The sequence below is a fragment of the Archangium violaceum genome (assembly GCF_016887565.1).
In the GTDB taxonomy this organism is placed as follows: Bacteria; Myxococcota; Myxococcia; order Myxococcales; family Myxococcaceae; genus Archangium; species Archangium violaceum_B.
Genome location: NZ_CP069396.1, coordinates 1,094,901 through 1,152,364 on the forward strand (window position 1 = coordinate 1,094,901; position 57,464 = coordinate 1,152,364).

Consider the following 57,464-nt stretch of genomic DNA (forward strand, 5'->3'; position numbering starts at 1 on the left):
CTGGGCCAGCACCGGCGAGGGCACCCCTCCGGGCGCCAGTCCCGCCCCGTACACGATGGCCACCGGCTTCTGGGGGGCCTCGGACCGGGGGAGGATCCGATCCGCGTAGCGCTTCTCCACATAGAGGGAAACGGCCCACACGCCCACCGCCACCGCCAGGCCCATGGCCAGCAGTGTCAGCACCCACCTGCGTACCCGACTCGCCTTGCCTCTCCCCATGGACCCCGGCCCAACCACCGGGAGGCCCATTCTCGTCCCCTCGTCCCCGGTGGGAAACCGCTTCCCCGCCCGGTTGCTCACACGGGGACACCCGCGCTGGTGTCCTCGGCCCGTTGGGCGTGCCGCTCCACCGCCTCCAGCACCTTCCGGGGGTCCGCCGGCTTGCCCAGGAAGGAGGCGACCCCGTAGCTGGCGGCGTACAGGGCCCGGTCCCTGGGGCTCATCCCCGCCATGGCCGCCGAGAGGATGACGACGGGGATGGCGAACAGGGTGTCATCCCCCTTCCGGGCGATGAGCAGCCGGTGGCCGTCCATGACGGGCAGGGACATGTCCAGCACCACCATGGTCGGCCGGGGCGAGCGCCCCATCAGCTCGAGCGCCTCCTTCCCATGGCTGGCTGATCGCACGGAGTAGCCATGGGACTCCAGGAAGTGTTGGAGCGACTCGCGAATGTCGGGGTCGTCCTCCACGATGAGTACCGGGCCGCGCGGCGGGGCCATGGTTCAGAGCTCCAGCGAGATGTGGGCCTGCCCTTGAAGGCTAGTCCCCGGGTCCCCGGGCGGCATCCCCGGGGGCGCGGCGTGTCCGCCTGGATGCCATACCCCACTCCCGGGCCAGCGAGGCCCCTTTAGTGGAAGGCCACGGTTGACCGGCTGGCACACCGCCCTATATAGGGGGCCGCGTCCGGACCCCGCCCCCCCCTTCCGCGGGGGTGCTCGGGTCCGCGTTTCCAGAGGAGTTGGTGGCCCCATGGCGTCACTTCGCGACATTCGCAAGCGCATCCGCTCGGTGAAGAACACGCGGCAGATCACCAAGGCGATGAAGATGGTGGCCGCCGCGAAGCTGCGCAAGGCGCAGGACGCCATCATCGCCGCCCGGCCCTACGCGCAGATGCTGGACCAGATCATCTCCGACCTGGTGACGCGCTCCCAGGGCGAGGGTCTGGCCCACCCGCTGCTCACCTCCCGCCCGGTGAAGAAGGTGGAGCTGCTGCTGCTCACCTCGGACCGTGGCCTGGCCGGTGGCTTCAACTCCAACGTCATCCGCCGCGCCAGCCGCTTCATCTACGAGAACAGCGGCATGGACATCGAGGTGTCCACCGTCGGCCGCAAGGGCAACGACTTCTTCCGCCAGCGCGGCCAGAAGATGCGCAAGGACTTCGGCCAGCTCTACCAGCGGCTGGACTACCTGCACGCCTCCCAGGTGGCCGAGGAGATGGGTGCCCGCTTCCTCAAGGGCGAGGTGGACGCCGTCTACGTCATCTACAACGAGTTCCTGTCCGCCATCAGCCAGAAGGTGACGGTGTCCCAGCTGCTGCCGCTGCAGACGCTGGCGGCGGGCGAGTCCACGCCCGCCCAGGCCGCTGCTCCGGAGACTGCGCCCCATTCGCTGGTGGACTTCAAGTACGAGCCGGGCCGCCAGGACGTGCTCGATCGGCTGGTGCCCCAGGCGGTATCCATCAAGCTGTACCGCTCCCTGCTGGAGAGCGTCGCCAGCGAGCACGGCGCGCGCATGAGCGCCATGGAGAACGCCACCAGCAACGCCACGGACATGATCGCCGCCCTGTCGCTCACGTACAACCGCACGCGCCAGGCCGTCATCACCAAGGAGCTGATGGAGATCGTGTCCGGTGCCGAGGCTCTGAAGTAGAAGTTCCGCTTCTGGCCGAAGGGCCGCGAAGCTTGACCCCCGGGGGAGCCCACCTGTAGAGGGGGCCCGCCCATCCCCCGGGCCACAAATTCGACGAGGGACGGAAGACATTCCATGAGCGCTCAAGTTCCGACGGTAGGTAAGGTGACCCAGGTTCTCGGTCCTGTGGTCGACGTGGAGTTCCCGCCCGGTGGGCTCCCCGAGGTGTACACCGCCCTCAAGGTGACCAACCCCAACATCAGCGCGGCGCAGAACAACCTCACCATCGAGGTGGCGCAGCACCTGGGTGAGAACACCGTGCGCTGCATCGCCATGGACTCCACGGACGGTATCGGCCGTGGTCAGCCGGTGACGAACACGGGCGCCCCCATCCAGGCGCCGGTGGGCAAGGCCACCCTGGGCCGCATCCTCAACGTGACCGGCGATCCGGTGGACGAGAAGGGCCCCGTCAACGCCAAGGAGAGCTGGCCCATCCACCGCCAGCCTCCCCCGTTCACCGAGCAGGACGTGCGCGTCCAGATGTTCGAGACGGGCATCAAGGTCATCGACCTGCTGGCCCCCTACACCCGTGGCGGCAAGATCGGCCTGTTCGGCGGCGCCGGCGTGGGCAAGACGGTGCTCCTGCAGGAGCTCATCCGCAACGTGGCCGTGGAGCGCGGTGGCTTCTCCGTGTTCGCCGGCGTGGGCGAGCGCACCCGCGAGGGCAACGACCTGTATCACGAGATGCAGGACTCCAAGGTCATCAAGATCGACAACCTGGAGGAGAGCCAGGTGGTGCTGGTGTACGGGCAGATGAACGAGCCGCCCGGCGCCCGCGCACGCGTGGCCCTCACCGCCCTGACCATCGCGGAGTACTTCCGCGACATCGAGGGGCGTGACGTGCTCCTCTTCATCGACAACATCTTCCGGTTCACCCAGGCCGGCTCCGAGGTGTCCGCCCTCCTGGGCCGCATCCCGAGCGCCGTGGGTTACCAGCCCACGCTGGCCACGGAGATGGGTGGCCTCCAGGAGCGCATCACCTCCACCACCAAGGGCTCGGTCACCTCGGTGCAGGCCATCTACGTGCCCGCCGACGACCTGACGGACCCGGCGCCCGCCACCGCGTTCGCCCACCTGGACGCGACGACGGTGCTCAACCGCGCCATCTCCGAGCTGGGCATCTACCCGGCCGTGGATCCGCTCGACTCCACCAGCCGCATCCTGTCGCCGGACGTCGTGGGCCAGGAGCACTACACGGTGGCCCGCCGCGTCCAGGGCGTGCTCCAGCGCTACAAGGAGCTGCAGGACATCATCGCCATCCTCGGCATGGACGAGCTGTCCGAGGACGACAAGCAGGTGGTGGCGCGCGCCCGCAAGATCCAGCGCTTCCTCTCGCAGCCCTTCTTCGTGGCCACGGTGTTCACCGGCGCCCCGGGCAAGTACGTGAAGCTCCAGGACACCATCCAGGGCTTCAAGGAGATCTGCGACGGCAAGCACGACGACATCCCCGAGTCGGCGTTCTACATGGTGGGCGGCATCGACGAGGTGCTGGAGAAGGCCCGCAAGATGGCGGCGGCCTAGTCGGCCGTACCGCGCCGGGAGGTCGTCAACGTGCTGCGTTCCGTCCTCATCCTGGTGCTGTTGCTGGTGGCGCTCCCGGTGTCCGCCGTGGAGCGCGCCAGCCGTACGCGGGTGAGCGCCAACGGTACCTTCAGTGTGCGCCTGGTGGAGAAGAGCCCCGGGAAGTGCACGCTGGAGGTGTCGAAGGAGAGCGGCCCCATCTGGACGCTGGCGGAGTGCGTGGGCGGGGTGGACGACCTGTACTTCGTCTCCAATGACGGAGAGCGGGTGTGGGTGTTCTTCCCGCTGGCGCCCAAGGGCACGGTGAAGCTGCCCGGCAAGAAGAACCGGAAGGTGCCCGCGTGGGCCAACACGGTGGTGGCGGCGGAGTATGGCCGTCAGGGCCGTGTGCAGGAGCGGCGCCTGCTGGAGTACGTGGGTGTACGCGAGCTGCCGGAGGTGAGGCAGATGGCGCAGCACCTCAAGTGGTTGGAGGGCGTGCTCGGGGTTCCGGGCAAGGGCCCGCGCCTGACGGACGCGGGGCGCATCGAGTTCGAGACGGTGGGTGGCAAGTCCCACCAGCTGACGTTCTGAAAAAGCGGTACCCAGGGAGCACGGAAGCCCATGGCCAAGCTGACGGTCGAGATTGTGACCCCCGAGAAGCGCATCCTGTCGGTGCAGGCGGACGAGGCGATCGTCCCCGGAGGCAAGGGCCTGTTCGGCGTGAGGCCGGGCCACACCCCGTTCCTGTCGCTGATGGAGCCGGGGCCGCTGACGCTCATCGATGGAGGGCGGCGCGAGTACTACTTCGTGGCGGGCGGCTTCGTCGAGGTGAGCAACGACAAGGTGCTGGTGCTGGCGGACGTGGCCGAGTCGGTGACGGGCATCGACGTGGAGGCGGCGCGGCGCCGGATGCAGGAGGCCTCGGAGCGGCTCAAGGGCCTGTCGTCGGATGACGTGCGCTTCGACATCGAGCAGGCGACGGTGCGCCGGGAGACGGCGCGCATGAGCGCGGCCTCGCTGCGCTAACACGGCGAAACGCCAACCAACCCCCCTCTCCCTCCGGGAGAGGGCTGGGGTGAGGGTATCTCGGGTCCCGAGTTCGGGGCCTGGGATGCCCTCTTCGCGTTTCTGGGCCCCCGATTCCCCTCGTACCGGCGGGTGACTTGACGCTGGGTCAAAAAAGGTGCATCACATATGCATCTTTAAAGATGCATGTGAAATGCATCGATACGGCGGCCCGAAGCGGGCCGGGGGAGAAGACACATGAAGGGCAACGTCGCGGAGAATCAGTCCAGCCTGTACGAGCAGATTGGCGGAGAGCCGGCGATGAGCGCGGCGGTGGAGCTCTTCTACCGGAAGGTGCTGTCGGACGAGCGCATCAGCCGCTTCTTCGAGGACGTGGACATGGAGCGCCAGGCGGCGAAGCAGAAGGCGTTCCTGACCATGGTGTGCGGAGGCCCGAGCGCCTACTCGGGCAAGGACATGCGCAAGGGGCACGCACACCTGGTGAAGCAGGGGCTGAACGACACGCACTTCAACGCGGTGGCGGAGCACCTGGGCGCGACGCTGACGGAGCTGGGGGTGCCGACGCCGCTGGTGGAGCAGGTGCTGAAGATCGCCGAGAGCGCTCGCGCGGACGTGCTCAACCGCTGAGTCCGGAGAGGGCACGCACATGGCGAGGGTGAAGCACGAGGGCCAGTGGTACGGGCTGGACGAAGGCGAGTCGGTGCTCGACGGACTGCTGCGGCGGGGCGTGGCGGTGCCGCACTCGTGCCGGGCGGGGGCCTGCCAGTCCTGTCTGATGCGGGCCGAGCGCGGAGAGGTGCCGGCCAAGGCGCAGGTGGGACTGAAGGAGACGCTGAAGGCCCGGGGCTACTTCCTCGCGTGCGCGTGCCAGCCGGACTCCGAGCTCGAGGTGGCTGGGGCCGGCGCGGACCTGCGGGTGTCCGCGCGCATCGCCTCGCTGGAGCGCCTGAGCGACAGCGTGCTGCGCGTGCGGCTGCGCCCCGAGGGGCGCTTCGAGTACCGGGCCGGCCAGTACGTGTCCCTGCTTCGAGCCGATGGCCTGGCCCGCAGCTACTCACTGGCGAGCCAGCCGCACGAGGACCTGTTGGAGCTCCACGTTCGCCGGATCTCCGGAGGCCTCATGAGCGGGTGGCTCTTCGACGAGGCCGGTCCGGGAGAACCGGTGGTGCTCCAAGGACCCGCGGGTGACTGTTTCTACGTGCCGGGGCGGCCGGAGCAGCCGCTGTTGCTGGCGGGGACGGGCACGGGCCTGGCGCCGCTGTACGGAATCGCCCGGGACGCGCTGGCCCAGGGGCACACCGGGCCCATCTGGCTCTTCCACGGCGCGGTCGACGCCTCGGGGCTGTACCTCGTGGACGAGCTGCGCGCCCTGCAGTCCCAGTACCCCCAGCTCCAGTACCGGCCCTGTGTGCTGAAAGGGCAGGAACGGGTGGGAGTCTGGGTGGGGGCTCTCGATGCGCTCATCAAGGAGGCATGCCCCCGGCCGGCGGGCTGGCGCGCCCTGCTGTGCGGCAACCCCGACCTGGTGCTATCCCTGAGGAAGAAGCTCTTCCTCGCCGGACTGTCGCTCAAGGAGATCCACGCGGACGCGTTCCTCCCGAGCACACCTCCGCCGCAGGCGGGCACAGGGGTGACGACGAGTGCATCTGACACTTCACGCTGACTACGCGCTGCGCGTGCTGCTGTACCTCGCGTCCAACCCCGACCGGGTGGTCTCCACGGGCGAGGTGAGCGACGCGTACGGCATCTCCAAGCACCACCTCGTCCGGGTGGTGCAGGGCCTGGGCCGGCATGGCTTCGTGGAGGTGCGGCCCGGGCGCGCGGGAGGGGTGGTTCTCGCGCGGCCCCCCGCGGAGATCTCCGTGGGCGAGGTGGTGCGCCGCATGGAGCCGGACTTCCACGTGGTGGAGTGCTTCGACCCCGCGACGAACAAGTGCCCCATCACCCCGGCCTGTGGACTCATCGGCGTGCTCAACGAGGCCACGCGCGCCTTCCTGTCCACGTTGGACAAGTACACGCTGGAGGACGTCCTGCGCCGCGGCCCGCGCAAGCTGTCCGCCTACTTCCTCAAGCCCGCGGCGGACGCCGGGGTGGGTTGAAGGGGCTCGCGTGACGTCGCCCGTGCTGGAGCTCTTCCACCTCATCGCGGATCCTCCCTCGGCGCTGGCGCGCCGCTACGTGGTGGACTACGCGCTCGAGGACCGCGTGCGCTTCCGCAATGTCGCCTTTCCAGAAGCGGAGGCGGATTGGCGAGAGCGGGGTGGACACAGCACACCAGCGCTCTGGGATGGCGTGCACCTGCACCAGGGCGCCGAGGCGGTGCTGGCCAGACTGCAGGCGGTTGTCAACCTCGGTCGCGACGCGTAGTCGACTCGGCTCTTGTGGTGGGAGCGCGTCCTCCCCCCAACCGGTGCGTTGGCACGAGGCGATCTCGCGTGGGATGAAAGTCGGTGCTGGTCACGGGACGCGGCTCGGTTATCTTGCCGCTCCCCATGTCGCTGACACCCGCCGAGCGCCAGGACAGGTTCCATGCCGCGTTCCTGGGACTCGCCATTGGGGATGCCCTGGGCTTTCCCCTGCGGGGCATCCCTCCGGCGAGTCTCGCGCGCCTGCCTGGACTGGCGGAGGACTTCGCGCCTCGGCCTCGGGGGAAGTTCGCCAAGGGGCAGTTCTCGGATGACACGCAGCTGATGCTGGCGGCGGCCGAGAGCGTCATCCGCGAGGGGAAGGTGGAGGGGCGCAGCGCGGCGGCGCACCTGGCGTGGCTGTGGCAGGAGGGCATCATCCTCCAGCCGCCCAAGCAGCTGGCCGAGGCGCTGCAGAAGCTGGCGCAGGGCACTCCGTGGATGAGCGCGGGGGCGCCGTTGGGAGTGAAGTGCCCCTCGGTGCTGAGCCGCGCGGTGGTGGTGGGCCTCTTCGAGAGCAAGAGCAAGGTGCGCATCCGCCACGACGCGGGCGTGCTGTCGGTGCTGACGCACAAGGATCCAACGTGCGCGGCGGCGGCGGCGGCCTTCGCGCAGGCGGTGGCGCTGGGGCTGACGACGAAGGAGCCCCTCACGCCCGCGGCCTTCTGCGAGGAGCTGGCGCTCTCCGCGGCGGCGCACGACAAGGAGCTGGCCGAGGAGCTGCGGCACCTGCCCCGGCTGCTGACGTGGGACACGGCGCGGGCGCTGGGGCAGCTGCGCAAGGTGAGCGTGCCGCCCAGTCAGCTGCGGGGCGTGGACGGGCTGCCGCCGCACGTGGTGCCGGTGCTGCTCACCTCGCTGTACGCGACGCTGAAGGTGCCGCACGACTTCCGGCAGGCGGTGGAGCTGACGCTGCGCTGCGGAGGCGAGGCGGACGTGGCCGCGGCCTGCACGGGCGCGCTGCTGGGCGCGCACCTGGGCACGGCCGTGCTCCCGGCGCGGCTGCGCAAGAACGTGCTGTACGCGGACACGCTGCTGGACGCGGCGGACCGGCTCTTCCAGGCCAGGCAGGTGCGCGAGACGCTCGCCACGGCGCTGGCCCAGCAGAAGCGCCGCCGCTGACCCGCCGGGCCCCTGTCTGCTCGCCCGCTCCAGAGGGGGCGGCCGGGCGTCTCCGTGTTCCGGCGGTCAGACTTCCCCAGGAATGTCTCCGCTCCCACCTTCCGCGAGAGAGCGGGTCGCACCCGGTACCACGGGTGGGCCCGCCGGATGCCCCGGGAGGCGGCGACGTGGAACTCGAATCGGAGCGTCTGGAGCGCAGACAACTGGAGTCACTGTCCACGGCGGAGCTCATCCGCCATGCCATCGAGGAAGCGCGGCTGCTGGCGCGCGCCGAGGTGCTGCACGCCAAGAAGGAGCTGAAGGAAGAGGTGAAGGCGGCGCGCACCTCCGGCATCCTCCTGGGGGCTGGTGGCGTGCTGGGACTCGTGGGCCTGGCGGCCCTCCTCGTGGCGGCGGGTCTGGCCCTGCCGCTGGCGCAGTGGCTCGGGGTGCTGTTGGTGGGCGTCTTCCTGGTGCTGCTCGCGGGAGGCCTGGCGTTCGCGGGCGCCAAGAGGCTGCCGAAGAAGCCCCTGCCCCACACCCAGGAACGGTTGAAGACGGACATCGCCCGCACCCGGGAGACACTGCAATGAGCGAGCAGGAGAAGGGCGGTGGGCACATCACCGCCGGCATGGACGAGCGCGAGAAGGTGGAGCAGACGGCGGATCGGCTGCGGGACGAGCTGCTCCTCACCCTCGAGGAGCTGGACCGGCGCCGCGAGCGGGCCATGGACGTGCGCTACCAGGTACGCCACGCGCTCGACAAGAACCGCGACGTGTTGATGAAGGCGGGCGGCGTCGCGCTCGGGATGCTGGTCCTGAGCATGGGCTACTCCTGGTGGAAATCGCGCCACCGCGAGGAGCTGCTGTGGAAGCACCGCCGCGAGGCGCTGCGGCGCGCCTGGGACCACCCGGACCGGCTGGCCTCCCACGCCGAGGAGCGACCCATCGGCATCGAGCTCGGCCGCAAGCTCGTCCTCATCTTCGCCTCCACCCTGGCCTCGGCCCTGGCCAAGAGCGCGGTGAAGACGCTGGTGCCTCCCTCCCCGGAGCCCCAGGCCCCGGAAGGCAAGAAGCGTCTCGGGCTGCGCATCAACCACTCGCCGGCCCACGCGTAGTGTCCGGGGCCGGACGGTGGACACGGCACCCTCCGGCGACGGGGTGTGCCGTGTTCAGTGCTGGTGATATATATAAGAATCATTGATTGCGTGGAATTGGCGCATAAAGCAGACTCATCCACGCCATGGATCTGCTCTACGCACGCGCCCAGATGGGGTTGTCGCTCGCCTTCCACATCATCTTCGCGGCCGCGGGCATCGCGCTGCCGCTGTTGATGGTGCTCAGTGACGTGAAGGCCCGGAGGACGGGCGACGCGGACTACGTGCAACTCAGCAAGAAGCTGGCGAAGGGCACGGCCATCCTCTTCGCGGTGGGGGCGGTGAGCGGCACGGTGCTGTCCTTCGAGCTGGGGCTCTTGTGGCCCGAGTTCATGGGGACATACGGAGAAGTGATAGGGCTGCCCTTCGCGCTGGAGGGGACGGCCTTCTTCACCGAGGCGGTGTTCCTCGGCATCTACCTGTACGGGCGGGAGCGGATACCGGCGGGGCTGCACCTCTTCTCGGGGGTGATGGTGGCGCTGAGCGGCGCGGCGAGCGCCTTCTTCGTCACGCTGGTGAACGCCTTCATGAACCACCCGGCGGGCTTCACGCCCACGCCGGGAGGGCCGGTGAACGTGGACCCGGTGGCGGCGATGTTCAGCCCGGGCTGGGCCTACCAGGTGCTGCACACGCTGCTGGCGTGCTACCAGGCCAGTGCCTTCGCCATGGCGGGCATCCACGCCTTCGTGCTGCTGCGGCACCCGGGCGCGGCCTTCCACCGCAAGGCGCTCTCCGTGGCCCTGCCGCTCGCGTGCGTCTCCGCGCTGCTGCAACCGTTCGCGGGAGACCTGGAGGCGGAGCACATCGCCCATGCGCAGCCGGTGAAGCTGGCGGCGGCGGAGGGACTCTTCGAGACGCAGCGGGGCGCCCCCCTGAGCGTGGGCGGGCTGCCGGACGTGGAGACGCGCACCACGCCCTACGCCCTCGAGATACCCAAGGGGCTGTCGATGCTGGCGTTCAGGGATCCGGACGCGGAGGTGAAGGGGCTGAACGACTTCCCGCGCGACGAGTGGCCGCCGGTGCTCAAGGTGCACCTGGCCTTCCAGGTCATGGTGGGCACGGGCGGGCTGATGGCGTTGCTGTCGGTGGTGACGCTCTTCCTGCGCTGGCGGCACAAGGCGTGGCCCGAGGGACGGCGGGTGCTGTGGGGCTGGCTGCTGTGCGGACCGCTCGGGGTGGTGGCGATGGAGGCCGGGTGGCTCGTCACCGAGTGGGGACGCCAGCCGTGGATCATCCGCGGGGTGATGCGCACGGCGGACGCGGTGACGCCGGTGGCGAACCTGGGCGTGCCCTTCTGGACGTTCACGCTCGTCTACCTCTTCCTGGGGGCGATGGTGGTGTTCCTCCTGGTGCGGCAGGTGTCGGGCACGCTGCCGGGCCGCGCGCCCCCGTCGGAGGTGGCCCATGTCCACTGAGCTGTGGTTGCTGGGCGGAGCGCTGGTGGGCAGCTTCGTCCTCTACGCGCTCTTCGGGGGCGCGGACTTCGGCGGCGGGGTGTGGGACCTGCTGGCCTCGGGGCCCCGGAAGGCGGAGCAGCGGGCGCTCATCGCCAGGGCGCTCGGGCCGGTGTGGGAGGTGAACCACGTCTGGCTCATCATCGGCGTCGTCATCCTCTTCGGCGTCTTCCCCAGGGCCTTCGCGGTGCTGTCGGTGGCGCTGCACGTGCCGCTGACGCTGCTGCTGCTGGGCATCATCTTCCGGGGCACGGCCTTCACCTTCCGCACCTACGACGCGCGGGGAGACAGGGTGCAGCGGCGCTGGGGGCTCGTCTTCAGCGTGGCGAGTGTGCTGGCGCCCGTGCTGCTGGGCATGTGCGTGGGCGCGGTGGTGAGCGGAGACATCCACGTGAGGGGGCTGAAGGTGGAGAGCGGCTTCATCTCCGCGTGGCTGTCGCCCTTCGCGCTGGCGGTGGGGGTGCTGGCGCTGTGCCTCTTCGCCTTCCTGGCGGCGGTGTACCTCACGGCGGAGACGAGCGAGCCCGCGCTCCAGGAGGACTTCCGGCGGCGGGCGCTGGGGGCGGGCGTGGCGGTGTTCCTCGCGGCCCTCGGGGTGCTGGTGCTGGCGCGGGGTGGGGCGCCCCGGGTGTGGTCGGGGCTGACGGGCTCGCCCTTCGCGCTGGCGCTGCATGGGGCCACGGCGGTGGCGGCGGTGCTGGCCTTCGGACTGTTGCTCACCCGACACTTCTGGCCGGCGCGCGTGGCGGCGGCGGCGCAGGTGGGCCTCATCGTCGCGGGGTGGGCGGCCTCCCAGTATCCCTACCTCGTGGTGCCGGATGTCACCCTCCAGGGCGCGGCGGCGAACGTGGCCACCCAGCGGGCGCTCTTGGTGGCGCTCGCTGTGGGCGGGGCCCTCATCTTCCCGTCCCTGGTGTTCCTGTTGAGGGTGTTCCAGTCGCCCCGCCCACCATTTTCCACCCCAGGTGCGAGTGGAAGCGCCTCCAGACCCGTGCAGTAGGGCCTCCAAATGAAATGAGGTAGCGTCCCGGGCCTCATGCACGGGGGGGAGCTTCAAAACCGTCCACCTCCCAGCACCCAAGGAGCCCGAGCACATGGCGAGCCCCAAGTTCGAGACGCTGGTCGACATCTTCCTGCAGAGCACCGCCCACTTCGGTCCCCGCCAGCTGTTTGGCGAGAAGAAGAACGGCCAATGGACGTGGATGACGTACGTCCAGTTCGGTCAGATGGTGGATGACCTGCGCGGGGGGTTGTCCCAGCTGGGGGTGACGCACGGAGACCGGGTGGCCGTCATCTCCAACAACCGCCACGAGTGGGCGGTGGGCGCCTATGCCTGCTACACGCTGGGAGCTGCCTACGTCCCCATGTACGAGCAGCAGCAGGAGAAGGAGTGGCTGTACATCCTCAACAACTGCGGCGCCAAGGTGGTGTTCGTCGCCACGGATGCCATCGCCGCCAAGTTGAAGTCGCTCAGCTCGGAGCTGCCCAAGCTGGAGCACATCATCCGCTTCACCGGCACCCCGCATGAGACGGACAGCTTCGCCTGTCTGCTGCGCCGGGGCGCGGAGACGCCCAGCCCCCTCGTGCAGCCCAAACCGACGGACCTCTGTGGCCTCATCTACACCTCGGGCACCACCGGCAACCCCAAGGGCGTGATGCTCAGCCACGCGAACGTCGCGCGCAACGTGGCCGCCATGCACGAAATCTTCCCCATGGCCGAGGACGACCGCTCGCTGTCCTTCCTGCCGTGGGCGCACGTCTTCGGCCAGTCGGTGGAGCTGCACGGCCTGTTCTCCATGGGCGCCGCCATGGGCATCGCCGAGGCGGTGGACAAGATCATCGACAACCTGAGCGAGGTGAAGCCCACGCTGCTGTTCTCGGTGCCGCGCATCTTCAACCGCATCTATGACGGGCTGCAGAAGCGCATGGCGTCGGAGTCGCCCATCAAGCGCATGCTCTTCACCCGGGGCCTGGAGGTGGCCCGGCAGCGCCGCGAGCTGACGGACCGCAAGGACAACAGCCTGCTGGTGGATCTGCAGCACACCTTCTTCGACAAGGTCGTCTTCTCCAAGGTGCGCGCCCGGTTCGGCGGCCGGCTGAAGTACGCCTTCAGCGGCGGCGCGGCCATCTCCCGCGAGGTGGCGGAGTTCATCGACAACCTCGGCATCACCGTCTACGAGGGCTACGGCCTCACCGAGACGTCCCCCATCGCCACCGCCAACTTCCCGGGCAACCGGAAGATCGGCTCGGTGGGCAAGGCCATCCCCGGCACGCGCGTGGAGATCGACCGCACGGAGACGGGTGACCCCAAGCAGGGGGAGATCGTCGTCCACGGCCACAACGTGATGGTGGGCTACTACAACATGCCCGACGAGAACGCGAAGGCCTTCACGGGCGACGGTGGCTACAGGACGGGCGACATGGGCTACGTGGATGACGACGGGTACCTGTGGATCACCGGCCGCATCAAGGAGCAGTACAAGCTGGAGAACGGCAAGTACGTGGTGCCGGTGCCCATCGAGCAGGCGCTGCAGCTCTCGACCTTCATCGCCAACGTGATGGTGCACGGGCAGAACAAGCCCTTCAACGTGGCCATCATCGTCCCGGACATGGAGTCGCTGAAGAAGTGGGCGGCGGAGAAGGGGCTGGATGCGACGTCGATTCCCGAGCTGCTCAAGCGCGAAGAGGTGCAGCAGCTCTACCGGGAGCAGATCCTCGAGCACACCAAGAGCATCAAGGGGTACGAGAAGCCGCAGCGCTTCCTGCTCATCAGCGAGGACTTCACCACGGCCAACGACATGCTGACGGCGTCGCTGAAGCTCAAGCGGCGCAGCGTGCTCAAGAAGTACGACGAGGCCGTGGAGGAGCTGTACCGCGAGGCGGAGAAGAGCGGCGAGTTCCGAGCGGCTTGAGCCTCGCGCTTCTCGAGCTAGGTGGCCACCGGCAGCGTGAAGAAGAAGGTGCTGCCGGAGCCCACCTGGCTCTCCACCCACAGCTGGCCTCCGTGGGCTTCGATGATGCCCTTGGCGATGTAGAGGCCCAGCCCGGTGCCCTCCCGCGCACGCTTCTTGGCTTGCCAGTACCGGTTGAACAGGTGGGGCAACTGCTCCGCGGGAATGCCCGGGCCGGTGTCCTTCACGGCGAACCTCACGGCCTTCCCCACCAGCTCGAGCGTGAGCTGGATGGTGCCTCCTTCCGGGGTGAACTTGATGGCGTTTCCCATCAGGTTCGACATCGCCTGGAAGATCCGGTCCCGGTCGGCTCGGATCAGCACCTCAGGATGACTCACGTGCTGTGAGATGGACAGCCGCTTCTGCTCCGCGATCGGACGTAGGCTCTCCAGACACTCCTCGAGCAGGCTCTCCAACTCCTCCGGCACGGGCTCGATGACGAAGCGTCCCGCCTCGATCTTCGCGAGGTCGAGCAGGTCCCGGATGAGGGTGTTCATCCGCTCCGTCGCGCGCTGAATGCGCTCGGCTGAGTTCTGGAGCCGCCGCCAGGGGCCTTCGTGGTCCAGAGGCAATGCCCGGAGGATGGAGCCTACCTGGAGATGGATGACCCCGAGCGGGTTCTTCAAATCGTGCGAGACGACCGCCACCAGATCGTCCCGGGCCTGGACGGCCTTCTGCTCCCGGAGCACCTGATGCCCCAGGTCCACCTCGATGGCGTAGCGCCTCAGGTCCGCGGCGGCTTCCACCTCGGCCGGCGTCCACGGCGGCGAGGTCGAGCGGACGACCTCCTTCCACAGCTCGAACGAGCGGCGCGGGTGGAGGCGTAGCTCCTGTCCCTCCCGCTCGACGGGCTTGGTGGGGTCGCCTCCCCAGTTCACCGTCTGGATGACCTCCGGCCGGAACCACAGGACGTAGTCGGGGGCGGGCTTGGGAAGGGAGACCGCGAGCAGGCCGCTGGCGACCTCCTTGAATGTCTCCGCCGGCGGGTAGAGGCCAGGCAGGGCCCTGGTGTGGAAGAGGCCCTCCTTGACCGTCTCGCGCAGCCACTCGACGAGGCCCTCGATGGCCGATTCTGGAGGGACACGCCCCACTGTCCAGCACCTGCCTTCGCGGAACACGGCCGCGCCGCTCGCTCCCACGAGCCCCAGCAGCTCTTCTGGCTGCTTGACGAGGCCGGCGAGGGCCTCTTCCTCTTCGGCCCGCATCGCTCCCACCAGGCGCTCCTGGAGCCCGCGCAGCTTCTGGCGGAGCTCCTGCTTCTCGCGCTCCTGCCTGGCCCCTATCAGCTGAGCGGTGATGCGGCCGATGAGCTCACACGCGGCCCGCAGCTCATAGGAGAGGTACCTCGGGGAGGAATGGTTCCCGCAGGAGATCAGCCCCCAGAGCTTGTTGCCATGGACGAGGGAGATGCTCATGGAGGCGCGGAGACCCAGGTTCCGCATGTACTCGATGTGAATGGGCGAGACACTCCGGAGCACGGAGAAGCTCAAGTCGAGGGGCTGCTGGTTGTCAGGCCGGAGGCTGGGAAGGATGGGCGCGGGCCTGTACTCCCTGTCGGGGATGATGCGCAGCCAGTTGAGCAGGTAGAGCCGGCGTGCCTGCTGGGGGATGTCCGAGGCGGGATAATGAAGGCCGAGATACGCATCCAGGCCCTCCAGCTTGTCCTCGGACAGGACCTCGCCATTGTCCTCCTCATCGAAGCGGTAGATCGTGACCCGCTCGAACCCCGTGAGCCGGCGCACCTCGGCGGCGGCCGTGTCGCAGAGCTCGCGCAGGTTCTCCGCCGCCTGCAACCGGGCGAGGGCCCGCTGGAGGAGTCGCTGGGGGGACCACCCATCTTCCCCCTCCGTCATGGGCCGTACCGGCTCGAGCTCCAAGAGGGTGGCGCCCTGGTGGCGATGGACGATTCCGTCGAAGGCGCGCGAGCCCACCGTGACAGGAAACGGGTTGTTCTCCTGGGGACGGTCGCTCCGCAGCGCTTCGGTCAGCAGGCCCAGCGAGGTCGCATCGAGCAGGTTTCCGAGCGGGCGGCCCAATAGCAGCTCCGGTTCGATGCCCAGGATGTCCGCCACGTTCGCGCTCACCTGAGCGACCGTCAGCGCGGGCTCGTGCAGGGCGAACAGGACGCCATGCGGCTGAATGGCGCCCGGAATGTGGATGGGTTCCTTGGCGCAGTTGGTCAGGTCGACGGCTTTTCCGGGCAAGGACGTGTCGGTCTTCATCGGGAAAGTCCTGGCGGAGACATCTGCTCGTTACTCCACAATGCTGCCTACCCGCTGACGACTGGAAGAGAGCATGGACGACTGCGAGGTCGTCGGCTCGCCTGCCTGGAGGCAGACCCACCATTCCAAGGATTGCGCACGCAATACTCCACGGACCCGATGCCGCGGATGCAGTCCCTCGGGCAGTGGAGGGCAAATGGAAGAGGGGGGACCCCCCTTGGTGGTAATGTCATGACATGACCTCCGCACCCGGACGTTCAGCGCACAGCCAGAACCAGCATCCGCGGAGGGCTGAGGACAACCACACCGTTCAGTTCTACGAGGACCCAACGTTCCTCTTCGACGTGGTGGTGCGATTCGTGGACGCGGGGTTCCAGGCGGGTGAACCCGCTGTCATCATCGCCACGGAAGCGCACCGAGCGGGCCTGGTGCAGCGGCTGAAGGCGAAGGGCTTCGACGTGGAGCGTGCCCGCGAGGACGGGCGGCTCGTCCTCCTCGACGCTCGGGACACCCTGGCCAGGTTCATGGTCGGGGGGCTGCCTGACTGGAGTCGCTTCCGGGGTGTTATCGGTGGGGTTCTCGACAGGAGTCATCGGAACGCTGGGGGGGCAGGTGTTCGTGCCTACGGCGAGATGGTGGACCTGCTCTGGAAGGAGCGAAACCCGCAGGCCGCACTGCTGCTGGAGGAGCAGTGGAACGAGCTCGGCAAGGAGCACCCCTTCAGCCTGCTGTGTGGTTACGAGATGGGAAACTTCCGCACGAAGGACGATGCGCAGGCGTTCCACGAAGTCTGCTCCGCACACTCCCACGTCATTCCCGCCGAGAAGTATTCACAAGCCGAGTCCCTCGATGCGCGCCTGCGCGAAGTCTCCGTTCTCCAGCAGCGCGCCCAGGCGCTCGAAGCTGAAATCGAGCACCGGAAGCGGATCGAGAAGGAGCTGTTGGAGGCGCTGAAGCTGCGTGATGATTTCCTGTCCATTGCCGGGCATGAGCTGAAGACACCCCTCACCACTCTCCAACTCCATGTCCAATCACTCCTGGGCATGGTGAAGGAGAGGGGGGAGGAGCGCCTGAAGGAGAAATTGGAAAAAGCGCGGCGGCAGACCGAGCGGCTCGCCGCGCTCACGGATGAGCTTCTGGATGTTGCCCGCCTCAGCACGGGCCAACTCACGCTTCGGTTGGAGGAGTGTGACTTGTCAGCACTCGTGCTCGACGTGGTGGACCGTTTCGCCGAAGCGGTGGCCCGGTCGGAATGTCAGCTCAGGGTGAGCGTGGAGGAGCACGTGAGGGGGCAGTGGGACCGGTTACGTATCGAGCAGGTGATAACGAACCTGCTCTCCAACGCGCTCAAGTACGGGGTTGGCAAACCCGTGGAAGTGCGGGTGAACGCGGGGATGGGCCGAGCGCGGCTGTCCGTCCGGGATAACGGCATGGGCATTCCGCTCAAGGATCAGGCTCGCATCTTCGACCGATTCGAGCGGGCGGTGTCCTCACGGAATTACGGCGGACTCGGGCTCGGGCTCTGGATTACCCGGCAAGTGGTCGAAGCGCACGGTGGCGTCGTTCGCGTCGAGAGCGAGCCAGGGAATGGGGCCACGTTCATTGTCGAGCTAGGGCTGGGGTGAGGGTCGTCCCCTCACCCGCGGCTCACATCATTTCGACGCGGGCACGGCCACCTTGCCGGACACGGGCCGGTACTTCATGCCCAGCTCGTTGAAGAGGAAGGCGAAGACGTCCACCGACTCTTCGATCTCCTCCGCCAGCGGCGTGCCGATGCCGTGACCGAGGTTGTTGGTGCGCAGCAGCACCGGACGCCTGGAGCCCGTGGCCGCCTGCAGCCGAGCCACCATCTTGCGCGAGTGGAACGGGTCCACCCGGGGGTCATTCTCCCCCGAGGTGAAGAGCACCGAGGGGTACTTCACCCCGTCCTTCACGTGGTGCAGCGGTGAGTAGCCGTACAGCGTCTGGAACTGCTCGGGGTCCTTCACCGAGCCGTACTCGGTGGTGTTGAACTGGCCGTTGGGCGTGAGCTCCACCCGAAGCATGTCGTAGATGCCCACGTGCGCCAGCACGGTGCGGTACAGCTCCGGGTGCTGGGTGAGCGCCGCGCCCATGAGCAGGCCGCCGTTGCTGCCGCCCTCGATGGCCAGCCGCTCGGGCTTCGTCCACTTCTTCTCCACCAGCAGCTTCGCGCAGGCGTGGAAGTCATCGAAGACGTTCTGCTTCTTCGTCAGCGAGCCGTTGGCGTGCCACGCCTCGCCGAACTCCGAGCCGCCGCGCAGGTTGGCGATGGCCACCACGCCGCCCTGCTCGATGAAGGCCAGATCGAGCACGCTGAAGCCCGGAGAGACGGCGATGTTGAAGCCGCCATAGCCGGTGAGCAGCGTGGGGTTGTTGCCATCGAGCTTCGTGCCCCGGGCATGCAGGAGGTTGAGCGGCACCTGGGTGCCATCCTTCGAGGAGCACAGGACACGCTCCACCTGCACGTTGCGCGTGTCCAGGGGCGAGGTCCGCCCCAGCGACGTCTTCGCCAGCTTCCCGTCCTTCGCCGCGTAGCGGTACACGGTGAAGGGCTCGGTATAGCTGGTGGAGGAGAGCAGGACGTCGTCACCGCTCAGCGGCACCACCGAGCCCACGCTGGACACCGGGGCCGTGGGCACCACGCCGAGCTCCTTGCCGTCCAGGCCCACCATGCGCAGCTGGTTGGGGCCTCCCAGCTGCTCCTTCACGTACAGGCGGGTGGCCGTGGGGCGGAAGCTCTCGATGGAGGCCTGGCCCTCGGGGATGACGACGGTGGCCTTGTCCAGCGACGGCGTGGCGAGCGGAATCCTCAGCACCTTGCCGCGCGGCGCGTCCTTGCGCGACAGCACGTAGAGCGCCCCGTCCCGCCCGAAGCTCGCGGCGACGAGCTTGTCCTCGAAGCGGGATACCCGCGTCCACGTGCCCTGGGGACCGCGCAGGTGCAGCGCGTACTCACCGCCATCCCCGTTGCCCAGCAGGGCCAGCACGTACGCGCCGTCCTCGGACGTCTGCAACTGGTAATTGGCGATGCGTGGCGCGTCCCGGCCCAGCTCGTAGGTGTCCTTCTCCGTCGGCGTGCCGAGCTTGTGGAAGTACACCTGCTGGTAGAAGTCCCGGTCCTCGGGAGGACGCTCCTCGCCGCGCGGGTAGCGCGTGTAGAAGAAGCCCGTGCCATCCGCGTTCCAGGTGAGACCGCCGCCAGCCGTGCCGCCGTTCACCCGGGGGACCACCTCGCCGGACAGCGGCTTGCCGGTGGCCACGTCGTAGACGGTGACATCTCCGCTCTCGGTCCCGTCCTTCGACAGCGACACCGCGACCTTCTTGCCGTCCAGCGAGGGCACGTAGAAGTCCAGCGTGGTGCGGCCGCTGGGGTCCAGCTCCGCGGGATCCAACAGCACGCGCGCCGAGGACGGGTCCTCCGAGGTCAACACCACCAGCAGCGGCTGGGGCCTGGGCGGCTGGAACTTCAGGGCGAAGAGCACGCCACCCCGCCAGGAGTCCACGGAGTGGGCCGGGGACTCATGGGAGAGCAGCGCGGTGAGGCGCGCGCGGATGGCCCCGCGCGAGGGCAGCTTGTCGAGCACCGCGCGCGTGTGCGCCATCTGCCCCTCGACCCACTTGCGGACCTCGGGGTCGTCCCCCTTCTCGAGCCACTGGTACGGGTCCTCGACCTTCACGCCATGGTAGGTGTCCACCACGGGCTTCTTCGCCGCGACGGGCGGCGGAGGCACGGCTCCCTTGCCGCCAGCGGACGACGCCAGCGGCAGGAGGAGCGACAGCGCGGCGAGCGCCGGCTTCAGGCTGTGTTGCACGGAGTCCCTCGGGTTGGTTGAGGGCCCGCAGCCTGCCACGCGGCGCCTCCGTCCGCTCGTCCCGCCGCGTCAGCGGCTCACTGCCCGCGGATGCGCGCGGCCAGCTTCGCCAGCTCGCCAGGGTCCATCGGGCTGCCGGCGAACGAGGGCAGCTCCGCCATGGAGTCGCTGGGGATGAGGTGCACGTGGGCATGCGGCACCTCGTAGCCGAGCACCACCTCCACCACGCGCTGGCACTGCGTGCGCTCCTTGAGCAGCCGCGCCACGGTGCGCACCGCCTGCATCAGCGCGCCATACGCCTCGGGCTCCATGTCGAAGAGGTAGTCCACCCCCACCTTGGGGATGACGAGCGTGTGCCCGGGCCTCAGCGGACGGATGTCCAGGAAGGCCAGGTGCCGGTCGTCCTCCCACACCTTGTGGCAGGGAATCTCGCCTCGGACGATCTTCGAGAAGATGGTGTCTGCGGCCACGGTGCTGCCTCCGTTGAAGGAAGAGGCGGCAGGATAGCGGCTGCCGCCACGAAGGGTGCCGGGCTCGTGCGGAAAGTGAGGACCGGTGACAGTCAGGCACGCCGCGAGGGGCGGGCGGGCTTCTTCTTCTGGGCGGCCCTCAGGGCGGCTTCCACCGCGCGGCGCGCCCAGGGCAACAGTGCGTGGGCGTCGTCGACCGCGTCCGGCGGAGGCGTCCAGTACGACATGGTGACGGGCTTGCGGCCGTTGCCCGCGTCGTAGACGAAGGGCTCGCCTCCCGCGGACTCGAAGGCGGGGCGCGTGGTGTCGTCCGTCTTGAGGTAGAGCCGGTCCTCGGCGATGAGGCCGAACATCCTCCCGCCCTGGTACAGGCCCCACCCGCCGAACATGTTGCGCGCCTGCACGGGGCCGAGGGGCTCCAGCAGCTCCAGCGTGTACTCCACGTAGCTATCCATGCGCGCCATGCGGTGGCCTCCGGTTCACCCCATCATGGAACCGCCGAGGCGGTGGTGGCCACGCTCTTCTTCGCCCGGGGCGGCGCGTTCGCCACCACCACCGTGCGCTCCAGCATCGCGTCCAGCTCGCTCCTCGACAGCCAGTGCCCGCGCACCATCACCCCGGCGATGGCGCGCGTGTGCCGCACGTCCTCCAGCGGGTTGGCGTCCAGCAACAGCAGGTCCGCGCGCTTGCCCGCGGCCACCGTGCCCCAGGTGCCCGCCTCACCCAGGTACTCCGCCGCGTTGCGCGTGGCCGCCTCCAGCACCCCGTAGGCCGGAATCCCCGCCGCCGCCAGCGCCTCCATCTCCCGGTGCACCGCGAAGCCCGCCACCATGAAGAGCTGCGGCGAGTCCGAGCCCACCAGCAGCTTCGCCCCCGCCGTGTACAGCCCGCGCGCCAGCTGCCGCCGCAGCTCGGCGAACCGGCGCTTGCGCTCCGCCGGCACTCCCGCCATCTGCGGGTCCGCCGTTACCATCCGCGTCCACGCTTCCACGGACGCCTGCGGCGCGTAGCGCAGCTCCGGACGCGCACGCAGCGCCTCCACACCCTCGGGGCTCGTCACCGTCTCGAAGAGGGCCAGCGTGGGCGAGCTCCACACCCCCGCCTTCCTCGTGGCCTCCGCCAGCGCGGGGATGCGCGCCGGGTCCATCCGCTCCAGCGGCTCGCCCACCTCCACCTGGCCCACCTCCGCCCTCGCGGCGTCGTTCTCCGGCAGCAGCTCGTTGAGGTAGCCGTCCAGGTGTTCGATCTGCTGCCCTGCCTCCAGGGCATGGAAGAGCCCCACGTCCGGCGTCACGTGGCCGCTCACCTTCAGCCCCTGGGTGCGCGCCTCGGCCACCATGGCGTCGTAGCTCTCTCGGCCCAGGGAGCCGTGTGTCTTCAGCAGGTCGTAGCCCACCACCTTGTACTCGCGCACCCGCTGGCGCACCTGCTCCGGATTCCGCACCGACTTGCCATGCAGTGAAGGCCCCGCGACGCGCAGCGTGGGTCCCAGCACCTCCCCGCGCGCCACCCGGTCCCTCACCACCCGGGTGGTGTCCTTGGGGCCTCCCAGCGCCCGCGCCGAGGTGACGCCATTGGCCAGCAGCAACGCGAGCACCTGCCCGGCGGGATCCTCCGGCTGCCCCGTTCCGGGCACCAGGTGCAGGTGCATGTCCACCAGCCCGGGCATCAGATATCGGCCCTGGCCCTCCACGCGCACCGCGCCCCGGGGCACCCGCGTGGAGTCCACCGGGCCCAGGGCCACGATGCGCTCCCCCCTCACCACCACCGTCTGGTGGGCGAGCAGGTGCTCGGAGTCCATGGGCACCACGTTCACATCCACGAAGGCCACCACGCTCTCCGCCGGCTCCTCGCTCGCGGGTGCGGTGGCGGAGCCCGCCGCGCAGGCCGTCATCCCGAGTACCACCCCCAGGGCCATCCACCGAAGCCACCGTGTCTCTCGCCGCATGTGTGTCTTTCCCCCTCACCCGGGTCTCCGGGCGGCGCGGCCAACAGAGCTGTCTGGCTGCTTGTTCCCGGGACCAGGGAACGAGCAGGAAAGCGGAAAAGGAGTTTGAAATACAGCAGTGGCACTCCGCCGTTTATGCGCGGCCCTCCCATGATCCTGCCTACGCTCTTCCTGCTTGCTTCCGCTCCGGCAGTCCCCTCCGCCCGCAACACCGTGGTTCCCGAGATGGGCGTCCCGTTTGCCTGTGGCCGGGTGTTCCCGGTGAGCCAGGGCCACGACACGGGCAGCCACCTCCAGAACGACACCTACGCCTGGGATTTCCGCATGCCCATCGGCACCCCCATCGTCGCCGCGCAGGACGGCGTGGTGCGCATGGCGCGCGGTGACAGCAACCAGGGCGCGTGCGATCCGAAGATGGCGCAGTACGCCAACTACATCGTCATCTCCCACGAGGGCGGCGTCGAGACCCAGTACCTCCACTTCAGCGCCGTGGTGGTGAAGCCAGGCGACAAGGTGCGCAAGGGTCAGCTCATCGGCTACTCGGGCAACACCGGCTGGTCCTGCGGCCCCCATCTGCACTTCAAGGTGGCCCAGACCCGGGGCAACGGGTGGAACAACCCCTCCGTGCCCGCGCTCATCGCCGGCTACGGCGACCCGGTGCGCGACACCCTCATCGCCGCTCCCGCGTGTGGCAACACGGGCGACATGCCGGTGATGGCCGCCAATGACGCGGCGCGTGGCAGCGAGCCGCTCGCGCCCGCCTCGGCCTCGCCTCGCGATGGCGAGCAGGCCGCGGGTGGCATCCCGGCCGGGGCCAAGGCCATTCTGGAGCGCGCGACGCCCGCCGCGAATCGCGCGTCGGATGCGGCCGGGGGCTCGCGCCAGGCCAGCCGCTCCGAGTAGGCGCGGAACGCCGTGGAGCGGCTGCCCGTCAGCTCTCCATGCTAGCGTGCACCTCATCGGTGAACCCCCCGACGAGGTGGCCATGCTGTTCTTCGACCTGGAGGCCTATGCGCCTCCGAGCGAGCGCGCCACGAGCCTGAGCTCGCTCGTCGTCAATCCCGCGAGACCGGGCCACCTGTTGCTCGGGGGCTGCTTCTTCAGCAAGCGCTTCGAGCAGTCCATTCCAGAGACGCCCGAGGTCCAGGGGCTGTGGCTGTGGGACTTCGAGTCCGAGGCCGCGCTGCTCCGGGCCATCAAGGCGCGCTTCGAGGAGGAGTGGAAGCGCCAGCGGGCCGAGGGTGTGCGGGTGCTCGGCAAGCCCGCGACGGACCTGGTGGTGTGTGGCGCGGGGATCGCCAAATTCGACCTGCCGGCGCTCTACTGCCGCTCGCTCTTCAACGAGATCGCCGACCCGGCCGAGCTGTTCGAGGTCTTCTTCAAGGCCCGGCCGATCGACCTGGCGAACGAGGCGAGCTTCCTCTTCCCCGAGGAGCCCATCCTGTACCCCAAGACGACCAAGGAGATGGCCGGGCGTCTAGGGCTGCGAGAGAAGAAGGGCTCCAGCAAGGGCGTGTGGGAGAGCTACGAGAGCGGCGACTACCGCGCCATCGAGCAGCGGACCGCGGAGGAGCTGCTGCTGGTGCTCGACATCTACGAGCGCCTGCGCGGGCGGATTGTCAGGTCCGCCCGGTAGGGGTGAGTCGAGGGCGCTTGCGAGTCCCGGGGCTTACTTGGGCTGGCAGGTTCCCTTGGCGCTACCGAGCGGAATGTCGCACTTCAGATCGAACGTGCAGTCTTCGTCACGCACGCACCCCGTGTAACGCGGGCAGTTATAACCAGAGCCGCCGGACATTCCTTCCACTCTGAGATTGTTGTTGTTGCCTGACTTTCTGATTTGGTGGTTACCTGCCGTTCCCATGCTTCTGTGTGAGAGTTGTACTTCGTTCCAGTTGATTGAGAATACGTAGACCCTGAAGCCATTGGGGGTCCCGTTGCTGATTGCGGCCGCGATCTGGTCGGCTACTTCGTTGGGATGTTTTTTGTCAGAGATGTCGACCTTGATGTTGTTTTTGGCCACTCCGTCGTTCGTTACATCGAACTCGAAGTGTAGCCGGTCCAGGACGCCGTCATTGATGGAAAACGTTGCGCCGTCCGAGATGTTGTCGGTAGGAACGGCAATGATTTTTCCGGTCGCATAACTGGCGTCTTGCCTGTTTTTGCAGTCGGCACTGCAGGTGCCGCAGTCAACGTTGTTCCCGTCGTCACACAGCTCTTTGGTGCTGACGTTCACAATGCCGTCGCCGCACCAGTTCCACTTGCAGTTGTAGTTGCAGCCAGGGTGGGCACCGGGATCGCAATCTTCTACATTGCTTTGCACGTATCCATCACCGCACCGTGCCGGCTGACACGTGCTCGTGCAACCATCCGTGTCCTCGGTATTTCTGTCATCGCACAGCTCTCCGGCACTGGTGTTCACGATGCCGTCGCCGCATTCTGGCTTCGTGCAGTCGTAGTCGCAAGTTTTTGACGGGCCCCCAGTATCGCACTGCTCGGTACGTGGCGCCTTGCTGTCTACCTTCCCATCGCCGCAGGTGGCGAGCACGCAGGTGGTGAGACAATCGTCTTCATCGCTGGTGTTCCCGTCATCGCACTGCTCGTCAATCTCGCGAATGCCATTGCCGCATTCCTTGCCCGAGCGGCAGTCGTGGTTGCAGTCGTCACCGCTTTGTGTGTTCCCGTCGTCACACACCTCGCCTGCTTCTCTGTCAACGATACCGTTGCCGCAGGTTTCGTTGGACAGGCAGTCAGCGTTGCAGCCATCTACGCTCTTGGTGTTCCCATCGTCACACACCTCACCCACGCTGTAGTCCACGATGCCGTTGCCACACGCCTCATTGGACTTGCAGTCGGAACTACACTGGTCCCCGCTGTCGTTGTCCCCGTCATCGCACTTCTCACCGGCGACCATGTCCACGATGCGGTTTCCGCAGGTTTCGTCGGACAGGCAGTCTGAACTGCAGCCATCTCCGCTCTTCGTATTGCCGTCGTCACACACCTCGCTTGCCTGGATGACATTGTCGCCGCAGTCGTTCTTGATGCACTTGTCCTCCTTGGCGGCACACTTCTGTCCAGCCGGACAGACCAGACCGGACGGACAGTCCACGCTTTCGGGCTGAAGGCAGGCCGCAAGAGGCAGGACCAGGAGCGCCAGCGCGAACGGGAGCAGGGGCGCCCGAAGAACAGGAGGATGGGTTTCTCGTCTCATCGTGCACCTCAGAATCGGAAGGTGGCCAGGAGTCCGTTGGTGTCGCCGACGAGCGGGGTGACGTTCACCACCTCCGCGCCCGTGGCCGGGTTGATGCGATGGGGCTGGGGCCGGTTGAGGTAGAGAAGCACCGCACTGCCCACCAACGCGGCCCCTCCGAGCGCATATGCGCCGTATGCCGCCGTCTGCAGGGTGTCGCCCCGGGCTCGCGTGTTCGCGAGCCCCGGCTCCGGCTCGCAGCCGCCGCACTGCACGATTCCCGCATCGAAGCCGCGGTAGTCCTTGTCGGTCTGCAGGTGCAGCAACCCGCCTCCCGCCGCCACCGCCAGTCCCGAGCCCATCACCGCCCAGGGGATCCAGACCGGCCACCGGCTCCGATGCACGATGAGCTGCTCCTCGGTGTACAGCTTGAGGTTCAGGTTCGCCCGCTCGCCAGGGTTCAAGACCAGGCTCGTGTTGTCGACGTACACGTAGCCCTTCTTGATGGCGACGAGGCTGTGCATGCCGGGATGCATCAGTCCCTCGAAGCGACCCGGCGCCACGAAGAGGGCCCGGCCGTCCAACGTCACCGTGGCGTCGGGCTCGTCACAGGTGATCTGCACCCAGGTCAATTGATTCTCGAGCAGGTTCTTGTATTTGAGCGCGTGCTGGTACTTCTCGGAATCCAGCGGGTCCGGGCCATAGTGCGTCGCCGCCACCAGTTGCGCATGCGTCTCGGTGGGCTGATTGAAGTTCATCAGCGCCAGCGCCAGGTTGTAATGGATGGCGGGGTGCTTCCAGTGCTCGAGTGCTGCACGGTACTTCTTCTCGGCCTCCACGAAGACCGACTCCTCCATGAAGGCATTGCCCGCCTGGAACAGCTCATCCGCGGCCTTCCGCTCCCCGGGCGAGACGCCCTGCGCCCACGGGCCGTATCCAAGACTGGTGTTGGATTGTTGCTCGTCCGCCGCGACAGCCCAGGTCGACAGCAACACCGCCGTCGAGGCGAGGACGAGCGGCAACCCGTTCATCGTCCTTTTCATGGTTGAGCCCTCACTTTCAGCTGCCTCATGATGGGACTGCCGAGCTGTTCTTCCCGGCGACGGGCCATCTCGCGTTCACGTTTCAGCGCCTTTTCGAGCTCTTGTGCCGCGCGGGTCGCCTTTTCCTCGGCCTCGAGTGCCTTCTTCGCGTTCATCTCGGCTCGCACCCGGGCGCTCCGGGCACGTTTCTCCAACTCCCGGGCCCTCTTCACCATGGCCAGCAACTGACTGTTCTTCCCCAGCAGCGCGTTGTTGGTGCGCTCCACTTCCGCCGCCGCTTCCTCCGCCGCCAGCTGGGCCCTCTTCGCTTCCTCCGCCGCCTTCTGGCGCTCCAACTCCTTGGCCTGTACCTCCGCCAGGTGCTGCTTCGCTTCCGCCTCGGCTCCTCGCGCCAGCGTCTCGGCTTGCTTCGCCACCTGGGCCTGGTGCTCGGCCTCCTGCTTCGCGCCGCGGATGACCACCAGTGCCACCGCCGCCGCGACGACCAGCAACCCCAGGAATGTCGTGGCGCCGATGAGCAGCGCCCGTTTCAGCCGGGTGGCCCGCTTCGCCTGCGTGAAGACCGCCTCGAGGAACTCCTGCTGCAGCTTCGGCAGCTCTCCGCGATAGCGGCGCTGGAAGCGCTGCGCCTCCTCCACCATCTCTCCGCGCCACAGCAGGTTGTCGTCGAAGTGCTTCGCCTGCCACTGCCGGGTCGCGTTGCGCAGCTGCTCCAGGAAGCCCGCGTCCTCCTGGCCCTCGTCCAACCAGCGGCGCAGCGTGGGCCAGCTGTGCAGGAGCGACTCGTGGACGAGCTCCACCGTTGCCCCCGTGGCGCCACTTCCCGTCTGTACGACCAGCAGGCGCGCCTGCACGAGGTGGTCGATGAGCCGCTGCATCTCCCCCGCGTCCTTCGTCAGCTCGCGCAGCTCCTCCAACGACACGATGGCACGCGTGCGCTCGGGCGTGACGAGGCGCAGGAAGAGCGCTCGCACCAGCGTGCGCTCCTGCGTGGACAGGCCGGACAGCACGCTGTCGGCGTGGCTGGCGAGCGCTCCGGCGATGCCTCCAATGGACTTGTAGGCGCTCTCCGTGAGCAGCTTGAGCGAGGGATCTCTCGCCTCCCACAGCTGGGTGGCGGCGAACTGCAGCAGCGGCAGCGCTCCCTGGGCGGACTCCAGGTGCTCCAGCATGTTGTCCACCATGGCTGGAGTCTCGAAGCGGTAGCCGGCCATCTCCGCCGGTTGGATGAGCGCGTCGCGCAGGCCGTCCCGGTTGGGCGGGGTGAGGAAATAGAGGCCCTGGCTCAGCTCGGCCATGAAGCGCTCGTCCTCTGGCACCCGGTCCAGGAAGTCCGAGCGGATGGAGAGCACCACGCGGATGGGCGAGGTGGCGTCATCGGCGATGCCGGAGAGGCACGCGGTGAAGGCCAGGCGCTCCTTCGCGTCCGGCACCAGGGTGTAGAGCTCTTCGAACTGGTCGATGAAGAGCAGAATCCTCTGCTGCTTGCGCCGGGCGCGGCTGCGCAGCACGCTGCCCACGTAGCCGGGCTCGACGCGCAGACGCTCGACCAGCTCCTGCTGCTCCCGGATGTCCTCCTCGATGCTGGGAGAGGAGCTCACGAGCGGCGCCACCACGCCCGCCAGCGCCGACAGCGGACTGCGGCCAGGGCGGATGACGAACGATTCCCAGGGCGTGCCGGAGCGCTTGAGGACCGGCACGACGCCAGCGCGCACGAACGAGGACTTGCCCGTGCCCGACGGCCCCACCACCGCCAGCAGTGGCTGGTCGTTGATGCGGTTCACCAGGGCCGCGATTTCACGGGTGCGGCCGAAGAAGCGGTTCGCGTCGGCCTCCTGGAAGGAGCTGAGGCCCGCGTAGGGGCTCCCATCGATGCGCAGCTCGGGGCCGCCCTGGCGCCCCGGCAGGAAGGGCTCCAGCGCCCGCAGCAGCGAGTGCGCGTCCGGGAAGCGCTGTTCCTTGTGCTTGAGCAGGCAGCGGTCGACGATGTCGGCCAGCTCCTTCGGCACGTCCGGCGCTACGGTGCGCAGGCCGGGCATCGGCTCGTCGAGCAACCCGGTCACCGCCAGCTGCGGGCCGCTCGTCGTCCCCAGCGGATGCTGGCCCGCGAGCATCCGGAACAGCATGATGCCCACCGCCCAGATGTCCGTCCGGTGGTCGATGGGCACGCCGTTCCCCCACTGCTCGGGGGACATGTACGCCATCGTCCCCAGGATGGCGCCGCGGCGGGTGAGGTCTCCGGCCTCTCCGTCGAGCAGCCTTCCCACGAACGTGTCTGAGGAGGTGCTGAGCGCGGGCCGCTCCTCTTCCTGCAACACCTTGGCGATGCCGAAGTCGAGCACCTTGATGCCGCCCGAGTCCGTCACGAGGATGTTCTCGGGCTTGAGGTCCCGGTGGACGATGTTCTGGGCATGGGCGCAGGCCAACGCGCGCACCACGGGCACCATCAGCTCCACCGCCCGAGCGTGGGGGGTCCGCTGGCCCGCCACGAGCTTCTTCAATGGCTGGCCCTGAAGGTACTCCAGCACCATGAACGGACTGCCGGCGTGCTCGTCGACCTCGTAGATGATGACGATGTTCTCGTGGCTGCACCGCGCGGTGGCTTGCGCCTCGATGATGAAGCGCTTGGTGAGGTCCGTGTCCTGGGTGTGCAGGAACTTGATGGCCACGCGGCGGCCCAACCGTGTGTCGCGGGCGAGGTAGACGGTGCCCATTCCACCGCTGCCGAGCTCCCGGATGAGCTCGTAATGCTTGATGCGCGTACCGGGTCCGAGCTCTTCGCTGGAAGGGCCCGGGGCTCCGGTGGATGGGATCGAGCGCAAGGCACTGCTCTGGTTCTTGGTCATGTCTGGCCGGCCTCCCCAGGACATTCAGGGACTCGATGGGCGTAGATGGACGTCGACGCTCCCTTCCGGAAGCGTTCAATTCCTCTCACCTCGGCCTGGTGGGGCGGAGCCAGCGCGGTGTGGTGGACCGCCGAGAGAGCGAGGAACAAGCAGGCGCTTCGACGGGGGGCCTTGCTTGTCTGGTTTGGGGCAACGACGGCTACACGATGGCCATCCCCTTGCACCCTCGCCTACCCCCGACACGAGTGCAGGGCTTCTGTTCGCTGTTCAGCGAAATCGTAAAAATGCACAGGGGCATCTCGTCCGGGGAGAAGGCGCTCCTGGACGGGCTCACTGGAAAACCCGCTCCAGAGGCACCTCCCGGCCGCGTACTGCTCGAACTGGTCCGACCATCGGACCACTTGCTCGAACTCGAGCCCGGAGGCCGCCTTCTTTTCGCTCCGGGACCATGTTGAAGAACCTGTCGGACACTCCACCAGCGGGCACACACATGACGCCTCGAGAAGAGGCGCTCTGGGAACGGAACCTGCTAAGTTGAGGTCCTGGGAGGTAGGCCCATGACCTCACATCCGCATTCCCCTGTTCCAGAAACCAGTGACACGAGGGCGCCATGAATGAGCTCAACATGCCGCCACTGCCGCCCGGCACGCTCATCGCCGGTGACGTGGTGGAGGCCGTGTTGGGCGCGGGTGGCTTCGGCACCGTGTACCAGGTGCGTGGCCCCGAAGGACGCCGCGCCGCCCTCAAGATGATTCCGCTGGAGAACGGCGAGGACAGAGCTTGGCGCGAGGCCCTCATCGGCTCGCGCCTGAGCCTGCAGCACCCCAATCTGGCGCGGGTGCTGGGCGCGGGCAGCTGGCCCGCCAAAGACCCCCGCTTCGTCTACCTGAAGCAGGAACTGGTGGACGGCGTGACGCTGGACGTGTGGGCGCGCGAGCACGCCGTGGACACCAGCCAGGTGGTGGACAGGGTGCTGGAGGTGGCACGGGCCCTGGCGGTGGTGCACGAAGCCAGGGTGGTGCACCGGGACGTGAAGGAGGCCAATATCCTGGTACGCCGGAGTGACGGGCAGGCGGTGCTGGTGGACTTCGGGGTGGGCTACTACGCCGGGGCACCCACTATTACCGAGGGCCTGTTTCCCCCGGACACGCCCCGTTACCGCAGTCCCGAGGCATGGCGCTTCGGCCGGGAGAACAAGGACGTGCCGGGCGCGCACTACCGGGCCGGGGTGGGCGATGACCTGTACGCGTTAGGTGTCGTCTTCTACCGGCTGCTGACAGGCAGAGACCCCTTCCTGCTGGGCGAGCGTGGAGGCGTGGACGTGGAGGCCGTGCTGCACGAGGCGCCGCTGCCGCCGCACCTCGTCAACCCGCGCGTCCCCCGGGCAGTGGAAGAGATGTGCCTGCGGCTTCTGGAGAAGACGCCCGAAGCGCGCTATCCGGGCGCGGTGGCGCTGTGCGCGGCCTTGGAGGCGCTGAGGGCCCAGGCGGACGAGTCCTGGAAGGTGCCACTGCTCGGCGGGGGGCGTGTGGCCGGCAAGGACAAACAGTGGGCACGCGTACGCGTACGGCGTGCGGCGACCTGGGCGGGCGTGGGGTTGGGGTTGGGGTTGGGACTGGTGCTGGGCGGCGCATGGCTCGCCGGACAGCGGAGGGCCGGGCGCGAGACGGCCACCGTCTCCTCACCCGTCACGTCACCCGCTGAGTCTCCAACCCGGGAGGCCAGTGTTGGCCAGGAAGTGGCGGCCTCGGAGTCACCGCCGGAATCTTCACGGGCCGCGACTCCGCCGCCGGTGGATCCTCCCCCCGCGGCCGCCGCTTCGCCCGCGGCGTCCGGAAAGGACACAGCTCCCGTGAAGAAGCAGCAGAAGCAGCAGACGAACGGCCCCCAGCGGGAAACACAGCCCAGGAGCGCAGGGGCCGCCGCGCGCAACGTGTGTCTGGGCCTGACGGGAGCCGCCCTGCAGGCCTGCCTCAGTGCGCAGCAGCAGGTGCCGCCGGTGCGCCCGATGCCTCCACCCCAGGAGTGCCCTGCCGGCGCAGTGGAAACCATGACTCGCACGCTCGGCCTGCACATCGGGGACGTCACCAGTGGCCAGTGGTCCGACGTGCGGGGCCGGCCCGTTCCCGTGCGCGAGGACACCCCATTCACCGTGGCCGGTATCTGGAAGAATCTCCCAGATGAAACTCGCCTCTACGGGCGGCTCTATTTCGGCGAGAAGCGCGTGTACGGCCGCTTCACCGAGGCCCGCACAACGACTGGAGAGACGTACAAGGTCTGCCTGCGACTGGGCTACCGCGGTGAGCCCGGCACGCTCATCCAGCCCGGCAGCACGCCGGAGAACATGTTGGTCGGTCCCATCGCGGAGGTGGAGGTCGTGGACCACTTCGACTAGAGCCGACGGAGTACCTGTCGATAGCGAGCCGCCATGCACTACCGGGCGGGAGGTGTGGTAGAGGCCCACTTCTCCGGTCTCATCCACGTCCCTGGAGGTTCCCGTCCCGTGTTCGTCCTGTCCTCCGCCGCCCTCCTGGAGTTCGTCCTGCTCGCCGCACCCGCTGGCGCCGCCGAGTGGCTCCCGTTCCCCACCTGCGAGACGGGCACACGCCACATCGAACTGGAAGCGGATGCCCCAGACAGTTCCCCAGAGGTGTGCATCCACCCGGAGCTGTCCACCACCCTGGTCTTCGACTCGAAGCTGGCGCGTGTGGAGTTGGCCTCGCGAGAGCGGTTCCGGGTGATAGAGGGGGACGTCGGTCTCACGCTCGTCCCCACGGAGGCGCTTCAGAATGGGGAGCGCGTGCCGCTGATAGTCCATTTCCGGGATGGTGCGGCCCCGGCGAACATCACCTTCCAACTGGTGGTGCATCCCTCCGAGGCTGAACGGCAGGTGGAAGTGACACGCCACCCGCGCACGCTGGCTTCCTACCGGCAGGGCGAGCAGCAGGCGCGGGCGGAAGCTCAACAGTGCCGGGAGGACAAGGCACGCCTCCAGGCCGAGTGCGGCGGGCTGGCGGGGCTCACGGGCCTCATCGCCCAGGGGCGCCTGGGCGAAGGGGGCGTGGCTTACAGAGACCTCGGCTTCGACATCACCTCACGTCCCGGCAACACTGTCACCAGCCAGTACGCGAGCAGCTACCGCTCCGACACCTATCGCGAGGGCAAGAGAACCGGCGTGGTGCGGCTGGCCGTGAAACAGGAGCTTTGGAACAAGAGAAAGACGCCCTGGACGCCCGCCGGTGCTGCACTGGTGGGTTCCAGGCGCAAGGAATTGAAGGCGCTCAGCGTCTGGCCAGGGGAGTCCATTCCGCCGGGGCAGAAGCGCCAGGTGGTGGTGGAGGTGGAGGCGACGGAGAGCGAGGCACGAGGCACCTTCACGCTCGAGATGTGGAGCCAGGAAGACGCAGTTCGGGTCGAGCGCTTCGATGGCGTGACGTTCCCGTAGGCCGTCACACATGACCAGCGAGCCCGACCCAGGGCTAGCGCTCCGCGCCATGACAGCTGGCAAAGGCGCGAATCAGGTCATCGAACACCTGCTCGATGTCGAGCTCCTCAAGTGCGTGCGGGAGAGCTATGAGAGCGGCGACTACCGCGCCACCGAGCAGCGGACCGCGGACGAGCTGCTGCTGGTGCTCGACATCTACGAGCGCCTGCGCGGGCGGATTGTCCGGCCTGAGCGGCGAGGCTGAGTCACGCCTCGCCAGCTTCAGCCCGGAGTCCGCCCGTGGACCGTTGAACGTCAGTCCGTGCAGCGGCCGTTCTCGCAGTCCAGGCCGCTTTTGCAATCACTGTCGAGTCTGCACGAAATCCCCTCCCCGCATCCTTCACCACTGCCTCCGGCCATTCCTTCTGTTGCGAAGAGGTCGTGATCCACCGTGTCGGTGATGGGTTTATTGCCACCAGAGCCCGCTGCGTCGTTTTCGAGATTGATGACATTCCAACGGACCGAAGTTACCTCGATGTCGAGGCTCGAGTACCTGATCTCGCCTGCGAGGGCATCAGCTACCTCGTCCGGCTGTGGTCGGTTGCGGATGTCGACACAGCGAGTGTTGTCGGAGCATCCCTTGTCGTCTTTGTTGAACTCGAAGGTCACGCTCTTCTGGCCATCGTGAATGAATATTTTCTCGCCATCATTGAGCGCGTCTCTGGGGAGGTTGATGATGCTTCCCTTCGCTGGTTTGAGGTCCTGCCACTGCTTGCATGAGCTGTTACAGGTGCCGCAGGGCAGATTGTTCCCATCGTCACATACCTCACCAGCACGGGTGTTCACGATGCCGTCGCCGCATGCGGAAATCGTGCAGTTGAGGTTGCAGTTCGGGTCGTTTTTGGGATCGCACTTCTCTTGGCGCAAAGAGGTGCTGTCGACGTTCCCATCGCCGCAGAAGGTCACCTTGCAGTCGTTGCTGCAATCATCGGTGCTGATGCCGTTTCCGTCATCGCACTGCTCCGTGGGATCCAGTTTGCCGTTGCCGCATGCCACGCCCGGACCCTTGCAATTGGCGCTGCACGCATCGCCATCCTGCTGGTTGCTGTCGTCGCAGATTTCACCGACGGATATGTCCACGGTGCCGTTGCCGCACTTCTCGTTGGACTTGCAGTTGGCGCTGCAGCCGTCGCCAGCTTCATTGTTGCCGTCGTCGCAGACCTCACCGACGGATACGTCCACGATGCTGTTGCCGCATCTCTCGTCGGATTTGCAGTCTCCGCGGCAGCCGTCATTGCTATCGTTGTTGCCGTCGTCGCAGACCTCTCCCTTGGAGCGGTCCGTATAGTTGTTGCCGCAGAGCTCGTTGGACAGGCAGTCTCCGCTGCAACCATCGTTGCTCTCTTTGTTGCCGTCGTCGCACGTCTCGCCCACCTTCGTGTCCACGAGCCCATTGCCGCAGAACTCGTTGGACAGGCAATCGGCACTGCACCCATCTCCATCCCGGGTGTTGCCGTCATCGCAGGCCTCCGTCTTGGTGCCACTCGCCGTGCTGACGACATCCACGATGTTGTTGCCGCAGCTCTCATTGGACCTGCAGTCGGAGCTGCAACCGTCGCCATTGATGGCGTTGCCGTCGTCGCACGCCTCCGTGGCCTGGACGATGCCATCGCCGCAGTCCGTCTTGAGGCATGAGTCTCCATTGGCGGAACATCTCTGCCCGGCGGGGCAGACCCGGCCGGACGCACACTCCACGCTCGTCGGCTCGAGGCAGGACGGGAGTGACAGGGCCAGCAGCACCACCAGGAGCGTGGGAACGACGGCGATACGAGCAAGGTGAAGGGGCTCTTGTCTCATCGTGCACCTCAAAATCGGAAGGTGGCCAGCAGGCCATTCGTGTCGCCACCGATGAGCGGTGTGACGGTCACCGGCTCCACGCGCTGTGCCGGGTCGATACGGTGGGACTGGGGTTGATTGAGGATGAGGAGCACCGCGCCGGTGACGAGCGCGGCTCCGCCAAGGGCATACGTGCCAAACGCCACTCTCTGCAGGGTGTCGCCACGGGTTCGCGTGGCCGCGAGCTGCTGCGTGGGAATGCAGCTCCTGCCATCCTTCGCACACTCCAGGACTCCGGTATCGAAGGTGCCATAGCTGTCAGCCGCTCCTCGATGAAGGAGCGCACCGCCCGCGCCCGCGGCCAGCCCCGAGCCCACCACCACCCAGGGCATCCACACGGGCCACCGGGTCCTGTACTCGATGACATCGAGCTTGATGTTCAGCGTGACCTGCTCCCCCGCCGTCAGGGTCCGGCTCCTGTCCGTGAGCGGGTGGCCTGCCTTGTTGGCGATGATGCTATGGGGCCCGGGGAGAACCATCGCCTCGTGCCGTCCAGGTGCCACGAAGAGGGGACGGCCATCCATCGTCACGGTGGTGCCGGGTTCATCACAGGTGAGCGTCAGCCGGACGAGCTGTTTCTCGACCAGGGTCTTGTAGTTGCTGGCGTGCTCGTACAACCCCGTCTCCAGGGACTCCGGTCCATGGCGCAGTGCCTCCAGGAGGTGCTCGTGCGTCTCGATGGGCTGATCCAGCCGCAGCAGTGCCAGCGCCAGGTTGTAGTGGATGGCCGGGTGGTCCCAGCGCTGGAGGGCCTCGCGGTACTTCACGATGGCCTGGGCGAAGACGGACTCCTTCAACAGGGCATTGCCCGCCTTGAACAGCTGGTAGGCGGCCTGCTGCTGCTGGGGGGAGACGCCGTGTGCCCAGGGCACGGGTCCCGTCGTATCCAACTTGTTCTGGAGCTGTTGCGCCGCCGCGGGGGTCATCCACGCACAGAGCAGTGCCACCGTCATGACGAGACCGGGCAGGGCCCCATTCATCATCCTTCTCATGGTTGCCTTCCCTTCAATTCCTCGGCGATCGGGCTGCCGAGCTGTTCCAGCTGGCGGCGGATGCGCTCCTGCTCGCGCAGCAGCAGTTCCTGCTCACGTTGCAGGAGCGCCTCCCGCTCCCTCGCCGCACGGATGGCTTCTTCCTTGGCCCTTCGCGCCAACGATGCGCTCTTCTCGGCCCGCAGCCGGGCGAACCGGGCGTGCTTCTGCAACTCCTGGGCTCTCTTCAGCGCGGACAGCAGCTCGTCGTTCTTCCGCTGCAACTGGGACCTGGCGTCCTCCGCGGCCTGCTGTGCCTTCTGGCGCTCCAGCTCCTTGGCCTGCACCTCGGCGAGCCGCTGTTTCGCCTCCGCCTCCGCGCTGCGCGCCAGCTCCGCCGCGTCGCGTGCCGAGCCCTCCGCCTGGCGCGCCACCGCCTCGGCCCGCAGCGCCGCCGCCGCCTGACGCTCGGCCTCCTGTTGCGAGTTGCGGATGACCACCAACGCCACCGCAGCCGCGATGACCAGGAACACCAGGAACGTCGTGGTGCCCATGAGCAGCGCCCGCTTCAGCCGCTTGCCCTTCTTCTCCTGGGCGAAGACCGCCTCGAGGAAGTTGCGCTGCAGCTCGGGCAGCTCCCCCCGGTAGCGGCGCTGGAAGCGCTGCGCCTCCTCCACCATCTCTCCGCGCCACAGCAGGTTGTCGTCGAAGTGCTTCGCCTGCCATTGCCGGGCCGCGTTGCGCAGCTGCTCCAGGAAGCCCGCGTCCTCCTGGCCCTCGTCCAGCCAGCGGCGCAGCGTGGGCCAGCTGTGGATGAGCGACTCGTGCACGATTTCGATCGTCGCTCCCGACGCGCCGCCTCCCGTCTGCACGACGAGCAGGCGCGCCTGCACGAGGTGGTCCACGACGCGCCGGAGCTCTCCCTTCTCCTTCGACAGCTCGCGCAACTCCTCCGCCGAGACGATGGCTCGTGTGCGCTCGGGAGTGACGAGCCGCAGGCAGATGGCCCGCGTCAACGCCTGCTCCGATTGGGTCATCCCCGCCATCACGCTGTCGGCATGGCTGGCGAGCGCGCCCGCGATGCCGCCGATGGACTTGTAGGCGCTCTCCGTGAGCAGCTTGCGCGAGGCGTCCCTCGCCTCCCACAACTGCGTGGCGGCGAACTGCAGCAGCGGCAGCGCGCCCGGTGTGGACTCCAGGTGCTCCAGCATGTTGTCGACCATCGCTGGAGTCTCGAAGCGGTAGCCGGCCATCTCCGCCGGTTGGATGAGCGCGTCGCGCAGGCCGTCCCGGTTGGGCGGGGTGAGGAAATAGAGGCCCTGGCTCAGCTCGGCCATGAAGCGCTCGTCCTCCGGCACCCGGTCCAGGAAGTCCGAGCGGATGGAGAGCACCACGCGGATGGGCGAGGTGGCGTCATCGGCGATGCCGGACAGGCACGCGGTGAAGGCCAGGCGCTCTTTCGCGTCCGGCACCAGCGTGTAGAGCTCCTCGAACTGGTCGACGAAGAGCAGGATCCTGCGTTGCCCACGCCTCGCGCGGCTGCGCAGCACGTTGCCGACGTAGCCGGGCGTGGTGCGCAGGTGCTCGACGAGCTTCTCCTGCTCCTGGATGTCCGCCTCCAGTGACGTCGAGGAGCTCACGAGCGGAGCCACCATGCTGGCCAGTGCCGACAAGGGGGTGCGGCCGGGGCGGATGACGAGTGCCTCCCAGGCTTCTCCGGAACGCTTGAGGACAGGCACCACGCCCGCGCGTACGAACGAGGACTTGCCCGCGCCCGAGGGGCCCACCACCGCCAGCAGCGGCCGGTCCTGGATGCGGTTCACCAGGGCGGCGATCTCCCGGGCGCGGCCGAAGAAGCGGTCCGCGTCGGCCTCCTGGAAGGAGCTGAGGCCGGCGTAGGGGCTCTCGTCGATGCGCAGCTGCTCCCGGTTGTACCTGCCGGGGAGGAAGGGCTCCAGGGCGCGCAGCAGCGAGAGCGCGTCCGGGAAGCGCTGCTCCTTGTTCTTGAGCAGGCAGCGGTCGACGACGGCGGCCAGCTCCGTGGGGACATCCCGCGCCACGTCGCGCAGGCGGGGCATCGGCTCGTCGACGAGCGCGGTGACGGCGAGCTGAGGGCCGCTCAGCGTCCCCAGCGGGTGCTGGCCCGCGAGCATGCGGAACAGCATGATGCCCACCGCCCAGATGTCCGTCCGGTGGTCGATGGGCACGCCGTTGCCCCACTGCTCGGGGGACATGTACGCCATCGTTCCCAGGATGGAGCCGCGGCGGGTGAGCTCTCCGCCCTCGTCGTTGACGAACTTCCCGACGAAGGTGTCCGACCCCATGCCCGCCACGGGCTGCTCCTCGCCCTGGAGCACCTTGGCGATGCCGAAGTCGAGCACCTTGATGCCGCCCGAGTCCGTCACGAGGATGTTGTCGGGCTTGAGGTCCCGGTGCACGATGCCCTGCTCGTGGGCGCACACCAGCGCTCGCACCACGGGCACCATCAGCTCCACCGCGCGGGGGGCCGGCGTCCTCTGGCCCGCCACGAGCTTCTTCAACGGCTGGCCCTGGAGGTACTCCAGCACCATGAACGGGCTGCCGGCGTGCTCGCCGACCTCGTAGATGATGACGATGTTCTCGTGGCTACAGCGCGCGGTGGCTTGCGCCTCGATGATGAAGCGTTTGGTGAGGTCCGTGTCCTGGGTGTGCAGGAACTTGATGGCCACGCGACGGCCCAGCCGCGTGTCACGGGCGAGGTAGACGGTGCCCATTCCACCGCTGCCGAGCTCCCGGATGAGCTCGTAATGCTGGATGCGCGTGCCGGGTCCGAGCTCGTTGCTGGAAGGGCTCGGAGCTTCGGCGGGTGGAACCGCACGCAAGGCGCTACTCTGGTGATTGATCATGTCTGGCCGGCCTCCCCAGGACATTCAAGGACTCGATTGAGGGTGGATGCACGTCGATGCTCCCAGCGGGGAGCGTTCCATCCCCCTCACCTCGGCCTGATGGGGCGGAGCCAGCGCGACGGAATGAACCGCCGAGAGAGCGAGGGACGGACGGGGGTCGAACCTGAAGGAGCGGGCTCGGACACGACTGAGAGCCCCAACCTTCGCGTGGGGCGCGAGGGGGGCTACATCCAGGGTGTGTATCCTTGCTTCAAGACATCACGTCGCGCGGACGCATGGGGTGCTCCTCTGGTGGCGTGCACGGCTCCACCGTGCCGTGGAGGAGTCTTGCCTGTTTGATATAGGGCAACAACGGCAACATGATTGCTACGCTCCTGTTCCCTTGCCTACCCCCCGACGCGAGTACAGAGTCGTTGTTGTTTGTTTAGCGAAACCGTAAGAACGCACGGGCCGCTTCTCGCCCGGTGAGAATGCTTTCCTGGACGGACTCACCCATCCGGCCCCCGAGCGCCCCCAGGAGCGCGACGAAGCGCTCGAGGCCCGCGCGGCGCACGGCGCGGGTGGTGCCCGCGAGGCTCAACGAGGTGAGCAGCGCCCCGGCTCCCGCGAGCAGCGCGAACAGCGCCCCCGCGTTGAGGAAGTAGTCCACGCCCAACAGCGGGCCTTCCACGTACGCGCGCACCACGCGGTAGCCCACGTGTCCCATGAGCGCCAGCAGGGGCAGGTTGACCAGGGGCAGCAGAAGCCAGCGTGCCGTGCGCCACCAGCGCGCCACCGTCTCGGCCACCGCCGTGGTGAGCGTGTAGCGCCAGGCGCTCGCGCGCGCCGACCTCAGCTCCGCCAGCAGCGTCTCCACGTCCGGCAGGCCCAGCGTCTCCGGCGACAGTCCGCTCGCGTGCGCCAGGCTCCTCGCCTCCGCCAGCGCGGTGCGCGCCGCCGACTCCACCGCCAGGTCGTCCTCGAAGGGCTCCACCACCGCCGTCTCCGCCGCTCGCGCCCGCGTCCTGTCCCTCACCGCGTCCAGCACCGTCGAGGTCGCCGCCACCGCCAGCCCCACCGGCAGGTTCCGCCGCGCCACCAGTGTCGCCGCCCCCAATCCCCCGGCCCCCACGTAGGAGAGCCTCATGCCCCACGCGGCCGGGCCCCAGAAGCGCCCCGCCGCCTGACTCCGCACCTCCGAGCCCAGGTGGCCCTGCGCCAATCCCAGCCGTGAGTCGAAGTCTGTCTTCAGCGACTCGGAGGCGCGCGCGAGGCCCGACTCCAGCGCGCCCCGCGTCCGCGCCAGCGTGTCCTCCGTCTCCTTCAGCGCCCCCTCCACCCGCGTGATGATTTCCTCCAGCACGCCCCGGGCGTTGGTGCGCCGCACCCGCTCGGCCACCGCCTGCGTGGCCAGGGATTTGAGGTGGAAGAGCAGGGCGCCGAACTCGCCCGAGGGGTCCTCTCCCCGCTGCGCCGCCCGGGCGCTGATGGCGAAGACCGGCACGGACTCCAGCGGCAGCCCGTACTGCTCCGCCGCCAGCCGCCGCGACTGGGACTTCAGGGCCTCGCGTGACTCGGGGGACAGCTCGTCCGCGAAGTTGATGAGGAACACGAGCGCCCGGCGCCGGGCGAACTCGGAGAGGAACTCCACCTGGGTGGCCTCGGCCACGCTGCCCCTGTGCATCACCACGAGCGCCACGTCCGCGCGCTCCAGCGCCGCTCGCGCCACCTCGCGGTGCACGGTGGCCACGCTGTTGAGGTCCGGTGTGTCGATGAACACCTGGCCGCTCCACAGCCCCTGGGGGCCCGGCGTGTAGCGCACCACCTTCGCGCCCGCCTGGGCCAGGGCGTCGAGCCCCGCGCCCTCGGGCGCGAAGACGGTGGCGGCGGAGCTGGTGGGGCGATCCTCCCCCTCGCGCGCGAGCGACTGTCCGGTCAGGGCGTTGAGCAGGGTGGACTTGCCCGCGCCCGTGGCGCCGACGAGGGCCACGGACAGGGGCGCGTCCTTGCGCTCCAGGCCCCGTGCGTAGTCGCGCAGCAGCCGCTCGAGCCGGGCGGCCTGGGGTTTGAGCGCGGGCAGCGCCAGCGCGGCGGAGAGGAGGGGCTCGAGTTCCTGGGGTTCGGGCAGGGTGTCCACGGGCCCCAGCCTCGCCAACGCGCGCGCTCCTGCCCAGCACGGAATTGGGGAGAGCTTCCGCCAGCGGGCACTTGTGTCAGTCACCGGGGCGGCAACCGGCAGGTGGAACAAGGGCGTGGACGTGGTGGATCCGGCAGGCTACCAGTACGAGATTCTCTCCAGCTCGGAGTCGAATCTGGCGCGGCATGGCAGGCGCATGGTGGGCGAACTCTTCTGGATGCTCACCTTCTGAGAGGCCAGCGTATGCTCTACAACAAGGTATTCTACGAGGACCGGGAGATCGAAAACGAGCGGCTGGAACTAACGGACAAGGGCTCGCTCTACTTTCTTGGCTCCAATCTGACGTTGCGCAACTGCACCCTCGTCCTGAAGGTGTCTGCCAAGAACCTGTTCCTGACCGGAGCACGTTTCATCGACTGTACCTTCGAGGTGAAGCAGGAGTTGAAGAACCACCAGGCCTGGGTGAAGGCCTCTCTCGAGGGGTGCCGGTTCAAGGGGCCTCTCTCGGGCTGTGACTTCGGTCATTGGCCTGGTTACGCAAGAGGCTGGGAGCACGGGGCCATCCAGGACTGCGACTTCACCGAGGCCCGGCTCAATGCCTGCCGCTTCATGGGTTGCGACCCCGCGACCTTGCGCTTTCCCAGGTGGCCCTGCTTCACCATCCTGGACCCCATCGGGCGAGCCCCCGAACTGCGCGGCGTCAAGTGGCCGGACCTGTTCGGCCGTGTCGTTGTGCAGGACCTCCACAATGAACCGCCCTCGACGGTGGCTGTGAGCTATCACGCTCCCACTGTCGCCAAACAGCTCGAGACCACGTCCGAAGAGCTCAGGGCCGTCATCGAGAAGCTCGACTGCATCGTGTACTGACGGGGCATGCCGGTTTCGCGCCGCCGGGCAGTCACCTCGATTCGTCCGGGCTGCATCCCCACAGCGTCATGTCCTCGGACACCGTGCCGCAGGTCCAGCCCTCGCCGCAGGAGTCGAGGTCTCGCGGCTCGCACGCGCGGAAGCACGTGCTGACGGTCGATGCCGCCCTTCCACACACGTCACCGGAGGGGCAGCTGTTCGGGACGAGCGGATTGCAGGGGCGCGCGCACCAGAAGGCACCACGGCCTCGCGACATCCATTTGATGCAGCGCTCGCCCTCGGGACAGGGCGTCTCCGGGCAGGTGCCGAAGACGCTCTCCAGACATCGGGATTCCGAGTCGGTGATGCGCTTGCACCGTTGTCCCTGGGGACATCCGAGCTTCTGGCAGTCCGGGACGCAGCCCGGGCCGTCCCTGCCTTCTTCACAGCTGTAACCGGAAGGGCAGCTCCCGGAGTCGTTCCGCTGGCAGGGCAGGCTGCACACCCCATTCACGCACCGAAGTCCCTCGCGGCAGGCCGCACCGGGGGAGATGAAGCCCGAGTCGCAGCTCTCACCCTCGCGCCGTACTCCTTCGGGCGTGCACCTTCGAATGATGGAGCCCGTGGCCTCGTTGTTGGCGACGCGGCAGACGAAGCCTGGAAAGCAGTGGGCGTCCTCCTCGCAATCCGAAGGCATGCATTGCATGCGGCGCGTCTCGCGATCGGGCACGCAGCCTTGTCCTCGTGGGCAATCCCCATCTGTCCGGCAGCTCCCACAGGTGAGCACTCCTCCATCGAGGGTGCAGCGCAGGGCGGCCGCGGGAAGTCCGTCGGGTGCGAGCTCCTCGGCGGACGTCGGGAGCGCGAAGCTGGCGAGAGGTGGGTCGGGTCTCGAAAGTGGTTCTGGCGAGACTGTCCACTCACGGGTCTGTTCCAGGCCCGTCTCGCGCGAGGTGTCCGGGGAGGCGGAGCGTGTCTCCCCGCGCGGAGTGTCGTGATGAGAGGTGCGGGTGATGGGGTTTTTGTCTTCGTGAAATGACGGAGCAGCATCGGACGGGAGCGCCTCGGTTTCACTCGAACCCGGCAGTGCCGTGGTGAGCATCCAGCTGAGGAACACGAGCGTTCCCGTGAGAGTCGCGAGTCTGGCACGCATCGATGGACGTCCCTGATGGCTGGTGGGCCTTTCCGCCATGTCGATCTCTGCGAGAGGCGCCTACTGCTGGCACGCGTAGTTCTCACAGCACATCACGTAGCCCCCGTCCTCGGCGCAGCCACAGGGCCAACATCTCCAGCAGTCCTTGGACAGCGCGTACGCCGCTCCACCCAGCAGCGTGCCTGCCGCGACAGCCGCCGCCATCCAGCGGCGAACGACCTTCTGTCTGCTCTTCATGGCGCCTCCCCCCGTTGGAACTCGCTGAAGATTCTGGAACCCCCGAGCGCGCGGCTCAAAGGCCGGCGGGTACGAGCGTCCAGTCCACCACCTTCGCTTTTCCAATCCGCTTCACGTTTTCCAGGGCTGGAAGAACTGGAAAGCCAGTTCAACCGCTTTTGAACGCGAATCCATGTCAGAGGGCCATGCCAGTGTGCCGCGCGGAACGGGGCGCGTCGTTCCCGAGCCGTTCCCTCACTCACGAAACGAGGACGAAGCATGCACGCTGTCTTCAAGAGACGCATCCTGCACACGCTGGCGCTGGGCCTGTCGCTGACCGCCGTCGCCGACGCGCACGCCGCGGCCAAGGACCTGGTCCCGCGCGCCGCCGCCATCAAGCCCAAGGGCGCCGAGCTCCCTCGGGGCATGTACGTGGAGCGTCTCGTGGTGAAGTTCCACGAGGGCACCCGGGTGCGTCCGCGCGACGGCCGGCTGGTGGCCCTCGCCTCCGAGCGCGGCCCCGACGAGCGCTCGCTCCTGGCCCGCAGCGGGCTCGATGATGCGCGCCTCGCCACGGACCTCGCCTCCGTGTCGGACCTGCTGGCCCGCGTGCCCCGCTCGGGCTCCCTGAAGCCTCTCTTCAAGCAGGACGAGGCCTCCCTCGCCGAGCTCAAGCGCTCGGGCGAGGAGCGCGGTGGCCGCCAACTGGCCGACCTCGGCCTCTACGTCGAGGTGCCGCTGCTGCCCGGTACCACCGTCGGCGGCGTGCAGGACATGCTCGAGCGGCTCAACGCCCTGGATAGCGTGGAGGTGGCCTACGCCGAGCCTCCCGCCGAGCCCGCGATGGTGGGCTTCGGCTCCCTGCTCGCCTCGGGGTTGCTGGCCGCCGCGGACATCCCGCCCGCCACCGCCAGCTACGAGAGCCGCCAGGGCTACCTGGAAGCGGCCCCGAGTGGCGTCGACGCGCGCTACTCCTGGACGGTGCCCGGCGGCAAGGGCGCGGGCGTGCGCATCGTCGACGTCGAGGGCGGCTGGAACACCACCCACGAGGACATGCCCGGCCTCTTCCGCATGAATGGCACCCAGTACAGTGACATCGGCTGGCGCAACCACGGCACCGCCGTGCTGGGCGAGATGGTGGGCGCGGCCAACGGCTACGGCGTCACCGGCATCGCCCACGAGGCCTCCGCCGGTTACGAGAGCATCGGCAGCCAGAGCTCCGCGAGCGCCATCGCCAACGCCGCGGCCGCCGTGGGCCGCGGGGGCGTCGTGCTCATTGAATTGCACGCCCAGGGCCCCGCCGACAGCACCGCCTGCACCTGCAACACCAGCCAGTGCAACTACATCGCCATGGAGTACTGGCAGGCCAACTACGACGCCATCGCCACCGCCACCGCCAACGGCACCCACGTGGTGGAGGCCGCCGGCAACGGCAGCGCCAACCTGGATGACGCGGCCTACGGCGGCGTCTTCAACCGCGCGGTGCGCGACTCGGGCGCCATCCTCGTGGGCGCCAGCACCGCCACCACCCGCGTCCCCATGTGCTGGACCAACTTCGGCTCCCGCGTCGACGTGCACGGCTGGGGCGAGAGCGTGACGTCGCTCGGCTATGGCGACCTGTTCGGCTCCGCCTACGGCGAGAACCAGTACTACACCGCCTCCTTCAGCGGCACCTCCAGCGCCTCGCCCATCGTCACCGCCTCCGTGGCCGACCTCCAGGGCGTGGCCCTCGCGCGCGGCAAGGGCGCGCTGGAGCCCCGCTACCTGCGCAGCATCCTCGCCTCCACGGGCACCCCGCAGGCCTCCGACTCGCGCAACATCGGCCGCCTGCCCAACCTGCGTCAGGCCATCGCCCAGCTGTCCGACTTCACCTGGTCCCAGTCCGGCGCCCTCGCGGGCCAGTACTGCGTCCAGTTCATCGAGACCTCGGACCCCAACGCCTGGAACGACAACTACCTGTGCTCCACCGTGAACCACGGCATCCAGTGGAGCAGCGCCGGGCCCATCTCCGGCATGCGCTGCACGCAGATTCACGAGGGCGCCGAGCCCGTCGAGCACACCTGGAATGACAACTACGTCTGCGTGCCCACCAGCAGCCCGCTCCAGTTCTCCTGGTCGTCCGCGGGCCCCATCTCGGGCAAGCAGTGCGTCCAGGTGTACGAGGACTCGGACCCGCACACGTGGAACGACAACTACCTCTGCTACTGAGGTAGGGCGGGGTTGACGGGAGGGCCGCACGTCCAGAGACGGGCCGCCCTTCCGCCGCTCAGGCGGGCTTCTTCTGCTCGTCCTTCTCGAAGAGCTCCTCCAGCTCCTTGCGCGCCTGGTTCGCCAGCTCGACGAGCTTCTTCTCGTCCCCGTGATGCTTGTAGGTGGCCTGGATGAGGGCCTCGTCGTGCTCGCGGAAGCGGTCCAGCGCGGTCTTGGCCTGCGACCAGGTGAGCCCCAGCTCCTGCAGAATCTCTCCCGTCATCTCCAGGCTGCCCGCGTACGTCTCGCGCATGACGTGGGTGATGCCCAGGTTCAACAGCCGGTAGGTGTGCTGCCGGTTGCGGGCCCGCGCGAAGATGGTGAGGTGCGGGAAGTGCTGGCGCACCGTCTCCGCCGTGCGCATGGAGGCCTCCACGTCGTCGATGGCCAGCACGAAGAGCTTCGCCTTGTCCGCGCGCGCGGCCCGCAGCAAGTCCAACCGCGAGGCGTCGCCGTAGTGCAGCTTCGTGTTGCCGAAGCGCTTGAGGAAGTCGATGTGCTCGGGGCTGGCGTCCAGGGCGGTGAAGCCGATGCGCTTGGCGCGCAGCAGCCGGCCCACCACCTGCCCCACGCGCCCGAAGCCCGCGATGATGACGGGATGGTCCTCGTCGGGGGCCACGTCGAACTCGCGCTTCTCCTTCTTGTGGAAGCGGGGCCGGATGAACCGGTCATAGACGAGGAAGAGCACCGGGGTGACGGCCATGGAGAGGCTCACCACCACCACCAGCAGATCCGCCAGCTCGCGCTCCATCACCCGGAAGCCCACCGCGAGCCCGAAGAGCACGAAGGCGAACTCGCCGCCCTGGGAGATGACCACCGCCATGCTCAGGGCGGGCTCGTCACTCTTGAAGGCCCACCTGCCCAGGGCGTAGAGCACCAGCGCCTTGAGCAGCACCAGCCCGAGCACCAGCGCCACCACGCGCACCGGGCCGCTGGTGAGCAGGCCGATGTTCACCGACATGCCCACCGCGATGAAGAAGAGGCCCAGCAGCAGGCCCTTGAAGGGCTCGATGTCGGCCTCCAGCTCGTGGCGGTACTCCGAGTCCGCCAGCAGCACGCCGGCCAGGAAGGCCCCCAGCGCCATGGACAACCCCACCTGACTCACCAGCAGCGCGGTGCCCACCACCAGCAGCAGCGCGGTGGCGGTGAACAGCTCCTGGCTGTGCAGCGAGGCCACGAAGCGGAAGAGGGGCCGCAGCACATAGCGGCCTCCCAGGACGACGCCGGCCAGCACGCCCACCACCTCGAGCGCCGACACCCACCCGGGCTGGGTCGACTGCGTCACCGGCTCCCCGAGGAAGGGTAGCAGCGCCAGCAGCGGGATGACGGCCAGGTCCTGGAAGAGCAGGATGCCGAAGGAGGCCCGCCCGTGCTCCGTGGGCAGCTCGTTCTTCTCCGCCAGCAGCTGCAGGGCGAAGGCCGTGGAGGACAGCGACAACCCCAGCCCGGCGATGAGCGCGGTGGGCAGCCGCAGCCCGAGCAGCAGCCCCACCGCCGCGAGCAGGGCCCCCGTGGCCACCACCTGCGCCCCGCCCAGGCCGAACACCGAGCGGCGCAGCTCCCACAGGCGCGAAGGTTGGAGCTCCAACCCGATGAGGAAGAGCAGCAGCACCACGCCCAGCTCGGCGAAGTGGAGGATGCTCTCCACGTCCGAGATGAGCCCCACTCCCCACGGGCCGATGACCATCCCCGCCGCCAGGTAGCCGAGGACCGAGCCCAGGCCCAGTCGCTTGAAGATGGGAACGGACACCACAGCGGAGGCCAGGAAGACGAGGGCCTGGTGCAGGAAGGACATGGCGTCTTCTTGTCATGGCCGCTCGCCGGTGGGCAATCCCAGGTCCCCCGCACAGCGGGCGGACGGGCGCGCCGGATGGAGTACCCCCTTGCCAGCGGTTCTCCTCCTCCATGCTGCCGCTCCACCCGTTTCCCCTCCCAGACAGGACCTCCGCCACGTCGGAGGAGACGCCCCTCGAGGGTGTGTGTTGCTGTGGCCACGGCGTGTCTCCCTTCACCGGCTCGCCTCACGAGGGCCAGGGGCCCTGGAGGAGATCGCCGACGCCCGCCAGCCCGGACCGCGACGAGGACTTCCGCCTCCTGGTCGAGAGCGTGGAGGACGCCGCCCTCCTCATGCTCGACCCCGGTGGCCGCATCACGAGCTGGAATGTCGGCGCCGAGCGCATCAAGGGGCACCGCGCCGAGGACATCCTCGGGCGGCACTTCTCCGTCCTCTTCTCCGAGGAGGACGTCGCCGTGGGCCGGCCCCGGCGGCTGCTGAGCACGGCGGAGGCGCGGGGCAAGGCCCGGGACGAGGGCTGGCGGGTGCGCGCGGACGGCTCGCGCTTCTACGCCCATGTCGTCCTCACCGCCCTGCGCGGCCCCGACGGCGAGCTCCGCGGCTTCGCCAAGGTGACACGTGACATCACCGCGCGCCGCGAGACCGAGGCCCGGCTGCGTGAGGCGCAGGAGTCGCTGCGCCGCGGTGAGTCCCTGTCCCGGATGGGCACGCTCGTGGCCGGCGTGGCCCACGAGGTGCGCAACCCCCTCTTCGGCATCTCCGCCACGCTCGACGCCCTGGAGGCGCAGCCCGGTCATCCCCAGCCGACCGCGCACTCCCTCACCCTGCTGCGGCGCGAGGTGTCACGCCTCGACACGCTCATGCGGGAGCTGCTCACCTACGGCCGCCCGCGGAGCACCGAGCTGCAGCCGGGCCCGCTCTCCAGCGTGCTGGACGCGGCCTTGGACGCCACCGCCGCCCTCGCCCGCGAGCGCGAGGTGCGCGTGGAGCCACGGGTGGAGCCGGACCTGCCCCGCGTGGCCATGGAGCCGGGGCGGCTCACCCAGGTGTTCCACAACCTGCTCACCAACGCCCTCCAGCACTCCCCGCGCGGCGGCACCGTGTGGCTCACCGCGCGGCACGTCGTGGGCGACGGGGCCCCCCGGGTGGAGTGCGGGGTGAGGGACCAGGGACCTGGCTTCCCACCCGAGGAACTGCCGCGCGCCTTCGAGCCCTTCTTCACCCGCCGGACGGGCGGCGTGGGCCTGGGCCTCCCCATCGTCCAACGCATCGTGGAGGAGCACCACGGGACGGTCTCCGTCGGCAACCGGCCCGAGGGGGGCGCCGAGGTCCGCGTGTGTCTCCCCACGGGAGGATGAGGTTCCTCTCCCTCCATGCCGACCCATCCGCCTCGACCCTCGGAATGCCCCGGTGAGCAGCCCTCCTGTGCGTTCCCCAATCCCACCCCCCCGGACTGCGGTGAGGACTTCCGCCTCCTGGTCGAGAGCGTGGAGGACGCCGCCCTCTTCATGCTCGGGCCCGATGGCCGCATCACGAGCTGGAACACGGGCGGCGAGCGCATCACGGGCTACTGCGCCGCGGAGGCCCTCGGGATGCACTTCTCGAAGGCCTACCTCGAGGAGGACCTCGCCACGGGTCTGCCCCAGCGGCTGTTGGAGGAGGCGGAGTCCTCGGGCAAGGCGCGGACCGAGGGCTGGCGGGTGCGCAAGGACGGCTCGCGCTTCTACTCCCGCACCCTCTACACCGCGCTGCGGGGCCCGGATGGCCGGCTTCGCGGCTTCGCCGGGATGACCCGCGACATCACCGCGCGCCGCGAGACCGAGGCCCGGCTGCGCGAGGCGCAGGACTCGCTGCGCCGCAACGAGACCCTGTCGCTGATGGGGGCGCTGGTGGCCGGCGTGGCCCACGAGGTGCGCAATCCCCTCTTCGGCATCTCCGCCACCCTGGATGCCTTCGAGGCGCGCTTCGGCCAATCACGGGAGCACGTGCCCTACGTCTCCATGCTCCGGCGCGAGGTGTCGCGCCTGCACCAGCTCGTGCACGGGCTGCTCACCTATGGCCGCCCGCCCAGCACCGAGCTCCACCCCTGTACGCTCTCCAGCGTGCTCGACGAGGCCGTGTCCGTCACCGCCGCCCTCGCCCATGAGCGCGAGGTCCACGTGGAGGTGCGGGTGGCGCCGGACCTGCCCCGCATCCCCATGGATCCAGGCCGGCTCGCCCAGGTGTTCCAGAACCTGCTCGCCAACGCGCTCCAGCACTCCCCACACGGTGGCACCGTGCGGCTCATCGCGCGGAGGAGCCCGGACGAGGAAGCCACCCGGGTCGAGTGCCTGGTGATGGACCAGGGGCCCGGCTTCTCACCCGAGGATCTGCCGCACGTCTTCGAGCCCTTCTACTCTCAGCGTCCAGGGGGGGTGGGTCTTGGCCTCTCCATCGTCCAACGTATCGTGGAGGAACATCGTGGCTCGGTCTCCGTGGGCAACAGGCCCGAGGGGGGCGCCGAGGTCCGGGTGTGCCTGCCTGCCGAGGGGGCGCTGAATGCAGCGACGGATTCTGGTGGTCGATGACGAGCCGGCGGTCCGTTTCGGCATCCGCCACTTCCTCGAGGCGCACGGATTGGAAGTCGTCGAGGCGGAGGGTTGCCGCCAGGCACGCGAGCTCTTCCGTGGCTCCCGGCCCGACCTGGTGCTGCTCGACTACCGCCTGCGGGATGGCACCGCGCTCGACCTGCTCCCGGAGATGCGGGCGATGGACCCCTCCATCCCGGTGCTGGTGCTCACCGCACATGTCTCCATCGACACCGCCGTCCAGGTCATCAAGCACGGCGCGGAACACTTCCTGCCCAAGCCGGTGGAGCTGCCCACCCTGTTGATGATGGTGGAGCGCCTGCTGGAGGCCCAGCAGACGCGCCGCCGGCAGCAGGCGCTCGCCGCGAGCGGCCCCGAGGCGCTCAATCCCTTCCTGGGTGGGAGCCGCGCCATCCGCGAGCTGGAGTCCACCGCGCGCCGCGTGCTGGACAGCGACAGCGCCGTCCTCATCCAGGGCGAGACGGGCAGTGGCAAGGGCGTGCTCGCCACGTGGCTGCACCTGCACGGCTCGCGCGGCGCGGGCCCGCTGGTCCAGCTCAACTGCGCGGGGCTGTCCCCGCAGTTCCTCGAGACGGAGCTCTTCGGCCACGAGCGAGGGGCCTTCACCAGCGCCGTGAGCCGCAAGCAGGGCCTGCTGGAGGTGGCCCACCGCGGCACCGTGTTCCTCGACGAGATTGGCGACATGGACCTCCTGGTGCAGCCCAAGCTGCTCAAGGTGCTGGAGGAGAAGCGCTTCCGCCGGCTGGGCGAGGTGGAGGACCGCTCGGTGGATGTGCGTCTCATCGCCGCCACCCACCAGAACCTGGCCGAGGCCGTGAGCGTTCACCGCTTCCGCAGCGACCTGTACTTCCGCATCAGCGCCCTGCCGCTGTTCATCCCCGCGCTGCGCGAGCGGCCCGAGGACATCCCCGTCATCACCCGGGACCTGCTCGCGCGGCTCTCCCGCGAGCTCGGACGCCCCGGGTTGGACCTGACGCCCGAGGCCGAGGCCGCCCTGCGCGCCTACTCGTGGCCCGGCAACCTGCGCGAGCTGCGCAACGTGCTGGAGCGCGCCGTGCTGCTCTCCTGCGCCCCCGTCCTGCGGCCGGACGACCTGCAGTTCAACCATGTCCTCGCGCGAGCGCTCTCCCCCTCGCCCGCGGAGCCCAGGCGTTCTTCCTCCGAGCCCGCGGAGCTGGACCTGACCCTGCGGGAGGTGGAGCGCCGACACATCGAGCGGGTGCTCGCCGCCGAGGGCGGACACGTAGAGCGGACGGCCAGACGGCTCGGCATTCCGCGCAGCTCGCTCTACCAGAAGCTCAAGAGACTGGGCCTCTCGTCCAAAATCTAGAATCCAGAATCCATGTTTCAGACTCGGGCCGTCGTGGGACGTCCCACGGTTGTGATTCCAAGGAGTTGTCCACCAGCGGACACTGGCGTGGAGATTGCTCTTGACGCGGGCAGATGAAGCCCGAGTTGGAGAAGGTCCATGCCGTCTTCCTCACGGAGACGGAGGAGCAGCTCACCAGCCTGGAGCAGGACCTGCTCGCGCTCGAGGCGTCTCCCGGTCCGGAGACCTTGCGAGCGGTCTTCCGCACGGTGCACACCCTGAAGGGCGGCGCGGCCGTCATGGGCCTCTCCGAGGCGGTGGAGCTGGCGCATACGCTCGAGGACCTGCTCACCCGGCTGGAAGGGGGGGCGCTGGTGCTGCACTCGGGGCTGGGCACCCTGCTGCTGCAGTCGGTGGACGCGATGCGCGAGCTGGTGGGCCTGCGGCCCGTGGCCGAGCCCGACCTGCGTCTGCCCGCCCGGGACGTGCACGCGCTGCTCGACAGCACGGTGAAGGCCGCCCGGCCCATGGCCCCGCCCTCATCGGCGGGCGGCATGGAGCGGGCCTCGCGGGAGCCGTGCGCCGAGTCCTCCGAGTCCTCTCCGGCCCGTGAGCGCACCCTGCGCGTGGGGCTGGACCGGTTGGACCGGATGCTGGACCTCACCGGGGAGATCGCCATCGCGCGCGGGCGCCTCACCTCCATGCTCGTGCAGGCGCACCGCTACACGCCGCAGCAACTGCTGGAGGCGCACCGAGAGGCGGACCGGCTCTACCTGGACCTGCAGGAGCTGGTGATGAAGGTGCGGATGGTGCCCATCGGCCGCACCTTCCAGCCCTTCACGCGCACGGTGAGAGACCTGTGCATGGCCACCGGCAAGCTGGTGCGGTTGGAGGTGAGCGGCGAGGACGTGGAGGTGGACACCACCGTCGCCGAGCTCATCCGCGACCCGCTCACCCACCTGGTGCGCAACGCGATGGACCACGGCATGGAAACGCCGGAGGTGCGCCGGGAGCGAGGCAAGGACCCCACCGGAACGCTGGCCCTGCGCGCCTTCCACGAGGCGGGCACCATCGTCATCCAGGTGTCGGAGGACGGGGCCGGGCTGGACCGGGCCCGCATCGCCGCCCGGGCGCGTGAGCGCGGACTGCTGCTCTCCGAGGAGATGCCCCCCGACGCGGACCTCTTCGCCTTCATCTTCGAGCCGGGCTTCTCCACCGCCGAGCGCATCACCGAGCTGTCCGGCCGCGGCGTGGGCATGGACGTGGTGAAGCGCAACGTGGAGGCGTTGCGCGGCACCATCACCGTGGACACCTCGCCCGGCCAGGGCGCCACCTTCAGCCTCCGCCTGCCGCTCACCCTCTCCATCATCGAGGGCTTCTCCGTCGGGGTGGGGGAGGAGACGTACGTCATTCCGCTGGAGAACGTGCTCGAGTGCGTGGAGCTGCCCCCCGACGAGCGCCGCCCCGGCCGCACCGGCTTCATCAACCTGCGTGGCGAGCCGCTGCCCTACCTGCGCCTGCGCGAGCACTTCCAGCTCGGCGGCGAGCTGCCTCCCCGCGAGAACATCGTCGTCATCGGCCATGAGCGCGGCCAGGCGGGCATCGCCGTGGACACGTTGCTCGGCCAGGGCCAGACGGTCATCAAACCCCTGGGCAAGCTGTGCCAGGGATTGCCCGGGCTGGCCGGCTCCACCCTGTTGGGCGATGGCCGGGTGGCCCTCATCCTCGATGTGCCCGCGCTCCTGCAACAGGCCTTGAAGGCGGCTCAGCCCGCCGTCGCGGCTTGAACCTCTCTCCCCCCTCACCCCTGCTCCCATGACCTGGTTCTACGACCTGAAGATCTCCTTCAAGCTGATGCTGGCCTTCCTCTTCTTGAGCCTCCTCAATCTCCTGCTGGGGGTCTTCGCCATCGTCCAGCTGGGCAAGATGAACGATGCGACCGATGAGGTGACCGACAACTGGATGCCGAGCATCACTTATGTCTCGAGCGCGAATACCGACACCTCGGACTTCCTCATCTTCGAGCAGCAGCACGTCCTCACGAACGACGCCGCCCAGATGGCCCAGTACGAGCGGGACATGCGGCGGGAGTTGGAATCCGTCAACGACAACTTCAAGAAGTACGAGCCGTACATGACCACCGAGGAGGAGCGGCGCCTGTCCGCGGAGTTCCTCGCGCTCTGGAAGGACTACCTGGAAGAGCACGAGAAGATCCTCGCGCTGTCGCGCGCCAACCAGAAAGAGGAGGCCCGCGTCCTCAGCCACGGCCGTGCGCAGCAGACCTACCAGGCCGCCTCCGACAAGCTGGAGGATCTGGTGGTGTTCATCCTCAAGGCCTCGCAGAAGGCGTCGGACGACTCGGATGCCACCCATGACCTCGCGCGAGGGTGGATCTTCTCCGCCATGGGGGGCAGCTTCCTCGTCGGCCTGCTGCTCAGCGTCGTCCTCGCCCGGGTCATCTCCCGGCCGCTGAGCAACGCGCTCCAGGTGGCGGACCGCATCGCCGAGGGAGATCTCACCGTGCGCATCTCCTCGGAGTCGCAGGACGAGACGGGGCGGCTGCTGACGGCCATGCAGCGCATGGTGCAGAAGCTCGCCGAGGTCATCGGCGAGGTGCGAGAGGGCTCCGATGCGCTGGCCTCCGCCTCCGCGCAGGTGTCCTCCTCCTCGCAGAGCCTGGCCCAGGGCACCAGCGAGCAGGCCAGCAGCGTGGAGGAGACCACCTCCAGCCTGGAGCAGATGACGGCCAGCATCACGCAGAACCGGGACCACAGCCGGCAGATGGAGCAGATGGCCATGCAGGGCGCCCGGGACGCCGAGGAGAGTGGCCGGGCGGTGAAGGAGACGGTGGAGGCCATGAGCTCCATCGCGCAGAAGATCTCCATCATCGAGGAGATCGCCTACCAGACGAACCTGCTGGCGCTCAACGCGGCGATCGAAGCGGCGAGGGCGGGAGAGCACGGCAAGGGCTTCGCGGTGGTGGCCACGGAGGTGCGCAAGCTGGCCGAGCGCAGCCAGACGGCGGCGAGGGAGATTTCGGGGCTGGCCTCGGGCAGCGTGAAGGTGGCGACGCGCTCGGGAGAGCTGCTGACGGAGCTGGTGCCCTCCATCCGCAAGACGGCGGACCTGGTGCAGGAAGTGGTGGCGGCCTCGACGGAGCAGGCCGGTGGGGTGGGGCAGATGAACAAGGCGATGGCGCACGTGGACCAGGTGACGCAGCGCAATGCGTCGGCCTCGGAGGAGCTGGCGTCCACGGCGGAGGAGATGTCCGCCCAGGCGGAGGCGCTCAGCCAGCTCGTGTCCTTCTTCCGCGTCGCCGATGGGGGGCGCGGCTCCCGGCCGGTGCAACGTCCTCCGGCCCAGAAGGTCTCCGCCGCGCACGGGCTGAAGGCCGCGGCGCATGGGCTCGGGTCCACGGCTCCGGCTCCTCGGGCCACCCTCCCCGCCGCGCTCCCGGATGAGGACCGCGAGTTCAAGCGCTTCTAGGAGACATCCATGAGCGGACAGATTCCCGCGGCATCCATGCAGTACCTCAGCTTCATCCTCGCCGGAGAGGAGTACGCGCTTGGCATCCTCCAGGTGAAGGAGATCATCGAGTACGACACCGTGACGCGCATTCCCGGAGCCCCGGTCTGGGTGAGGGGCGTGTTCAACCTGCGAGGCAGCGTGGTGCCCGTGGTGGACGTGGCGGTGAAGCTGGGAATGCCACCGGCCACGCTGACGAGGTGGAGCTGCATCGTGGTGGTGGAGTTGAAGCTGAATGGGGAGCGGCTCGTGCTGGGGCTGCTGGCGGATGCCATCGGACAGGTCATGGAGCTGGACCCCGGTGAGGTGGTGCCGCCGCCGTCGTTCGGCACGCCGGTGCACGTGGACTACCTGATGGGGATGGGACGGCCCGGCGGGGGGAAGAAGTTCGTGCTGCTGATGGACATCGACAAGGTGCTCAGCAGTCAGGAGGTGCTGGTTGCCAGCACGTTGCGGACCCAGGCGGAGGGGCCCGCCCAGAAGGACGCATGAACCAGGTATCGGCCATGGGTGACGAATCCATCCGGGGGGACAGGCCGCCCGCCCCCCTTCACGAGCCACTGGAGCTCACCGAGCGGGAGTTTCTCGGCTACCAACGGCTCGTCCATCGAGAGGCGGGCATCTGGCTGTCACCGGTGAAGCGGGCGTTGCTGGTGGGGCGGGTGTCGCGGCGGCTGCGCGAGCTGGGCGGCATCTCGTTCAGCGCCTACTTGAAGCGGGTGGAGGACGACGACGCGGAGCGGGTGCGGCTGTTGGATGCGCTCTGCACGCACGAGACGCACTTCTTCCGCGAGCCGCGGCACTTCGAGCTCCTGGAGCGCGAGGTGCTGCCACGCTGGCGCGCGCAAGGAGACACCGGCAGCGGCGAGGGGCGGCGGGTGCGGGTGTGGAGCGCGGGGTGCTCGACGGGGGAGGAGCCCTTCACCCTGGCCATGGTGCTGCGCCACCACCTGCCGGCCGGGGAGGGCTGGCACATCGACATCCTGGCGACCGACCTCTCCACCCGCATCCTCGAGCAGGCGCGCCGGGCGCTCTGGCCGTTGGACAAGTCGCGGGAGATTCCCAAGCCCTACCTGCGCTACATGTTGAAGGGCACGGGCAGCCAGGAAGGGCGCATGAAGGCGGGCCCCGAGCTGCGCTCGCTGGTACGCTTCCAGCGAGTGAACCTGAATGATGGCCAGGGCGTGGCGGGGCGCTTCGACATGGTCTTCTGCCGCAACGTCCTCATCTATTTCGACGCGGCCTCGAAGGCCCGGGCGGTGGAGCGGCTGGTGGGACACCTGTCGCCCCGGGGACTCCTCTTCCTCGGGCATTCGGAGAGCCTCTCCGGGCTCGGATGGCGATTCCGTACGGTGATGCCTACCGTGTACGCGCTACGAACTCCGGTCATCGACGAGACCGCCACGAGCGGGTGATGCATGGCTTCCGTGTTGCGCGTGCTGGTGGTGGATGACTCCGCGGTGGTCCGCCAGGGCATGCTGATGCTGCTGGCGCGCGAGCCCGGCCTGGTGGTGGAGGTGGCGTCGGACCCGCTCATCGCCCGGCAGAAGATGATGAGCCACCGGCCGGACGTGCTCCTGCTGGATTTGGAGATGCCGCGCATGGACGGGCTGACGTTCCTGCGCGAGCTGATGCGCGAGGACGAGCCGGTGCCGGTGGTGGTGTGCTCCGGACTGGCGGGGCCGGGCTCGGAGATGGCCGTGCGGGCCCTGGAGGAGGGGGCGGTGGAGATCATCTCCAAGCCCTCGCTGGGCGTGGGGGACTTCCTGCGCGAGTCGAGGAGCCGGTTGCTGGAGTCCCTGCGGGGCGCGGCCCGGGCACGTTCCCGCCTGGCCCGGCGGATGCCCACCGCGCCCGAGGAGACACGGCAGCTGGAGAAACCGGCGTCCACGCTGCTCTCGGTGACGACGGACAAGGTGGTGGCGCTGGGGGCCTCGACGGGAGGCACCGAGGCGCTGCGGCAGATCCTGATGCCGATGCCTCCGGACTGCCCGGGGATCGTCATCGTGCAGCACATGCCCGAGCAGTTCACGACGGCCTTCGCGAAGCGGCTGAACGAGCAGTGCCGCATCGAGGTGAGGGAGGCGGCGCCGGGAGACCGGGTGCAGCAGGGCAGGGCGCTGATCGCCCCGGGCAACCGGCACCTGCGGGTGAAGCGCAGCGGCGGGTACTACCGGGTGGAAGTGCTGGATGGGCCGCGGGTGTCGGGGCACATTCCGAGCGTGGACGTGCTGTTCCACTCGGTGGCGCGAGCGGCGGGCGCCAACGCCGTGGGGGTACTGCTGACGGGGATGGGCGAGGACGGCGCGGATGGGCTGTTGGCGATGAGACAGGCGGGCGCGGCGACCATCGCCCAGGACGAGGCGAGCTGCGTGGTGTTCGGCATGCCACGCGCGGCCATCGAGCGCGGCGCGGTGGACGAGGTGTTGCCGATCTCGCTCATCGGCGAGTCCGTGCGGCGCAAGGCATGGCAGCACGTCAGAGCAGGGCGCTAACGTGGCTGTGCCCCCGGAAGGTGGGCCGGGGGGAAAGGACAGTCCATGTTCGCGATGCTGGATGTCTTGCTCGGCGTTACCTTCATCTACCTGCTGATGAGTCTCATCTGCTCGGCGGGCGTGGAAGCGATCGAGATCATCATCAAGAAGCGCGCGAAGGCGCTCCAGGACACGCTGTACGGGCTCCTGGGAGACCAGGGCGCCCAGCAGTTCTACTCGCACGCGCTCATCCAGGCGCTCTACAAGGAAGACGGCAGGCCCCCTTCCTACATCCCCACGAACACCTTCGTGCTCGCGATGATGGAGGGCGTGCTGCGCCGAGGCGCCCGCGGCTCGCTGACGGAGCTCGAGCAGAAGGTCCAGGCGATGCCAGAGCAGGCCTCGCGCCTCAAGGAGGCGCTCCTCGCGCTCATCTCCTCCGCCGATGGGGACCTCGCCCGGTTCCAGGCGGGCCTCGCGGGTTGGTTCAATGCCTCGATGGACCGGCTCTCCGGTGCGTACAAGCGCCGTACCCAGGTCATCGTCTTCGCTCTCGGCCTGGTGCTCTCCGCCGCGTACAACATCGACACCATCCAGATCGTCAACCAGCTCTCGCGCAACGCTTCCCTGCGGGCCGCCCTGGTGCGCGCCGCCGAGACTCAGCAGGGGGCGGGCTTGCCGGGCACCGGGACGAGGGCGGCTCAGGAGCGCTTCGAGCAGCAGATGAAGGTGCTCGGAGACCTCGGGCTGCCCCTGGGCTGGAGTGATGGCGAACAGACGGGGGGCACACCGCTCGCGGATCTCCGCCGGCCACCGGCCACCCCCGTGGGATGGGTGCTGAAGGTGCTCGGGCTGCTGCTGACGGGCCTCGCCGTCTCCCTGGGCGCGCCCTTCTGGTTCGACGTGCTCAACAAGGTCGTCGTGGTGCGCTCGACGGTGAAGCCCGGCGAGAAGAGCCCCGAG

Annotated in this window: 49 protein-coding genes (2 of these 49 cut by a window edge); 32 read left to right on the forward strand and 17 right to left on the reverse strand. The window is 68.5% G+C overall.

Features of this window, described 5'->3' with window-relative positions; translation table 11 throughout:
- Both JRI60_RS04680 and JRI60_RS04685 read right to left on the reverse strand, forming a co-directional pair.
- Positions 1-183: the beginning of a SanA/YdcF family protein gene (locus JRI60_RS04680; protein ID WP_343213392.1), read on the reverse strand. Its footprint begins 435 nt before the window's first position; only the first 183 of its 618 coding nucleotides appear in the window; the start codon lies at positions 181-183; its stop codon lies beyond the left edge, outside the window.
- Positions 184-296: 113 nt separating this feature from the next.
- Entirely contained in the window at positions 297-719 is a 423-nt protein-coding gene (locus JRI60_RS04685; RefSeq protein WP_204224666.1) for a response regulator, read from the reverse strand.
- Positions 720-969: 250 nt separating this feature from the next.
- Here JRI60_RS04685 and atpG point away from each other — a divergent pair, with 250 nt between their 5' ends.
- From atpG to JRI60_RS04755, 14 genes are all read left to right on the forward strand, one after another.
- The gene (gene atpG, locus JRI60_RS04690; RefSeq protein WP_204224667.1) at positions 970-1,869 is read left to right on the forward strand and encodes an ATP synthase F1 subunit gamma; all 900 of its coding nucleotides are present in this window, start codon (positions 970-972) and stop codon (positions 1,867-1,869) included.
- Positions 1,870-1,983: 114 nt separating this feature from the next.
- Positions 1,984-3,429, forward strand: coding sequence for a F0F1 ATP synthase subunit beta (gene atpD, locus JRI60_RS04695; protein ID WP_204224668.1), 1,446 nt, complete (start codon positions 1,984-1,986; stop codon positions 3,427-3,429).
- A gap of 30 nt (positions 3,430-3,459) precedes the next feature.
- Positions 3,460-4,002, forward strand: a complete 543-nt coding sequence (locus JRI60_RS04700; protein ID WP_204224669.1) for a hypothetical protein — start codon at positions 3,460-3,462, stop codon at positions 4,000-4,002.
- A 30-nt stretch (positions 4,003-4,032) separates the two neighbouring features.
- Complete coding sequence (locus JRI60_RS04705) at positions 4,033-4,437, forward strand: F0F1 ATP synthase subunit epsilon (RefSeq protein WP_204224670.1); 405 nt, start codon at positions 4,033-4,035, stop codon at positions 4,435-4,437.
- Positions 4,438-4,674: 237 nt separating this feature from the next.
- Positions 4,675-5,064, forward strand: coding sequence for a group I truncated hemoglobin (locus tag JRI60_RS04710; protein WP_204224671.1), 390 nt, complete (start codon positions 4,675-4,677; stop codon positions 5,062-5,064).
- A gap of 19 nt (positions 5,065-5,083) precedes the next feature.
- Positions 5,084-6,100 (forward strand): 2Fe-2S iron-sulfur cluster-binding protein, encoded by a 1,017-nt coding sequence (locus JRI60_RS04715; RefSeq protein WP_204224672.1) that lies wholly within the window; start codon positions 5,084-5,086, stop codon positions 6,098-6,100.
- Positions 6,078-6,536: an RrF2 family transcriptional regulator gene (locus JRI60_RS04720; protein ID WP_204224673.1), complete on the forward strand. Its 459-nt coding sequence runs from the start codon at positions 6,078-6,080 to the stop codon at positions 6,534-6,536. The genes JRI60_RS04715 and JRI60_RS04720 overlap by 23 nt, the downstream gene beginning before the upstream one ends.
- 10 nt (positions 6,537-6,546) lie before the next feature.
- Complete coding sequence (locus JRI60_RS04725) at positions 6,547-6,804, forward strand: hypothetical protein (RefSeq protein WP_204224674.1); 258 nt, start codon at positions 6,547-6,549, stop codon at positions 6,802-6,804.
- Positions 6,805-6,929: 125 nt separating this feature from the next.
- Entirely contained in the window at positions 6,930-7,964 is a 1,035-nt protein-coding gene (locus JRI60_RS04730; protein WP_204224675.1) for an ADP-ribosylglycohydrolase family protein, read from the forward strand.
- 167 nt (positions 7,965-8,131) lie between these two features.
- Positions 8,132-8,536 carry a phage holin family protein gene (locus tag JRI60_RS04735; RefSeq protein WP_204224676.1) on the forward strand — a complete coding sequence of 135 codons (405 nt, stop codon included), beginning with the start codon at positions 8,132-8,134 and terminating at the stop codon, positions 8,534-8,536.
- Positions 8,533-9,060, forward strand: coding sequence for a hypothetical protein (locus JRI60_RS04740; RefSeq protein WP_204224677.1), 528 nt, complete (start codon positions 8,533-8,535; stop codon positions 9,058-9,060). Before JRI60_RS04735 ends, JRI60_RS04740 begins: the two co-directional genes overlap by 4 nt.
- A 125-nt stretch (positions 9,061-9,185) precedes the next feature.
- On the forward strand, positions 9,186-10,514 hold the full coding sequence (locus JRI60_RS04745) for a cytochrome ubiquinol oxidase subunit I (protein WP_204224678.1): 1,329 nt from the start codon (positions 9,186-9,188) through the stop codon (positions 10,512-10,514).
- The gene (locus JRI60_RS04750; RefSeq protein ID WP_204224679.1) at positions 10,504-11,553 is read left to right on the forward strand and encodes a cytochrome d ubiquinol oxidase subunit II; all 1,050 of its coding nucleotides are present in this window, start codon (positions 10,504-10,506) and stop codon (positions 11,551-11,553) included. The genes JRI60_RS04745 and JRI60_RS04750 overlap by 11 nt, the downstream gene beginning before the upstream one ends.
- Positions 11,554-11,647: 94 nt before the next feature.
- Positions 11,648-13,465 carry an AMP-dependent synthetase/ligase gene (locus JRI60_RS04755; RefSeq protein WP_204224680.1) on the forward strand — a complete coding sequence of 606 codons (1,818 nt, stop codon included), beginning with the start codon at positions 11,648-11,650 and terminating at the stop codon, positions 13,463-13,465.
- A 17-nt stretch (positions 13,466-13,482) separates the two neighbouring features.
- Here the strand turns inward: JRI60_RS04755 and JRI60_RS04760 are convergent, their stop codons facing one another.
- On the reverse strand, positions 13,483-15,726 hold the full coding sequence (locus JRI60_RS04760; protein WP_204224681.1) for an ATP-binding protein: 2,244 nt from the start codon (positions 15,724-15,726) through the stop codon (positions 13,483-13,485).
- Between the two features lie 236 nt (positions 15,727-15,962).
- On the opposite strand from JRI60_RS04760, the gene JRI60_RS04765 reads away from it, so the two are divergent.
- Positions 15,963-17,351: an ATP-binding protein gene (locus JRI60_RS04765; RefSeq protein ID WP_204224682.1), complete on the forward strand. Its 1,389-nt coding sequence runs from the start codon at positions 15,963-15,965 to the stop codon at positions 17,349-17,351.
- A gap of 27 nt (positions 17,352-17,378) precedes the next feature.
- Here JRI60_RS04765 and JRI60_RS04770 read toward each other — a convergent pair whose 3' ends face one another.
- The 4 genes from JRI60_RS04770 to JRI60_RS04785 form a co-directional block, all read right to left on the reverse strand.
- A complete protein-coding gene (locus tag JRI60_RS04770) occupies positions 17,379-19,559 on the reverse strand; it encodes a prolyl oligopeptidase family serine peptidase (protein WP_239470349.1) in 2,181 nt (726 codons plus the stop codon).
- Between the two features lie 77 nt (positions 19,560-19,636).
- Entirely contained in the window at positions 19,637-20,029 is a 393-nt protein-coding gene (locus tag JRI60_RS04775) for an HIT family protein (protein WP_204224683.1), read from the reverse strand.
- A 92-nt stretch (positions 20,030-20,121) separates the two neighbouring features.
- Positions 20,122-20,493 (reverse strand): TfoX/Sxy family protein, encoded by a 372-nt coding sequence (locus JRI60_RS04780; protein ID WP_204224684.1) that lies wholly within the window; start codon positions 20,491-20,493, stop codon positions 20,122-20,124.
- A gap of 23 nt (positions 20,494-20,516) precedes the next feature.
- Positions 20,517-21,977: an amidohydrolase family protein gene (locus tag JRI60_RS04785; protein ID WP_204224685.1), complete on the reverse strand. Its 1,461-nt coding sequence runs from the start codon at positions 21,975-21,977 to the stop codon at positions 20,517-20,519.
- A gap of 150 nt (positions 21,978-22,127) precedes the next feature.
- Here JRI60_RS04785 and JRI60_RS54345 point away from each other — a divergent pair, with 150 nt between their 5' ends.
- Both JRI60_RS54345 and JRI60_RS04795 read left to right on the forward strand, forming a co-directional pair.
- Positions 22,128-22,880, forward strand: coding sequence for a M23 family metallopeptidase (locus JRI60_RS54345; RefSeq protein ID WP_204224686.1), 753 nt, complete (start codon positions 22,128-22,130; stop codon positions 22,878-22,880).
- A 46-nt stretch (positions 22,881-22,926) separates the two neighbouring features.
- Positions 22,927-23,613, forward strand: coding sequence for a hypothetical protein (locus JRI60_RS04795; RefSeq protein WP_204224687.1), 687 nt, complete (start codon positions 22,927-22,929; stop codon positions 23,611-23,613).
- A gap of 33 nt (positions 23,614-23,646) precedes the next feature.
- Here JRI60_RS04795 and JRI60_RS04800 read toward each other — a convergent pair whose 3' ends face one another.
- The 3 genes from JRI60_RS04800 to JRI60_RS04810 are packed head-to-tail and all read right to left on the reverse strand — an operon-like array spanning position 23,647 to position 29,053.
- Positions 23,647-25,185, reverse strand: coding sequence for a DUF4215 domain-containing protein (locus tag JRI60_RS04800; protein ID WP_204224688.1), 1,539 nt, complete (start codon positions 25,183-25,185; stop codon positions 23,647-23,649).
- Positions 25,186-25,193: 8 nt separating this feature from the next.
- A complete protein-coding gene (locus JRI60_RS04805; protein ID WP_204224689.1) occupies positions 25,194-26,207 on the reverse strand; it encodes a hypothetical protein in 1,014 nt (337 codons plus the stop codon).
- Positions 26,204-29,053 (reverse strand): protein kinase domain-containing protein, encoded by a 2,850-nt coding sequence (locus JRI60_RS04810; protein WP_204224690.1) that lies wholly within the window; start codon positions 29,051-29,053, stop codon positions 26,204-26,206. The genes JRI60_RS04805 and JRI60_RS04810 overlap by 4 nt, the downstream gene beginning before the upstream one ends.
- A gap of 610 nt (positions 29,054-29,663) precedes the next feature.
- On the opposite strand from JRI60_RS04810, the gene JRI60_RS04815 reads away from it, so the two are divergent.
- The 3 genes from JRI60_RS04815 (at position 29,664) to JRI60_RS04825 (ending at position 32,742) form a co-directional block, all read left to right on the forward strand.
- Positions 29,664-31,448, forward strand: a complete 1,785-nt coding sequence (locus JRI60_RS04815; RefSeq protein WP_204224691.1) for a serine/threonine protein kinase — start codon at positions 29,664-29,666, stop codon at positions 31,446-31,448.
- Between the two features lie 108 nt (positions 31,449-31,556).
- Entirely contained in the window at positions 31,557-32,498 is a 942-nt protein-coding gene (locus JRI60_RS04820; RefSeq protein ID WP_204224692.1) for a DUF2381 family protein, read from the forward strand.
- A gap of 49 nt (positions 32,499-32,547) precedes the next feature.
- Positions 32,548-32,742: a hypothetical protein gene (locus JRI60_RS04825; protein WP_204224693.1), complete on the forward strand. Its 195-nt coding sequence runs from the start codon at positions 32,548-32,550 to the stop codon at positions 32,740-32,742.
- Between the two features lie 50 nt (positions 32,743-32,792).
- On the opposite strand, the gene JRI60_RS04830 is transcribed toward JRI60_RS04825, so the two are convergent.
- From JRI60_RS04830 to JRI60_RS04845, 4 genes are all read right to left on the reverse strand, one after another.
- Positions 32,793-34,334 carry a DUF4215 domain-containing protein gene (locus JRI60_RS04830; RefSeq protein WP_204224694.1) on the reverse strand — a complete coding sequence of 514 codons (1,542 nt, stop codon included), beginning with the start codon at positions 34,332-34,334 and terminating at the stop codon, positions 32,793-32,795.
- 8 nt (positions 34,335-34,342) lie between these two features.
- Positions 34,343-35,365: a hypothetical protein gene (locus JRI60_RS04835; RefSeq protein ID WP_239470350.1), complete on the reverse strand. Its 1,023-nt coding sequence runs from the start codon at positions 35,363-35,365 to the stop codon at positions 34,343-34,345.
- Complete coding sequence (locus JRI60_RS04840; protein ID WP_239470351.1) at positions 35,362-38,229, reverse strand: serine/threonine protein kinase; 2,868 nt, start codon at positions 38,227-38,229, stop codon at positions 35,362-35,364. The genes JRI60_RS04835 and JRI60_RS04840 overlap by 4 nt, the downstream gene beginning before the upstream one ends.
- A 424-nt stretch (positions 38,230-38,653) precedes the next feature.
- Positions 38,654-40,363, reverse strand: coding sequence for a GTPase (locus JRI60_RS04845; RefSeq protein WP_430384365.1), 1,710 nt, complete (start codon positions 40,361-40,363; stop codon positions 38,654-38,656).
- A 55-nt stretch (positions 40,364-40,418) separates the two neighbouring features.
- Here JRI60_RS04845 and JRI60_RS04850 point away from each other — a divergent pair, with 55 nt between their 5' ends.
- Together JRI60_RS04850 and JRI60_RS04855 are read left to right on the forward strand one after the other, a co-directional pair.
- On the forward strand, positions 40,419-40,577 hold the full coding sequence (locus tag JRI60_RS04850; RefSeq protein ID WP_204229501.1) for a hypothetical protein: 159 nt from the start codon (positions 40,419-40,421) through the stop codon (positions 40,575-40,577).
- A gap of 11 nt (positions 40,578-40,588) precedes the next feature.
- Positions 40,589-41,212 carry a pentapeptide repeat-containing protein gene (locus tag JRI60_RS04855; protein WP_204224696.1) on the forward strand — a complete coding sequence of 208 codons (624 nt, stop codon included), beginning with the start codon at positions 40,589-40,591 and terminating at the stop codon, positions 41,210-41,212.
- Between the two features lie 31 nt (positions 41,213-41,243).
- Here the strand turns inward: JRI60_RS04855 and JRI60_RS04860 are convergent, their stop codons facing one another.
- Positions 41,244-41,921, reverse strand: coding sequence for a hypothetical protein (locus JRI60_RS04860; protein WP_204224697.1), 678 nt, complete (start codon positions 41,919-41,921; stop codon positions 41,244-41,246).
- Positions 41,922-42,404: 483 nt separating this feature from the next.
- Positions 42,405-42,581 (reverse strand): hypothetical protein, encoded by a 177-nt coding sequence (locus tag JRI60_RS04865; protein ID WP_204224698.1) that lies wholly within the window; start codon positions 42,579-42,581, stop codon positions 42,405-42,407.
- A 258-nt stretch (positions 42,582-42,839) separates the two neighbouring features.
- Here JRI60_RS04865 and JRI60_RS04870 point away from each other — a divergent pair, with 258 nt between their 5' ends.
- Complete coding sequence (locus JRI60_RS04870; RefSeq protein ID WP_204224699.1) at positions 42,840-44,768, forward strand: S8 family peptidase; 1,929 nt, start codon at positions 42,840-42,842, stop codon at positions 44,766-44,768.
- A 58-nt stretch (positions 44,769-44,826) separates the two neighbouring features.
- On the opposite strand, the gene kefC is transcribed toward JRI60_RS04870, so the two are convergent.
- On the reverse strand, positions 44,827-46,605 hold the full coding sequence (gene kefC, locus JRI60_RS04875) for a glutathione-regulated potassium-efflux system protein KefC (RefSeq protein WP_204224700.1): 1,779 nt from the start codon (positions 46,603-46,605) through the stop codon (positions 44,827-44,829).
- A 203-nt stretch (positions 46,606-46,808) separates the two neighbouring features.
- Here kefC and JRI60_RS04880 point away from each other — a divergent pair, with 203 nt between their 5' ends.
- The 9 genes from JRI60_RS04880 to JRI60_RS04920 form a co-directional block, all read left to right on the forward strand.
- Positions 46,809-47,963 (forward strand): two-component system sensor histidine kinase NtrB, encoded by a 1,155-nt coding sequence (locus JRI60_RS04880; RefSeq protein ID WP_204224701.1) that lies wholly within the window; start codon positions 46,809-46,811, stop codon positions 47,961-47,963.
- A gap of 15 nt (positions 47,964-47,978) precedes the next feature.
- Positions 47,979-49,172, forward strand: a complete 1,194-nt coding sequence (locus JRI60_RS04885) for a two-component system sensor histidine kinase NtrB (RefSeq protein ID WP_204224702.1) — start codon at positions 47,979-47,981, stop codon at positions 49,170-49,172.
- Complete coding sequence (locus tag JRI60_RS04890) at positions 49,144-50,523, forward strand: sigma-54-dependent transcriptional regulator (RefSeq protein WP_204224703.1); 1,380 nt, start codon at positions 49,144-49,146, stop codon at positions 50,521-50,523. Before JRI60_RS04885 ends, JRI60_RS04890 begins: the two co-directional genes overlap by 29 nt.
- A gap of 113 nt (positions 50,524-50,636) precedes the next feature.
- Positions 50,637-52,289 (forward strand): chemotaxis protein CheA, encoded by a 1,653-nt coding sequence (locus JRI60_RS04895; RefSeq protein WP_204224704.1) that lies wholly within the window; start codon positions 50,637-50,639, stop codon positions 52,287-52,289.
- A 28-nt stretch (positions 52,290-52,317) separates the two neighbouring features.
- Complete coding sequence (locus tag JRI60_RS04900) at positions 52,318-53,988, forward strand: methyl-accepting chemotaxis protein (protein ID WP_204224705.1); 1,671 nt, start codon at positions 52,318-52,320, stop codon at positions 53,986-53,988.
- A gap of 9 nt (positions 53,989-53,997) precedes the next feature.
- Positions 53,998-54,519, forward strand: a complete 522-nt coding sequence (locus JRI60_RS04905) for a chemotaxis protein CheW (RefSeq protein WP_204224706.1) — start codon at positions 53,998-54,000, stop codon at positions 54,517-54,519.
- On the forward strand, positions 54,516-55,442 hold the full coding sequence (locus tag JRI60_RS04910; RefSeq protein ID WP_239470352.1) for a CheR family methyltransferase: 927 nt from the start codon (positions 54,516-54,518) through the stop codon (positions 55,440-55,442). The genes JRI60_RS04905 and JRI60_RS04910 overlap by 4 nt, the downstream gene beginning before the upstream one ends.
- A 3-nt stretch (positions 55,443-55,445) precedes the next feature.
- Positions 55,446-56,522 carry a protein-glutamate methylesterase/protein-glutamine glutaminase gene (locus JRI60_RS04915; protein WP_204224707.1) on the forward strand — a complete coding sequence of 359 codons (1,077 nt, stop codon included), beginning with the start codon at positions 55,446-55,448 and terminating at the stop codon, positions 56,520-56,522.
- A 45-nt stretch (positions 56,523-56,567) separates the two neighbouring features.
- Positions 56,568-57,464, forward strand: the 5' portion of a protein-coding gene (locus JRI60_RS04920; RefSeq protein ID WP_204224708.1) for a hypothetical protein. Its footprint extends 18 nt past the window's final position; the window shows 897 of its 915 coding nt (coding positions 1-897); its start codon is at positions 56,568-56,570; its stop codon lies beyond the right edge, outside the window.

Coding starts and splice junctions, on each gene's coding strand:
- JRI60_RS04710 (WP_204224671.1), top strand. CDS start 4,675: ATGAAGGGCAACGTCGCGGAGAATCAGTCCAGCCTGTACGAGCAGATT.
- atpG (WP_204224667.1), top strand. CDS start 970: ATGGCGTCACTTCGCGACATTCGCAAGCGCATCCGCTCGGTGAAGAAC.
- atpD (WP_204224668.1), top strand. CDS start 1,984: ATGAGCGCTCAAGTTCCGACGGTAGGTAAGGTGACCCAGGTTCTCGGT.
- JRI60_RS04865 (WP_204224698.1), bottom strand. CDS start 42,581: ATGAAGAGCAGACAGAAGGTCGTTCGCCGCTGGATGGCGGCGGCTGTC.
- JRI60_RS04830 (WP_204224694.1), bottom strand. CDS start 34,334: ATGAGACAAGAGCCCCTTCACCTTGCTCGTATCGCCGTCGTTCCCACG.
- JRI60_RS04835 (WP_239470350.1), bottom strand. CDS start 35,365: ATGAGAAGGATGATGAATGGGGCCCTGCCCGGTCTCGTCATGACGGTG.
- JRI60_RS04740 (WP_204224677.1), top strand. CDS start 8,533: ATGAGCGAGCAGGAGAAGGGCGGTGGGCACATCACCGCCGGCATGGAC.
- JRI60_RS04760 (WP_204224681.1), bottom strand. CDS start 15,726: ATGAAGACCGACACGTCCTTGCCCGGAAAAGCCGTCGACCTGACCAAC.
- JRI60_RS04685 (WP_204224666.1), bottom strand. CDS start 719: ATGGCCCCGCCGCGCGGCCCGGTACTCATCGTGGAGGACGACCCCGAC.
- JRI60_RS04755 (WP_204224680.1), top strand. CDS start 11,648: ATGGCGAGCCCCAAGTTCGAGACGCTGGTCGACATCTTCCTGCAGAGC.
- JRI60_RS04785 (WP_204224685.1), bottom strand. CDS start 21,977: ATGCGGCGAGAGACACGGTGGCTTCGGTGGATGGCCCTGGGGGTGGTA.
- JRI60_RS04885 (WP_204224702.1), top strand. CDS start 47,979: ATGCCGACCCATCCGCCTCGACCCTCGGAATGCCCCGGTGAGCAGCCC.
- JRI60_RS04890 (WP_204224703.1), top strand. CDS start 49,144: ATGCAGCGACGGATTCTGGTGGTCGATGACGAGCCGGCGGTCCGTTTC.
- JRI60_RS04745 (WP_204224678.1), top strand. CDS start 9,186: ATGGATCTGCTCTACGCACGCGCCCAGATGGGGTTGTCGCTCGCCTTC.
- JRI60_RS04780 (WP_204224684.1), bottom strand. CDS start 20,493: ATGGCGCGCATGGATAGCTACGTGGAGTACACGCTGGAGCTGCTGGAG.
- JRI60_RS04810 (WP_204224690.1), bottom strand. CDS start 29,053: ATGACCAAGAACCAGAGCAGTGCCTTGCGCTCGATCCCATCCACCGGA.
- JRI60_RS04730 (WP_204224675.1), top strand. CDS start 6,930: ATGTCGCTGACACCCGCCGAGCGCCAGGACAGGTTCCATGCCGCGTTC.
- JRI60_RS04805 (WP_204224689.1), bottom strand. CDS start 26,207: ATGAAAAGGACGATGAACGGGTTGCCGCTCGTCCTCGCCTCGACGGCG.
- JRI60_RS04765 (WP_204224682.1), top strand. CDS start 15,963: ATGACCTCCGCACCCGGACGTTCAGCGCACAGCCAGAACCAGCATCCG.
- JRI60_RS04800 (WP_204224688.1), bottom strand. CDS start 25,185: ATGAGACGAGAAACCCATCCTCCTGTTCTTCGGGCGCCCCTGCTCCCG.
- JRI60_RS54345 (WP_204224686.1), top strand. CDS start 22,128: ATGATCCTGCCTACGCTCTTCCTGCTTGCTTCCGCTCCGGCAGTCCCC.
- JRI60_RS04855 (WP_204224696.1), top strand. CDS start 40,589: ATGCTCTACAACAAGGTATTCTACGAGGACCGGGAGATCGAAAACGAG.
- JRI60_RS04900 (WP_204224705.1), top strand. CDS start 52,318: ATGACCTGGTTCTACGACCTGAAGATCTCCTTCAAGCTGATGCTGGCC.
- JRI60_RS04910 (WP_239470352.1), top strand. CDS start 54,516: ATGAACCAGGTATCGGCCATGGGTGACGAATCCATCCGGGGGGACAGG.
- JRI60_RS04815 (WP_204224691.1), top strand. CDS start 29,664: ATGAATGAGCTCAACATGCCGCCACTGCCGCCCGGCACGCTCATCGCC.
- kefC (WP_204224700.1), bottom strand. CDS start 46,605: ATGTCCTTCCTGCACCAGGCCCTCGTCTTCCTGGCCTCCGCTGTGGTG.
- JRI60_RS04870 (WP_204224699.1), top strand. CDS start 42,840: ATGCACGCTGTCTTCAAGAGACGCATCCTGCACACGCTGGCGCTGGGC.
- JRI60_RS04750 (WP_204224679.1), top strand. CDS start 10,504: ATGTCCACTGAGCTGTGGTTGCTGGGCGGAGCGCTGGTGGGCAGCTTC.
- JRI60_RS04825 (WP_204224693.1), top strand. CDS start 32,548: ATGACAGCTGGCAAAGGCGCGAATCAGGTCATCGAACACCTGCTCGAT.
- JRI60_RS04905 (WP_204224706.1), top strand. CDS start 53,998: ATGAGCGGACAGATTCCCGCGGCATCCATGCAGTACCTCAGCTTCATC.
- JRI60_RS04715 (WP_204224672.1), top strand. CDS start 5,084: ATGGCGAGGGTGAAGCACGAGGGCCAGTGGTACGGGCTGGACGAAGGC.
- JRI60_RS04840 (WP_239470351.1), bottom strand. CDS start 38,229: ATGATCAATCACCAGAGTAGCGCCTTGCGTGCGGTTCCACCCGCCGAA.
- JRI60_RS04705 (WP_204224670.1), top strand. CDS start 4,033: ATGGCCAAGCTGACGGTCGAGATTGTGACCCCCGAGAAGCGCATCCTG.
- JRI60_RS04895 (WP_204224704.1), top strand. CDS start 50,637: ATGAAGCCCGAGTTGGAGAAGGTCCATGCCGTCTTCCTCACGGAGACG.
- JRI60_RS04915 (WP_204224707.1), top strand. CDS start 55,446: ATGGCTTCCGTGTTGCGCGTGCTGGTGGTGGATGACTCCGCGGTGGTC.